Genomic DNA, 57,671 nt, shown 5'->3' with positions numbered 1-57,671 from the left:
GGTTGAGAGATCCTAAAACATTTGCGCCACTTTGGGTTATGGATTTCCCATTATTAGAATGGGATGAAGATACTGAGCGTTACCATGCCATGCACCATCCATTTACATCACCAAAACCAGGACAGCTAGAATTATTAAAAACTAATCCAGGAGAAGTAAAAGCCAATGCGTACGATTTAGTATTAAATGGTAACGAGATTGGTGGTGGTTCTATTCGTATTCACGATAAAGAAATACAGGCTTTAATGTTTGATTATTTAGGCTTTACACCAGAAGAAGCTAAAGCACAATTTGGATTTTTAATGGATGCATTTCAATATGGAGCGCCTCCTCATGGTGGACTCGCTTTTGGATTGGATAGATTGGTTGCAATTCTTGGCGGTCAAGAAACGATTCGTGATTTTATAGCCTTCCCCAAAAACAATAATGGTCGTGATGTCATGATAGATGCTCCCGCACCAATTGATGATGATCAATTAACAGAGCTGAGTTTAAAGCTCAACTTAAAATCATAATTATTAAATCCTGCTTCTTGCAGGATTTTTTAGTAGATTTAATATATGCCAATCCAACCGTTCATAAAACGCTTACTCATTTTGCGATATAAATATATCTCGCAAAAAAACTTCGTGTTTTTATTAGCGATGCTCATTGGTTTATTGTCTGGATTGGTATCTGTAACCATAAAAAATATTACCTATGGTATTGAGTGGTTCTTATCAAAAAGTATTATTATTTCTGAAAATGGTATCTATTTTATTCTGCCAGTCATTGGGTTATGGTTGGTATATCTTTTTGTAAAATACATCTCAAAACGAAAGGTAGAACATGCCATACCGAGTATTTTATTTTCATTATCTAAAAAGAATGGTTTACTTAAACGAAGTAAAATCTATTTACCTTTAATTACAGCACCTTTAACCGCAGGTTTTGGAGGATCTGTTGGATTACTTGGTCCTGCTATTGCCTCTGCCTCTGCAGTGAGTTCTTATGTTGGTCAATTGTTTCATGTTGATAGAAAAACGAGAACTTTACTCATTGGGTGTGCAGCAGCTGGAGCTATTGCATCTATTTTTCAATCGCCAATTGCAGCGATTATTTTTGCTGTTGAGGTATTTAGTTTAGACTTAACTTTTGCATCCTTATTGCCCTTATTAATAGCATCGGTATCTTCAGTTTTAACCTCTTACTTTTTTGTAGGTAATGGAGTCCTCTTTAATTATAATATTACAACACCATTTGCTTTAAAAGACACCTTGTTTTTAATTGTATTAGGCATAGGAACAGGAATTGCATCTATATATTTTTCTAAAATATATTTTGCCGTATACACCTTTTTTGAACGTTTTAAAACTAGCGGGCAAAAACTCATTGTTGGTGGTTTGGCCATTGGTGTGATGCTCTATTTAATTCCGCCATTGTATGGTGAAGGTTTTGGTTTTATCAATGATTTGCTTGATGGAAATCACCTACACGCTTTAGGCAAAACCCCTTTTGATGATTATCTCGATAATATTTGGGTGGTAATTGCTTTATTGTTTGGGATTACCATTTTTAAGGCTATTGCCATGACTACGACTTTTGCTGCAGGAGGAGCAGGTGGAATTATTATACCAACCATGGTTATGGGAAGCGCATTGGGTAATGTAGTTGCTAAAATTATTAATAATATTGGTTTAGGTTTTCAAGTATCTGAAACTAATTTCACATTACTTGGTATGGCAGGATTAATAGCAGGCGTGCTTCATGCACCATTAACTGCTATTTTTTTAATTGCCGAAATTACTGGTGGTTACCAATTGTTCGTTCCCTTAATGATTACGGTTTCTATGTCGTTTATTATCAAAAAAAGCACGATAGAACATACAATTTATACAAAAGAACTTGCCGAAAAAGGAGAGCTTTTAACACATGATAAAGACCAATCTGTATTAACATTAATGCAATTAGATAGTGTTATTGAGCAAGACTTTACAGTTTTAAATCCAGACATGTCATTGGGTGAGATGTTACATCAAGGCGTGTCTAAATCTAGTCGAAATTTGTTTCCGGTAGTTGATGATAATCAATTTTTGGTTGGTATCATTTTATTAGATGATATTAGAACGGTTATGTTTGATCAAACGCTGTATGAGACGACTTCAGTAGAAACTTTTATGCATAATCCACCAGATTATATCTATTATGAAACCGATTCTATGAAAGAGGTAATGCGCAAATTTCAGGATAGTGGTGCCTGGAATCTTCCGGTTATTAAAAAAGGAAACTATCATGGTTTTGTTTCAAAATCAAAATTACTTACTGCTTACCGTCGCGAATTGATTAATTTACAAGCCAGTGTTTAAATACGTACTGTCTAATTAATTGAATATAAATAAATTACCAGTATTTTTTTCGTAAATTCATAAGTAAGGTCTACATAAAGATTTACTTATGATAAGTGAAAGTTAAAACCAAACAAACAGAAATAGACAAACTTGTCTGTTTTTAAAAATATTTTATATATTTGCATCATGAAACATACCGAAGTAAAACATAGAATTACAGAAACAGCCTCATTTTTATTTTATAAGAATGGGTATAATTCTACAGGTATCAATCAAATTATAGCGGAAGCAGGCATTGCTAAGGCAACATTATATAATCATTTTAAATCTAAAGAAGAGATTTGTCTGGCATATCTTCAGCACAAGAATATTAATTTTCTAAAGGATTTCGAAAATTTCACAACCTCTAAACCAACTGGAAAAGACCAGATATTAGCAATATTCGATTTCCTTCAACTGTTTTATCAAGATAAAGATTTTAATGGATGTTGGTGTATTAAAACCGTTTCAGAAATTCCAAAAGATAATGAGATGATAAGGAATGAAATTCAATCTCAAAAAAACGATTTTATAGCTATTATAAAAAGATTGATTACCAGTAATTTGGAGCATGTCAAAAGTGAACAAGTAAATTCTCTTGCAAGACAAATATATTTACTGTATGAAAGTGCCGTTGGAGAAAGTCACCTGCATCAACAAGATTGGCCTATTATAGAGTCTAAAAATTTATGTAAAAAAATAATAGCTTAAAAAAATTTGAACAAACAAAGACAGACTTGTCTGTCTAATTTTAACACTTAAATAAAAAATAAAATGAAAGAATTTGAAAACAAAGTAGCCTTAGTAATTGGCGGAACAAGCGGAATAGGTAATGCAACAACAAATGCGTTGTTAGAAGGTGGTGCAACAGTACATGTTGTTGGTAGAAATACTGATAAAGTTGCAGACGCTCCAAACTTAGTGAAACACACAGCAAATATCTCTGATACAACAGAAGTAGATGCTTTAATAGCTAAAATTGATGGTTTAGATAACTTAGACTATTTAGTAAATGCTTCTGGGATTTTTGGCCCTAAACCTTTTTTAGATCATACTATGGAAGATTATAACTCGTATCAAGATTTAAACAGAGGGTTCTTTTTTATCACTCAAAGTGCAGCTAAAAAAATGAAAGCTACACAAGGCGGATCAATTGTAAACGTAGGTTCTATGTGGGCACAACAAGCTGTAAAAGCAACACCATCTTCTGCATATTCTATGCAAAAAGCAGGTTTACATTCACTAACACAACATTTGGCTATGGAATTGGCAGAAGATAATATTCGTGTGAATGCAGTTTCTCCTGCCCTAGTAAACACGCCTGTTTATCATGGTGTTTTTGGTGGTGAAGAAGCTGCTAAAGAAGCATTGGTTGGCTTTAACGGTTTTCACCCAATTGGTCGTTTTGGTGAATCGGAAGATGTAGCCAATAGTATTGTCTTTTTATTATCAGATAAAGCTGCTTGGGTAACAGGTGCTATTTGGGATACCGATGGAGGTGTGATGGCTGGTAGAAATTAAAACCCTCAAAATAATTATGAAGCCATAATCCTAACTCATTTCGGTTATGGCTTTTCTTTTTAATAAATCTCAAAATGATTTTGAGATTTGAATTTGAATTCAAACTATGAAAAATTTAGTCATACTATTAAGTACTGTTGTATTGTTTATATCCTGTAAAGAGGAAGTAACCTCAGAAACAGATCAACTTTCAAAAACAACAATACTTAAAGTTACAAGTGAAAAATCAACAGTAAAATATAAAACATTAGCGGTAAACGGAATAAACATAGCATATAGAGAAGCTGGTGATTCTAAAAACCCGACTATTGTTTTACTCCACGGTTTTCCAGCATCATCATACCAGTATAGAAAAGTGTTAGCACAACTATCTAACGAATTTCATTTAATTGCACCTGATTATCCTGGTTTTGGTAATAGTGATTTTCCAGATGCTAATACTTACGAGTACACGTTTGATAATATAGCCACAACGGTAAATTTATTTTTAGAGCAAAAAGAGATTAACTCTTATGCTATAATGATTCAAGATTATGGTGCGCCTATTGGTTTTAGATTAGCTACTGCACATCCTGAAAGAATTACAGCAATCATCAACCAAAACGGAAATGCTTATGAAGAAGGTCTAGGAGAGGCTTGGGCTGGCATAAGAAAGCTTTGGAAACATAGAACTAAAGAAACCGAAGACGCTTTGTTACCTGCCTTTTCTTTAGAGGGTTTAAAATGGCAATATACACATGGTGTTAGAGATATTGAAACTGTAGATCCAGATAGTTATAATTTAGATTTCTTAAGATTGTCTAGACCAAACGCACATGCCGTAAATTTAGATTTGTTTTATGATTATCAAAATAACGTGAAATTGTATCCAAAATGGCAGCAATATTTAAGAGAAAATCAGCCACCATTATTAATAGTTTGGGGTAAAAACGATGCTTTTTTTCCTGAAAGTGGAGCCAAAGCATTTAAAAAGGATGTCAAAAACATAGATTACAATATTTATGATACAGGCCATTTTGCTCTTGAAGAAGAAGGTGATGCTATTATTGAAAGCATTAGAAATTTTATGAGAAATCAAAATAAATAAATATTTAGTATGAAGCATATTGTAATAATTTTACTAGTCTCGCTATCCTTATTAGGCTGCCAGAGTAAATTAGAAGATACTAAAAAACAATTCTTTTTGCCTCCAGCCACAACGTATAATTATGTAGAAATTGATAGTGTAAAACTGTTTTATAGAGAAGCAGGAGATAAAAGCAAACCAACAATTGTATTGCTTCATGGGTATCCGTCGTCTTCACATTCTTACAGGAATCTTATTCCTATGTTGGCAACTCATTATCATGTGATTGCACCAGATAATTTAGGTTCGGGTTACAGTACGCATTTAGATCCAGCAACTACAACATATACTTTTGATCTATTATCAGATTATACAGAGCAACTAATAGATAAGTTACAAATTAAGAATTACGTTCTGTACATGCAAGATTTTGGAGCTCCTGTGGGTTATAGAATGATGATGAAAAACCCCAAACGAATAGAAGCTCTAATTGTTCAGAATGCCAATGCCTATTTAGACGGTTTAACCCCTAAACGACAAGATTTTTTTAGAACGGCACAAACTGATACATCACAAGTAAAGTACGATTTTTTATATAGCTTAACTAGTAAAAATGCTATAATAAATAAACAATATTTATTTGATTTAGATAGCACAAATATCAACATTCAAAGTCCAGATGCTTGGACACACGATTTAGCATTTTTAAGATCTAAAAGTGATAGAGAAATTCAAGTGCAACTATTTAAAGATTACAATAATAATTTAATTCGGTATCCAAAATGGCAAAAGATGTTGAGAGAGAATCAACCAAAAACTTTAATAGTTTGGGGAAAAAAAGATTTGAAATTCAATTATAAAGGAGCAAAAGCTTATTTAAGAGATTTACCAAATGCAGACTTATATTTATTAGATGCTGGTCATTTTGCTGCTGAGGAAAAAACTAGAGAAGTTGGAAAACTCATTTTAGATTTTTTATCTCACCATGAAATAGAATAACTGGCTACAAAAGTATCTATGCTCAAAAAATTACACGAATTTTCCTCAGGTTAGTTTTCTTTTGTTAACTTAGACTTAACCAATAAAACTAATTATATATGAACACATCATCGACAACCTTAAAATTAACAGCCTGTCCACAAAAATAAGTTTACAATATTTTAGATATGAAATACATTATTCTTACTGCTCTTTTAGCTTCATTAGGAAGTATTTTATGCGGTTATTTTCTAGACCTAGCTTACTCTCAAAAATTGATTGGCTTTGGTGTTTTAGGCCTCTTTGCAGTGGTGTTTCCGTTATTTGGGTACCATCGTTGGAAAGATAAAAATATTAAAGATTATATGCTCACTCAAGAGAATCTCGATAAAATGAGAGACAATCAAAAAAGGGAAAAGCAATAATTTGAAGTTTTAAAATTTCCGCAGTTATTTTGATCATAAGCATAAAATTCAAATCATTAAGATAAAAATCTTAATTTATTTACATTCAGAATCATTTTTAATTTTACCTTTGTATCTTAATTAATATATTTTATAATGACTGGAACAGTTAAATTTTACAATGATTCTAAAGGATTTGGATTCATTACCAACGAAGAAACAGGAAAAGACATTTTCGTACACGTATCAAACCTTAATGGTGTTGAACTTCGTGAAGGCGATAATGTAGAGTACACAGAAGAAGAAGGAAGAAAAGGAATGGTTGCGGCTAACGTACAAGTTCTCTAAGAGATATACTTTATACAGTTTCAACGTCTAACGAAAGTTAGGCGTTTTTTTATGTTTTTTTGGGCGTTACCTTATACCTTCAAGGTCCTTAAAACCTTGTAGGTATAAGGTCAGGCTCTCAGGAGTCGCTCTCTGCGAGGAGCTCCAACAATCCTTCCATCCTTAACGCAGGCTTTGGCTATATTTAAATTTTTTAGTTCTAGGGTTTTGATGCGCCTTCTTTTTCCAATAATGAGCTTGTCGTAGTCAAGGATGACGTGGTTATTTTTTGCGTGACTTTAATTTCAAGTCTCGAAATTTGGGGATTTCCACCTCAGTACAGTAGGTACTGAAACAAGAACATCAACACGTAATAATACAAATAGTGTTTTAGGCTTAATACCTACAAGGTTTTAGACACCTTGCAGGAAACAACATAAGATTTGTTAATTCAAATTACGTTTCTCTATAAAAAAACGTTTTAATAATGACGAGGCCTCATCGGCTAAAACACCTCCAATTAGTTTAGTTTTAGGGTGCAATTTTGTGTTTAACGCAATGCAACCACGTTCTTCATCTCGTGCACCATAAACTATTTTAGAAATCTGACTCCAATATAGCGCACCTGCACACATTTGGCAAGGCTCTAAAGTAACGTAGAGCGTACAATTGGTTAAATATTTTCCACCAAGAAAATTAGCTGCTGCTGTAATGGCTTGCATTTCTGCATGAGCAGTGACATCATTTAAAAGTTCTGTGAGATTATGGGCTCTTGCGATGATTCTGTCCTTAATAACTATAACTGCGCCAACTGGAATTTCTCCTTTATCAAAAGCGTCTTGTGCTTCTTGCAAAGCTTTTTTCATGTAGTAGGTGTCGTCAAACGGATTTTTCATAGGTGTAAAAATACAATTCTATTTAAAAGAATTCAATCGCATTACATGTCGACAAGAAATTTGATGCTCAATAATTACTAAAACCATTCAATCATGAAAACGCATTACTCGCTCTCCATCTCAAAGACTTGTGTAGAAAACAACGCATTTATACTCAATTTACAATTGATGATTCTGGTTTAGTGATAACTATATTAGTTAGAGCTGCACATAAATTCTTTGAAAAAGAGGCGAAACGGGTGATTGAATTATTACCTCAATTTACACCAGGAAAATATCATGGAGACACTATAGAAATCATATATAACTTACCCATCATCTTTAATATACAAGACTAATTAATTCTCGTATTTTTACACTGTGAAAAAACGACTTCTAGATCATATCAATTTTCCTCAAGATTTAAGACAATTAAATCTAACCGAACTGCCTCAACTCGCCAAAGAGTTACGTGCATTTATTATTGATATTGTAGCTACTAAAGAAGGACATCTTGGTGCAAGTCTTGGTGTTGTAGAATTGACCTTGGCTTTACATTATGTGTTTAATACACCAAAAGACCAGCTTATTTGGGATGTTGGGCATCAAGCTTATGGTCATAAAATACTTACAGGACGACGAGATAATTTTCATACCAATAGACAAAAAGGTGGTGTTAGTGGTTTTCCAAATCGTGAGGAAAGTGAGTATGATACGTTTGGTGTAGGTCATTCATCTACCTCAATTTCGGCAGCTTTAGGGATGGCAATTGCCTCTCAATTGAAAGGCGAAGACAAACACCACATTGCGGTTATTGGTGATGCTTCTATTGCTAGCGGAATGGCTTTTGAAGGTCTCAATCATGCAGGAGTTACCAATGCCAATTTATTAGTTATATTAAATGATAATGCAATAGGTATCGATCCTAGTGTTGGTGCTTTAAAACAATATTTAACCAATGTTAAAAAAGGAAAAGAGAAGCAGGATAATATTTTTGAGGCTTTAAATTTTGATTATTCTGGTCCTATTGATGGTCATGATGTATCCTTATTAATTTCAGAATTAGAGCGATTAAAATCGGTTAAAGGTCCAAAATTTCTCCATGTTATTACTACCAAAGGTAAAGGCTTAAAACAGGCTGAAGATGATCAAGTAAAATATCATGCTCCTGGTAAATTTGATTCGGTTACAGGTGATATTCTTCCGAAGAAAAAAGAAGTAGAACCACCTAAATTTCAAGATGTTTTTGGCCATACTATTGTTGAACTTGCTAAAGTAAATAAAAACATTGTAGGTATTACACCTGCAATGCCTACAGGAAGTTCACTAAAATATATGATGGAAAAAATACCCAACCGTGCCTTTGACGTTGGAATTGCAGAGCAACATGCTGTAACGTTATCTGCTGGTATGGTAACACAAGGTTTAACCGTTTATTGTAATATTTACTCTACGTTTTTACAGCGTGCTTATGATCAAGTGATTCATGATGTTGCGTTGCAAAATTTACCAGTAATTTTTTGCTTAGATCGTGCTGGTTTAGTTGGTGAAGATGGTGCTACACATCATGGTGTTTATGATTTGGCTTATTTAAGGTGTATTCCAAATATGATTATTTGTGCGCCTAGAAATGAAATTGAACTTCGTAATATAATGTATACAGCGCAATTGGGTTTAAAGCATCCCATTGCTATTCGTTATCCTAGAGGTCGTGGAACTATCATAGATTGGAATCGGCCTTTTTCCGAAGTAAACATAGGACAGGGTATTCAACTTAAAAAAGGTAAAACATTAGCCGTATTGAGCGTTGGCGCTATTGCTACTACCATTGAGGAATCGATTTTAAATAGTGATCATAATGAGGTTATATCACATTATGATATGCGTTTTGTTAAACCATTAGATGCGCATTTATTGCATAACATATTTACAACTTATTCGGAAATCGTCACTGTTGAAGATGGTTCTATTTCTGGAGGTTTTGGAAGTGCAATTTTAGAATTTGCGGCATTAAATAATTATAAGATTCCTGTGAAAACTTTGGGGATTCCTGATCAATTTATAGAACATGCTTCTGTTAAACAGCAACATCAATCGGTTGGGATTGATGTTGAAAATTTAACTGTGTTATTTAGTTCTATTGCTCTTCGTCTAAAATAGCAACATTTAGCTGTTGATTTGTATCATGAACCTCAGTACTGTTTTGTTGTGGTTCGTAATTAATATTTCTTGTGATATCATCTAACACTAATAAAAATGCTAATGTTACAAAAAATATAACGGCAGCTCCCATAATATTTTTCTTCATAATTGTAGATTTATAAGATTAAGGTGTAACAAATATACAAAAATACCGACAAAATACAAATTTATTCGATGAAATGCATTTTATAAAAAAAGGGAACCGTAAAGTTCCCTTTTTATTAAAATGAATATGTTGTTTATTTAATGATGATCTTTTTAGTCTCTGTGTAATTATCAACTGTGATATTAACAAAGTACATACCAGCATTTAAATCAAGATTTACATTAGTATTAGAAGTCGATATGTTTGAATTAGTACTATAAACTTCTTGAGCATTAATATTAAACACCTTTATAACTGCATTTCCTAAATTACGTTCAGATTTGATTGTAATTTGACCATTAGAAATAGTAGGAAATAATGTAATTAGTTTAGTGTTAAATTCATTTTCTAATACACTTAATGGTTGATTGGTAAACTGACTCGTAAATAATCCTTTTCCATGGGTAGATGCTAAAATAGTATTATCAGATGTTCGTAAATCTAAATCAACTACAGTTACATCACTCATACCATTGTAGGCTTGAACCCAAACAGGATTTGCTGCAGTGTAATCTGGAGTTGCCCATACACCTAATTCAGTACCAATGATTAACTCTTCAGGAATTAATGGGTTTTGCAAGATACATTTTACAGGAAGGTCTGGTAGGTTACCTTCAATGTTACTCCACGTATTTCCTCCATCTGCAGAAAACCAAATGCTTACGACACCATAATTGTGCATAGTTACAAAAATCTCTTGTTCACTTTGACCAAATTCAATATCAGAAATACTACCAATAAAGCCAGATCCAGATATATTAACAAAAGCTGGTGCTGTAAAATCAGCAAATCCACCTCTCAATAATTTACCATTTCGTAGTCCAACGTATAACGTTGAAGATGACGTGTTAAATGGTGATACTTTTAAAGCGCTTGGGCTTGCATTAAACTGCGGAGAAGTTAAAAGTTCAGAATCTGTAGGAGCACCTCCAGGCACAAAGTCTTTAATTCTTTCTATTCTTCTATTGTTACCTACGGTTGCGTTTGTGTATAAGATATCTAAATTTTTATCTAATGTAGCTTCGTTAATAAAGCTACCACCACTTCCACTAGAAATTAAGAAACCGTTATTAAGACTAGGGTGTTGGATGTAAATATGATTGTTTCCAGGATATGAAGTGATAGCATAACCATCCTCATCTATTTCAGTAAAACCACCATCACCACCAACAGGATCTGTAAATGGGTTTAGTCCAGCTACACCATTGATCAAAAACTGTGTACCATTATCTTGAGTACCTCCTGCAAGATCATCTCCATTTGCAACATCAATAGGATTAATAGCTCCATAGTAGAATTGAGTTGTAACGAAATCTTTGTTTCTAGCTTGTATAGCATTTGGATTTCCAACAGCTGCAGTGATATTTGCTGTATAATATACACCACCATCATTTCCAAAAACAGCTTCAGTATCATTTGTGCCTGGTCTAAAAACAATAGCGTGTTGATCTGCGTGCATAAATGGTACATTTAAACCACTTAAATTATTATTATTTGACCATTTAGAGAGTTGTTCCCATGTTGAGCCATCATTAGGAGATCTAAATAAATCAATACCACCTACATACAGGTTGTTATTTTGATCAACTTCTACGGGCAAATTATAGAATGCTTGATTTCTTGTGTAATCTGTTGCAGGTACACCATTATCAACATCGTTTGGTTCATTTATAGCTGTTATAGTAGAGAAACCATCAGTCGTAATATATATGTTAGCTGCACCACTTAATTCGGCAACTATCCAAAACTTATTTGCATCTGTTGGTGATGGTTCAATTTCTGTTCTTTGTGCTCCAAATACACTATTTATTGAGTTAAAAGTTATTCCATCTGTTGATTTAAATATTTCACCACCTACATTACCAAAAATATCACTGGTTGTTGTGAAGTATATATTATTATTAATATCTATTTCAATATCATTTGGGTTTTTATAGGTATTGTTTGAATATTGAATAGGAAAACGACTCCAATTATTACCGTCGTCAGTTGATTTATAAAGTCCGCGTTCTTCTACGCCTTGAAAGTTGTTAGGGTTTCCTGCATCTGCATAAAAACCACTTGCTACTGCAGCGTAAATTTCAGTAACACCTGCATTATCTCTTGCAACAATGTCATTTACATAAAATAGACCATTTACATTTTCACCACCATTAGTTACACTAGTTACTCCTCCTCCTAAAACTATGTTCCAGGTTTGTCCTGCATCGGTTGATTTCCACACACCTCTACCAACAACACTTCCTTGAGTGTATGATTCACCTGAGGCGATATAAAAAATGTTACTATTATTTGGGTCAGAGATAATTGCTGTAACAGAAATATTTTGTTGAATTGTTGGAACTAGTGTCCAAGAAACATTAGCATCTGTAATATCTTCATTAACCCATAAGCCACCAGAAACGCCTCCAGCAAAAACTCTAGTGTAATCGTCATCTGGATTTGCATTTCCAACATCATTTGGGTCAAACATAATTCCTCTAGTTCTACCACCTTGATTATTAGGCCCTCTGCTTACCCAAGGGTTTGTAGATTCTCCACCAACACCTCTTTCTATAGCACGTGTTGCCATTAGTTCGCGTTGCAATTCAATAGTAACCTCAGGAGTTGGTCTTCCTGTTGATGGGTTCATGGTTAATTCCCACATTTGCTCATTGTAAGCGTTAGGGGTTAATCTTAATTCTTTACGTTCTGTCCTAGTTAAATATTGAGTTTCTTTATAAGGACTGTTTTCTAAATGCGTTAAGTGTTGTTTTCTTAAATCATCAATCGCTTTGTCACCTTCTGAATTAAAATTCAATAGATATAAAGCGATTAAAGATGATGCGATTATCGCAGAGGTAAATAATAATTTTCTTTTCATATTTTCAGTTTTTTATAAATGGTTTCCTTTCAATTTTTGGTATGTTAACATGGCATTACTATCAGACATTTTTGAAACATAAAAACAGACTGATAATAAACTATCGTAAATAGTATTACTATTTAAGTCAACATAAGGTTCTAAAACTTTCAAAATTAATGTATCAAAATTTGAAAGTTCGTCGTTTAGGTTATTAATAACCGCTTGTGTAAAGGTATCTAAAAGTTCATTAATAACTTTATAACCCACAATCTCTTTGTCAATAACGTCGGTTGATTGATATATATTAGAAATACTTAATTTAATAATGTCGTTTATTTGTGCTTCATACGCACTGCAATCTAAAAGTGCTTTTGAAAATGTTCCATTAAGAATATCTTCTTCATGATTCATGAAAATTTCAACAGCTTCAGTAATTAGTGTGTTTATAGCTAACGATCTCAAATAACTTAACCTGTCTTGAGTACTTTGTAAAGCATTATAAGTTTTTGTTTGAATAGAATCACGAACTAAGTTAATGAGATATTCTAAAGCGTATTCCTCTTGAATGAGACCTAAATTAATACCGTCTTCAAAATCAATAATAGTATAGCAAATATCATCTGCTGCTTCTACTAAATATACAAGTGGGTGTCTACAATAATTTACATCATCATTATCATTTCCTCTTTTTATTAAGCCTAATTCGTTTGCAACATCTTTAAAGGTTTCTTTTTCTTTCTGAAAAAAGCCATACTTCTTATCTGCAATATGTGATGTTGGTTTCTTCGGAAGGGACTCTTTAGGGTATTTGGTAAATGCGCCAAGTGTTGCGTAGCTTAATCTTAAACCTCCAATGCGTCCTTTACGGCTTTCGGTAAGTATTTTTAAACCATTGGCATTACCTTCAAAATCACATAAATCTTGATATTGTTTTTTTGTGAGTTGGTCTTCAAAATATCTACCATTTCCAGATTTGAAAAACTCACCTATAGCTTTTTCTCCAGAATGACCAAAAGGAGGGTTTCCAATATCATGTGCTAAAGCTGCGGCAGCTACAATAGCGCCAAAATCATTCATTTGATAACCATGAACATCTTTTAAATGTGGATGTTTTTCTAATAATTTTTGACCAACTTTTCTTCCTAACGATCTCCCAACAACACTTACTTCTAGACTATGTGTTAATCGTGTGTGTACAAAATCTGTTTTTGATAAAGGGACAACCTGAGTCTTGTCTTGAAGACTCCTAAATTCCGAAGAAAAAATAATTCGATCATAATCTACTTCAAAACCTAATCGTGTCTCATCTTGTTCTTTTCGTAAGCGTTTATGTGTGTCTCCAAATCGTTTTAAGGAGAGTAATTGTTCCCAATTCATAGATTCTGTTTAGCTGCAGCAAGATAGGAATTTCAATGTTAAATTAATGTTTCGAGAAAATAAAAATCACAGATTCTAGTAACACTCAATTAACAGTTTTATGATTTAGGTTTAATACTCAATTAACCTTGACTTTACACTATGCGTGTTTCTTTGCATCGTTAATTAAAATAAAAAACTAACAAAACAATATCATGAAAAAAATAATATTATCAGCACTAATCGCGTCTTCTTTAGTATTTACTGGATGTTTTAAAGATGATGACACTCCAATCGTAATTGAAACAACTACAGTTAATAACTATGGTGACGATGGAAATGGAAATGGTGGAGAAACTTGTCCTGTAGTTGCAGTTACTGGAGCTATTACTGAAGATACAACTTGGACTAGTGATAACATTTATCAATTAAACCAAAAAGTTGTTGTAGACAATGGAGCAACATTAACAATTGAAGCTGGAACAATAGTAAAAGGTTCACCGGGAACAGGATCTTTAGCTTCTGCCTTAATTATTGCAAGAGGAGCAAAAATAAATGCGGTAGGTACTGCGACATCACCAATTATTTTTACATCTACTGGCGATAATATTACTTGTGGGCAAACTGCAGGAACTAATTTAGATGAGAATGATAGAGGACAATGGGGAGGATTAATTGTATTAGGTTATGCGCCAAGTTCATTTTCTGGAGATCTTCTAGAAAATCAAATTGAAGGAATTCCTGCTGATGATACCTTTGGATTATATGGTGGTTCAGATGCTACAGATAATTCTGGTGTGATGTCATACATTTCAATTCGACATGGTGGTGCATTAATTGGAGAGAATAACGAAATCAACGGTTTAACTCTTGGTGGTGTTGGTAATGGTACAGTTATTAATAATATAGAAGTTGTTGCTAATGTTGATGATGGAATTGAGTTTTTTGGAGGTACAGTAAACGCATCTAACTTATTAGTTTGGGCTCAAGGAGATGATGCTTTAGATATTGATCAAGCTTACTCTGGTACAATTGATAATGCTGTAGTTGTTTTAGGAGGTATCTCTGATCACGCTTTTGAAATTGATGGACCAGAAGGTACAGGAACAGGATCATTTACACTGCAAAATGTAACTATTGTTGGTAACACAGTTACTGAAAATGGTGAGTATGCAGATTATAGAAGTGGTGCAACAGGAACAACAAGTAATATTTATGCTTATGGTTTTAAAGATTCTTCAGATGTTGAGCTAGATAACGATGGTGTTGCAACAAATTATAATAATGGTGATTTAACTTTTGGAGCTTGGGAAATTGTTTTACCAACAGGAGTAACAGATGTAGCAAGTGTATTTGCTAATAAAGCAGAAACAGTTACGGTAACAGGATTTGGATCTACAGCAACAGCAATAACTCAAGGTGCAAATACTGTTGGTGCAACGACATCTGATTTAGCATGGACCTATGCAAATGCATTTGGTGGATTTGGATTCTAATATCATATTAGACTAAAGTCAACTATACAGTATTTTATAAATCAAATAACGCTTTCAATATAAACTACTACTCGTTAACTTTTTAACGAGTAGTATGTTTTAGATAATTAACTAATTATGGAAAAAAAAATATACTCACTTCTCGTTCTGTTCTTTATTTGTGTTGGTTTTATTAACGCACAAAAAGGAATCGTAGCAGGAAATCTTATTGATGGTGAGTTTGTAGAGCCTATGGCATTTGCTAATATATTAGTCAAAGGCACCACTACAGGAACTACATCTGATTTTGATGGTAAGTATGAATTAGAATTAGATCCAGGAACTTATACATTAGTGTTTTCTTTTGTAGGTTATAACACTCAAGAAATTGTAGACGTAGTAATCAAGGCTGGTGAGGTTACTGAGCTAGATGTAACGTTACAAACGAATTCTTTAGATACCATTGTTTTAACAACGAGTGTCAAGAAAAATACAGAAAGTGCCGTTTTAAATTTACAAAAAAAATCGGTGACCTTATTAGATGGTTTATCTGCTCAAGCTATAAAAAGTAGTGGTGCAGGAAACGTTGCTGCAGCCGTTAAAAATGTGCCAGGAGTGTCTATTCAAGGTGGGAAATACGTTTATGTACGTGGTTTAGGTGATAGGTATACTAAATCTATATTAAATGGTATTGATATTCCTGGATTGGATCCAGATAGAAATACAATACAAATGGATTTATTTCCAACAAGTATTTTAGACAATGTTATTGTGTTAAAATCTGCAGCTGCAGAGTATCCAGCAGATTTTACAGGAGGTATTGTTGATATAATTACTAAAGATTTTCCAACAAAAGGAGAATACTCAATATCATTAGGAGGTAGTTATAATCCCGATATGCACTTTAATGATAGTTATTTAACTTCGGAAGGAAGTGATACCGATATTTTTGGTTATGATGATGGTACTAGAGATTTGCCAATTCATAGATATCAACCTATTCCTGCAACGAGTGAAAATAATACATTATTAACCACGCTTACTAACAGCTTTCAAAAAGAACTGGCTGCCAAACAAGAGCAGAGTGGGATGGATGTAGATTTTGGATTTACTCTAGGGAATCAATACGATATCGGAGATGATAAAATAGGATACCAAGCATCGTTTTCATACAAAAATACAACCACGTTTTATGAAAATCGAATTGATGGAGCGTATATAAAAAATCCGCAAGACACTTCAGATTATGAATTACTTGCCGCTTTAGATTCACAAGGTTCTGAAGGTATCAATAATGTTATTTTAAATGGTTTAGCAGGTATTGCATACAAAACTGATAAATCTAAGTTTAAAGTTAATATACTTCATATTCAAAATGGAGAATCGTCTGCAGGATTTTTTAATCAATTAATCTCGCAAGATGGAACTGGTGGAGCTTTAGAGCCATTAACTAAAAATGCAATTGCTTATACTGAAAGATCTATTACAAACTTATTAGTAACAGGTAAACATAGATTAAATAGCATGGGAGATGAAAATGCATTTAATTTTGAATGGAAACTCTCACCAACTTTTTCTAAAGTAATGGATAAAGGTCATAGAATTACACCATTACAACAATCAGATAGTGGTAATTCATTTTTATCACCTTCTGCATCAACATTTCCAATTCAGTTATGGAGAAATTTATTAGAAGAATCATGGAATGGTAAAGTAGATTTTGATAAAACATTTCAACTGTTTGATAGACCTGCTAAAGTTAAATTTGGAGGAGCATACACTTATAAGTTTAGAGATTTTAGTATTGATGATTATACATTTAATATTAGAGGTAACCAATCATTTATTGCAGATGGTGATGTAAATAGCTTATTGGCTTCAGATAACGTTTGGAATTCAACTAGTGATAATGGTACTTACTTAATCAATATTGATACATTCAATGCAAACGATGCTTATGAAGGTGAGCAACACATAGGTGCTAATTATGTGTCATTAGAGTTTAATGTAAGCGAAAAGATGAAAACGGTTTTAGGTGTGAGAACTGAGTTTTTCAAATCGTACTATACTGGACAGGATGGTTTAGAGATTTTTGATAGAGATTTAGTATTAGATGAGTTTGATATCTTCCCATCTGCTAATGTGATTTACGCCTTAAATGATGATGATAATTTAAGAGCATCATATTCTCGTACAACGGCTAGACCTTCTTTTAAAGAACAATCAAATTCACAAATATTTGATCCTATTACAGGTCGATTATTTATTGGAGCTTTAGGTGTAAAGCCTTTAGTGCCAACATATGTGAATAACTTTGATTTAAGATATGAGCATTTTGGAGAGAAAGGACAAATGTTTGCTATAAGCGGGTTTTATAAAGGGTTTACAGATGCAATTGAACAACAATTTTTTGTTAATGCACCAACACAACTTACTGTAGGTAACTTAGGAGATGCAAATGTAATTGGAGCCGAGTTTGAAGTTCGTCAACGTTTAGGTTTTATTACTGAAGGATTAAACGACTTAAAAATAAATGCAAATGTATCTATCATAAAGTCTGAGTTAACGATGTCTGATGATGAGTATCAAGGAAGATTAGCAAGTGCTAGAGATGGAGAAACTATAGATAAGAAAAGAGATCTTCAAGGTCAAGCGCCTTATTTAATTAATGTAGGTCTAGATTATAATAATGATGATTTAGGGTTGCAAACCGGTTTGTTTTTTAACGTACAAGGTAAAACATTAGAGGTTGTTGGTATTAGAGAGGTACCAGATGTGTATACAAAACCTTTTAACAGTTTAAATTTTACATTAAATAAAACTTTTGGTGAAAATGAAAACACATCAATAGATCTTAAAGTGTCAAATATTTTAGGGAACGAAAGAATTAGTGAATTTGAGTCATATAATGCTCAAAATCAAATTTTCACTTTAAGAGATCCAGGTACGGCCTTTTCTCTTGGGTATACCTATAAATTTTAGAATAGACGTTTGAGTTCGTCAAAAAAAAATCCCAACCTAATGGTTGGGATTTTTCTTTATATTTAAGTTTTTAGTTACTCACAGCGACTTGAACTTTGTCTGTCCATTCACTCACACTTGCTACTTTAGAATCTTCATAATTAACTTCTTTTAGTTTATTATCAGACCAAAATAACCATTTACCAACTTTTTTATTGTTAACATAGTTACCAACCGTTACTTTGTTACCATGTTGATCATAACTGGTCCAAACACCATGAAGTTCTCCCTCTTTATTAAAAGTACCTTGTTGTTCTACCGCTCCATTATCATGATAATAAGTTGCTACGGTTAAGTCTCCATCTTTATTTAATTCTGCTTTTGGCTTTTCTTGTGCAAATGTAAGCGTCACACCTAACATTAATAAAATTGCGAATATCTTTTTCATATTGAATTTGGGTTTGAATGATTAATAATTACATAACAAAAATATGATAAAATTTACAAATTTCAAACATTTAGGTAACATTAAATTAACATTAGGCTTGTAATGTACTGTAAAACAGTATCTTATTAGTTTTTGTTTTGAGTTAATTCTTAATAATTAGATAATATTAGCATTACAATTAGATTACGTTACATTCTCATATTTGCTCAAGTGTTTTAAACACTATTTAGAACTTCATATATTTTATTAGTTTTTGTCGACTAGAAGCTATGTTGTTTAATAAGGCTGCTTTATTTAAAGCAGCCTTTTATAAATACTTTCTAAAACCTTAATTTTAAGGAAACGTTTAGTTAACATTAGAATCGGTTATTTGCAGTGACAAAAACTGATAATAATGAAATTTAAACTAACCTTAGCATGTATGCTATGTGTATATAGTTTTTCCAATTCTCAAGAAATTAGTGATACATCATTTGGTAAAGGATTAATTAATTTTGTAGCCAAGGATAGTTCATTTAGTGTAAAATTTGCACCTCGCTTTCAATTTCGCTCAATATCTTTATGGGATCATGATGGAGAACAATATGGCAGTCCCGAACATAACTTCATAATTAGGCGAGCACGTTTAAAATTTGATGGTTTTGCTTACAGTCCAAAACTTAAATATAAAATTGAGTTAGGTTTATCAAATCGAGATATCTCTGGCGCAAATGATTTTAATAGAAATTCACCACGTTATATTTTGGATGCCGTTTTAATGTGGAATTTTGCTGATAATTGGGAATTATGGGCAGGACAAACCAAGTTACCAGGAAATATAGAACGCGTCGTGTCTTCAGCAAATCTTCAATTAATTAATCGCTCACTTTTAAATAGTAGTTTCAATTTAGATAGAGATGTAGGTATTCAATTGCGTCATAAATCAAATTTAGGAAGTGGTTTTTTAATGCGAGAAATAGTTGCAATTTCACAAGGTGAAGGTCGTAATGTCACAGAGGGAAATGAAGGAGGTCTCCAATATACGGGACGTTTAGAATTTCTTCCCTTCGGAAATTTTAAGTATAAAGGCGATTTTGTCCAAGCAGATTTAGTTCGTGAAGCGAAACCTAAATTAATGGTAGGTTTTACATATAACTTTAACCAAGGAGCTGTTAGAGAACGAAGTGGTTTAGGAGATTACATGTTTAAAAGTGATCAATCACTATATGCAACAGACGTCACAACAATTTTTGCAGATGCTATGTTTAAATACAACGGATTTTCTTTTATGGGAGAATATGCACATCGTTCTGCTGCAGATCCTATTGCATTAGATGTAGATAGTACAACACCTACAGGAGATGTTGTATTAATTGGTAATGCTATAAATCTACAGGCAGGTTACTTTTTTAAAAGTAATTATGAAGTAGTAGGTCGTTTTACAACTGTAGATTTTAAATCTGTTACAGGATCACCGCCAAGAAGCCAATACACTTTAGGCGCATCAAAATATATCGTAGGTCATAAATTAAAAATTCAATCAGATATTAGTTATAGTTCTTTAGATGGGACTGATGATAACATTATGTTTAGATTAGGTTTTGACATTCACTTTTAACATAAAAAAGATAACAATAAGGTAACATAGTAGAGCGAAACTCTAAAGATATTTGCACACCTTTTTAAATTAAAAATTATGGATAATATTTATTTATATATGATTATAGCACTAGCCATATTAGCAATAGCTGATTTGATTGTAGGTGTTAGTAATGATGCAGTAAATTTTTTAAACTCGGCAATTGGGTCTAAAGCGATTTCATTTAGAACAATTATGATTGTAGCCAGCGTTGGTGTTGCCATTGGAGCTGTGTTTTCTAGTGGAATGATGGAAGTGGCCAGAAAAGGTATTTTTAATCCTGGAGAATTTATGTTTAATGAAATCATGATCATTTTCATGGCAGTAATGATAACAGATATACTATTGCTTGACTTTTTTAATTCTATAGGTATGCCTACCTCAACAACAGTATCTATTGTTTTTGAATTACTAGGAGCTGCAGTAGCAATGGCTTTGATAAAAATTGGTCATGATGGAGGGAGTTTTGATGATGTTGTTGGGTATATTAACACATCTAAAGCTACAGAGATTATATTGGGAATACTATTGTCGGTCGTCGTCGCTTTTTCTATAGGCGCATTAGTACAATGGTTTTCTAGGCTGCTACTATCGTATAATTTTGAAAAAAAGGCAACATGGGTAGGTGCTTTGTTTGGAGGTATGGCGATAACTGCAATTAGTTACTTTATCTTCATGAAAGGCTTAAAAGGTACAGCATATGCAAGTCAATCATTTGAGATCTTAGGAGGCGGAACAATGAAAGATTTTTTAGAGAATCAAGTGCTTTTAATTATTGTGGTGAGCTTAGTAATATGGTCCATTTTTTCATATGCCTTGATTGCACTCTTTAAGACTAATATCTATAAGCTAATTATTATACTAGGTACTTTTGCTTTAGCCTTAGCTTTTGCTGGAAATGATCTAGTTAACTTTATAGGTGTGCCAATTGCTGCATACAATGCGTTTGAGCAATGGACGCTTTCTGGGTTGCCAGCTACAGAGTTTCCAATGGATGTTTTAGCAGAAAAAGTACCAACTAATAATTTACTACTATTTGTAGCAGGTATGATTATGGTACTAACTTTATGGTTCTCTACAAAAGCTAAAAATGTAGTTAAAACTTCATTAGATCTTGCAAGTCAAGGTGCTACTAAAGAACGTTTTCAACCTAATTTTTTATCCCGAGGATTTGTAAGAGTTGCTGTAGGTTTATCTCAAATGACAGCTTATGTGTTACCGCAAACTTGGCAATCTAAAATTGAAAATCAATTTGAAGCTCCTGTGATAGCTTTGCCAAAAGACAAAAAATACGAGTTGCCAGCATTTGATATGGTAAGGGCTGCAGTTAACTTAATGGTTGCAGCTGTTTTGATTTCGATAGCAACATCATATAAATTACCATTATCAACAACCTACGTTACATTTATGGTAGCTATGGGAACCTCTTTGGCTGACAGAGCTTGGGGAGCAGAAAGCGCTGTGTATAGAGTAGCTGGTGTTATTAACGTTATTGGAGGTTGGTTCTTTACAGCATTTAGTGCATTTACCGCAGCAGCTTTAGTAGCTTACTTATTAAACTTAAATATTAAAGTAATGTTTCCAATTTTATTGGTAGCCGCTTTTGGGTTATTAATAAGAAGTTCATTAGCACACAATAAAAAATCAAAAGAATCTAAAGCCGAAGATAGTTTAACTAAAGCCGAAAGTAGTTCTGTGCAAGGAGTGATTCACGAAAGTGCAAAAAACATTGCTAGTGTTGTAAAACGTGGTAATAAAATTTATACAAATGCAATTAAAGGTTTAGCAATACAAGATTTATCTCTTTTGAAAAAGAATAAAAAACAAGTCGTTAAGCTTTCTGATGAAATTGATGACTTACGTGATAACATATTTTACTTTATTAAAAACCTTGACGAATCTAGTATTGGGGCAAGTAATTTTTATATCAATGTTCTTGGTTACCTCCAAGATATGACACAATCATTAGAATATATCTCTAAGGTTAGTCATAAGCATGTTAACAACAATCATAAAAAATTGAAGTTTTCTCAAATTAAAGAATTGAAAGAAGTAGATGATAAAATGGAACTTTTATTTAATGAAACTAAACTTGCTTTTGATTCGCAATCATTTGAAAAAATAGGAGAAATCTTAAATGATAAAGCTCAAGTTTATAATTTGGTGAAGGAGAAAATTCAAAAACAAGTAGAGCGCACACGTACAGAGGAATCTAGTCCTAAAAACACGACGCTTTACTTTAGTTTATTATTAGAAACAAAAGATTTATTAAATGCAACAATGAATCTATTAGAAGAATATCATAACTCACATGATAGTCGAATAGAGCCAGCAAAACTTCCTGGTGTAGCTTCCACATCTTTAGAGAAGGAAGAAGAATAATGAAAAAAGACCATCTAATTAAAAAGATGGTCTTTTTTTTATACTTTATGGCTACTCACCAATTCTGCCAATGTCTTCAAGGTCTTCAAAAGCAGCTTTTTTGGCTTCAAATTTTGACTCATCAACCACATAGGTTTTTGATATAGAATCATGCCATCCTTTGCCATCCTCTCCTAAAAAAGAGAAAAATTCTAAAGGAATTAAACGGCATAATGAGCGTACCAAAATTTCATTAAATGTAGGCTTTTCACCATCATAAAGTACCACTTTAGTTTTAGTAATAAATTTCCCTAAAGAGCGTCCTGTGAGAGTTTCTATGGTTGTGTAATAAAGCAATAATATGATATAACCAAAAATGAATTCCATCAATCTGCCAGAATTAAAAAAGAAATCTATAAATCCATAACTACCTGTTAATTCTGATATAATACCAATTATAAAACCCATTGCTACACCTAATATAACTTGTACAATGTAGTCAATAATAAAATTCGCCAATCTAATGCCTTTAGAGGCTAAAACATCTGGTGTTACAATGTATTTAATGCGGTTCATAGGTGAGTAATTAAGTTAGTGAGTTATCAAATATAGTATTCTTAAGTTAATCTTAAATAGTTTACTTTAGTATCATAAATATAATCTTATGAAACATTTTTTTTTAGTTACGCTTTCATTATTAAGTTTTCAATTAGTTGTAGCTCAAGAAATAACTGGTGAACAACTACTAGAAAACGCGATTACTTATCACGATCCCAATGCTAATTGGTCTACGTTTAATGGCGAACTCCATATTACTATGGAAACACCAAATAATACCACTAGAGAGAGTAGAATACGTATTAATTTACCTTCGGAAATGTTCTACATCCAAGCTAAGCGCGATACCATCACAACAGAATATACCATAGAGAAAACCGACTGTTCCATTAAATTAAATGGAGCAGTTGATATTTCCGAAGCGCATTTAAAAACTTATAATTTGAGTTGTGATAGGGCTAATATGTATAAAAATTACTACACTTATCTCTACGGGTTGCCTATGAAATTAAAGGATGAAGGTACCGTTATACATGATAAAGTTGAGTATAAAACTTTTAAAGGAAAAGCATATCTCGTATTAAAAGTTAGTTATGATGACAAGGTAGGTAGTGATGTTTGGTATTTCTATTTTGATCCAAAAACGTATGCTATGGAAATGTATCAGTTTTTTAAAACAGATGAAAATGGCAAGTTAAAACGCGATAGTGGAGAATACATAGTGCTCACCGAAACTGAGACCATTAATGGTATTAAAATGCCTAAAAATAGAGCTTGGTATTTTAATAAGGATGATGCGTATTTGGGGACGGATATTTTAAAGAATTAGTGAAGGGTTACTGGCGTTTGTTTGTGAGATGTGCCTGTTTATCTCAAGTGAAGCACTCGTGACAGTGAAGCGCTGGTGCGAATTAACTAGTTTCACCAATAAGGCCAATTTGCTCTAACTGGAGAATTTCGTTCTTTTTCTCGTTAAATTTATCTGCTTTAACAACGTAACATTTGGCTATAGAGTCGTGCCATCCTTTTCCGTTTGTGCCTAGAAAAGATAATGCATCAAAGGGAATCCACCTGCTAAAACTTCTTTTAACTAATTGTTTTGTTGTAGGTTTATTACCATCTGTAGAAACTACGATGGTGTTTGTTGCAAATTTCCCGATGGTTTTGAAGGTGTATTATTCCATGAAGAAATAATATATAAACATGAATATGTAACTTACGATGTAGTCTTCTATTTCAGACATACCATTCCAAATATCATTTAATGTATAGTTACCTGTAAATTCTCCTAAGTAGAAGAGTCCGTAGGATAAACCATACATAAAAGCATATTGTGGCACTAAATCTATAATATGATGAAGCAAACGTTGGCCTTTAGTTGCTAACAAATCTTCGGTAATTTCAAATGTATTTTGATTCATGGTTGGCATTAATTGTGTTATTTGTTTAAGCTGTTGTTTGTTATAAATTAGCGCCAAGTGCAGTAATTAAAGCTATTACCTCAGGTGAACGTTAAAATGTGTGTTTGAATTATAACATTTCCGAAGAAAAAAATACGACATAAAAAAAGCATCTTGATTTAATTTTGTCAAGATGCTTTTTTAAAATATAATTACATTGAGATGTCTTTTGTTAAGGATTTGTATTAGCCTTCACAACTCGTACATTCTTTCTTTTGCTTAAACTTTTGTGCTGCATTCATACTGTGTTGGTAGTACAATGATTTTACACCTAATTGCCAAGCGGTAACATATAATTTGTTAATGTCTTTAACTGGCATATCTGGATGTACCATTATATTTAATGACTGCGCTTGATCGATATGATTTTGTCTATTTGCTGCTTGATAGATAATGGTCATTTGATCAATTTCAGAATAGGTTTTAAATACATCTTTTTCAAGCTCTGTAAGTCCTTCTAAATGTTGTACAGATCCATCGTAATCTCTAATGCTTTTCCAAACTTCACTGTTGTTCATTCCTTTCTCTTCTAGCAATGCTGTTAAAAAAGGATTTTTAATTGTTGTTTTTATTTTAGCAATATCTTTTACGTAACTGTTAGACCATATAGGCTCAATACCTTGTGATACTTGACCTAAAATAAATGCAGATGACGTTGTTGGTGCTACAGCATTCATTGTTGTGTTACGTCTTCCGTAGCCTTTTAAAACTTCAGGCTCACCAAATAACGTTGCTAATTCTTTTGATGCTTTGACCGATTTTTCTTTAATGGTTTTAAAGATTTCACTGTTAAGGTTAAATGCTTCAGTACTATCAAATGGTAACATTTTAGATTGTAATAATGAGTGCCAACCTAAGGCTCCTAATCCTAAAGCTCTATTTTCTTTAGCGAAATTATAGGCTTTTTCCATGAACATGAATGTTTGACGGTCATCACGATCTGGAGAATCTCTATACACTTCAAGTTTTGTTATAAACTCTTCTAAAACGGCATCTAAGAAATAGATCATGGTTTCAACAGCATCTGTATCTTTCCACTTATCGTAATGTAATAAGTTTATAGAAGATAAAACACATACAAAAGACCATCTATCGTTAGTAGGTAACATGATTTCTGAACATAAATTACTTGCGTAAATTTCATGTTTATTGTCTCTATATACGTCTGGAGCTGTATTATTGGCGTTATCTTTAAAGAAGATGTATGGATATCCTATTTCACCTCTACGTTGTAATACTTTGGCCCAAATAGCGCGTTTATCTGTATCACCATCAATCATTTCTTGCATCCACTCGTTACCAACAGTAACACCATGTGTTAATTCTTGGATCGGGTTACCTTCGGTACCTATTTCTAAAAACTCATGTATATCTTGGTGCTCAATTGGTAAATAAGGAGAAAAACGACCTCGTCGAACAGAACCTTGACTTACAACATCTACCATTTTTTCAAACAGTTGCATGATATGAACAGCTCCAGAGGACTCACCATTATTTTTTACTGGTGCTCCTCTATGACGAAGTTTACCAAAGTAACCAGAAGTACCACCTCCTAGTTTAGACATCATACCAACTTCAGATTGTGTATAAAGGATGTCACCCATATCATCAGAAATATGAGAACCAAAACAACTAATTGGTAAGCCACGTTTTTTACCAAAATTAGACCACACTGGTGAGGCTAATGAGTAATAGCCTTCTGCCATATAACCATAGAATTTATCAGCAAAACCGTCAATGCCTAATATGTTTTCGGCATTATTGGCAATTTCTCTAATACGTTCTTCTGGAGTGGTGTCTTCAGTAAGGTAACCAGATGCTAAAAATTGACGACTATGCTCTGTTAACCATTTAATTTCGGGCTCTTTTTTTGTTTCTTTTATAGCTTCTTTTCTAGCTTTTATTAATTCATCTTGTGAAGATGCTATTGTAGTTTGAGGGTTTACTACTTTGTTGTCGTGGTCTAATTTAGTGTGTTCGTTCATGGTTTAAAATAAGTCGTCGCTAGTTATACTTTTGGTTCTTTTGCTATAGTTGATTGAACGTTTTACGAAGAAATCTCCGTGTTTTGTTCCAATGATTTCGTCATCAAACCATTCGGTTTGTTCTAATAAAGTATCATCAACATCAAAAACTTTTGTGATACCGATACTTTCTAATGAGTTATTGAATCTGTTTTTAATAAATTCATTGATGACATTTTTAGGTAAAAATTCTAATTCTCCTGCTTCAAAAATCCAGTCTACAAGTTTGCTTTCAGCTTTAAATGCTTCTTCACATAATTCTCTTACAACATTACTGTGTTCTTGATCAAACCAAGTTGGGTTTTCATCTTTGATAATTCTAATAATATCAATTCCAAAATCACCATGAATTTGCTCTTCTTTTGATGTTGCTTCAACGACATTAGAGACACCTTTTAGCATATTTTTATGCTTGTTAAAGGCCATAATGATTAAAAACTGCGAGAATAAAGACACATGTTCTATAAAAAGAGAAAACAATAAAATAGACTCTGCATATTCTTTATTATCCTCACTTTTGGCATTTTTTAGAGCGGTTTCTAAATAATGAACACGTCTCATTATGACAGGTTTCTTCTTGAGGTTTTTAAATTCATTATTAAGACCTAATATTTCTAATAAATGTGAGTAAGCATCATGATGACGTACTTCACTTTCAGCAAAAGTTGCACCTACCGCTCCAATTTCTGGTTTTGGCATTTTATTATAAATCTCACCCCAAAATGATTTTACAGCAACTTCAATTTGTGAAATAGCAAGCATTGTATTTTTAATAGCATTTTGCTCTACAACGGTTAAACGTGTTTTAAAATCTTGTATATCACTTGTAAAGTTGAATTCAGAATGAATCCAGTATGAATGTCTAATAGCATCAACATAATCATTAAGCGCAGGATATTCGTAAGGCTTTAAGTTGATACGTTTTTCAAAAATATTTGTTTTTCTGTTTCTTGTTTGCTCATCTCTGTATAAAATATAAGCTTTTGCAACATCTTGAAACGTACTGTTCATTAATTTAAGCTCTACAAGATCTTGAACTTCTTCAACAGTAGGTAAATAGTTGTGGTCTTTGCTTTTGCGTTCTAATAATGCAATTAAAACATTTGCCGAAATCTCTTTAGCGTCTTCTTTTGAGCCATTGCCAACAGAAATCATGGCTTTTTCTACAGCATTAGAAATTTTATTTAAAACAAAGGGTGTTGTTTCGTAATCTCTCTTTATAATTTGCGTAATTTCTAATTGTGTGATGTCCATAATTTTTTCAATTTAAAGGCCAAGATGTCTTTTGAATGTTTTGTGTGCATTCAAGATTTAAAAGTAAATCTGTAAATCGTATAATATTTCTCCTTAATTGGAATAAAAAAGGACCGTATTTTATAAATGATTTTTTCTCTCAAAAAAAACTAAAACCTATTCTGTTTTGCTGTCAACAAAGATTGACAATTGTGGTTAAAGATAAAAGACAATTTTATAAACATTGTCAACAAGTTTTTAACAAAGCCTATTATACCTAGAAAAACCTAAGATTATCAAAAATGAACATAACTAACTAGTAATCAAGTGATTGTAATTTATGGAAATTCGATTTTTTTGTAAGATAAATCCTGTTAAAACTTTCCTTAAGAAGTGGTTTTATGGGAGGTTTTTACTTTGAGATTTTGAGTTGTGAAGTTTAGAAAATAAAAATGTTTTTGCTTTGCTTATTTTTTTAAAAAATCCATAAAAAGTAACAAATTTTAACTCAAAACTATAGTTTTTTGATTTCTGCTGAAATGTAACATTGCAACAAAATGTATTTTAGGTTTACTAAATTAATGTTCTTTAAAATTTATTAGACAAAAAAAGAGAGCTATTTCTAGCTCTCTTTTCTTCCCTAATAATTAACTAACTAAAACTATTCACAATACATGAAGTTTTGTTGTTTGAAATTAATGTTTTAAAAAAGTCAAGTGTCAACCTAAATTTTTTAATGATTAATAGCATTATATTAAAATAGTAAAATCCCCACGATTACTCTATTTCAATCTATTAACTTGATTGGCTAATTTAATTTCAGTTCAAATATGATAAATTAATAGGCTTAAAAAGGTTCAATTTGTATGGATGGTTACAAAAAGTGTATAAATGGTAGTCCTCTTATAAAAGCACTGAAAAAAAACACGTAATTAACACTTTACACAGAAAAAGTTGCTAACTATACATATTACCCACAAGGTAAAAATATATGTTCTATATTTGAGTTATGATAAAAGCAGTAATCGTAGACGATGAGCCAAAAGCTATTCAAGGATTGTCATGGGAACTCACAAATTTTAGTAATGATATTGAAATTATAGAGACGTTTTCTAATCCTGAAGAGGCCATTACATATTTAAATGTCAATACTCCAGATTGCTTATTTCTTGATATTCAAATGCCAACAATGGATGGTTTTCAATTTCTTGGAAAATTATCCAATACCAACTTCGCTATTGTGATCACAACAGCTTATGATGAGTATGCCATTAAAGCTTTAAAGCATGAAGCTATTGATTATTTGTTAAAACCAGTAGATTCTGATGATTTAAAAGATACCATTTTAAAAATTAAAAAGTTCAATTCTAGACTGGCTAATTCGTCTACAATTGAAGATGTTTTGATTAGCTTTAATGAAAGGTTCGATAAAAAGAAGATTACTATTAATACCGATGGTAAACTTATATTTTTAGATATTGATGATATTTTATTTGTAGAGTCTGATGGTAATTACAGCACTATAGTAACTAGTAAACAGCAAAAAATAGTCATTACGAAAAAGTTAAAAGAGGTTGATGCTATTTTGCCCAACCATTATTTTTTTAGAATTCATAATTCGTTTATCATTAACCTAAATAAGATTAAAGAGTTTATTAAAAGCGAAGGCTATGTTGTGATGGAGTCTAATCATAAAATACCTGTTGCTAGACAACGAAAATCTGATTTTTTAGAAAAACTATAATTTGAATGTTTTCAAAACACATGGTGTCATTTTATCAGCTAAATTTTTATTAGCTACATGTATATGCTTTTTACTTAGTGTACAATCGCTTTTAGCTCAGGATGATCCTAATAGCTTTAAACAAGATATGGCCAATTTAGAAATTTTAAGGCCTAAAAACTTTTCAACTCTAGATTCTATTTTCAAAAAACATGCTACAGATAGTCTTAAAATGAAGTCGTTAATTAAGGCCTCTAAAACTTTAGATTATGTAGAAGGGGAAAGTTATGGGCTTAACGCATTAGGTGTTATTTATAGAAATATATCTCATTACGAGGCATCAATTGCCACACACAAAAAAGCCAATGCTCTTGCAGTTGAAAATGATAACTTAGAATTCAAAATTATAAGCTTAAATAATATAGGTGTTGTGTATCGAAGAATGGATCTTGTAAAACCTGCATTAGATTTTCATACTAAAGCATTAGATTTTGCACGATCTGTAGAGAATCCATCACAAACAATAGCTTACAATATTGCTGTCTCTCAAAATAGTATTGGGAATATTTATCTCATTTTAGAGCAATATGAATTGGCTTTAAAACAATTTGAAAAATCTTTAGAAATTGAAAAAGCACTAAGTAATAGATTAGGACTGGCTATTAATTATCAAAATATTGGATATGCTTATGAGTCACAAGGTGATCTTAACAATGCGCTTCGTAATTATAAATTGTCTTTAGAATTTAATGAGCAGATTAATTCAAATTTAGGACGTGTTATTTGTTATAATAGCATTGGACAAGTGTATATTAAACAAAAAAAATATATAGACGCAAAAATAATTATAGAAAAAGCATTGCAAAAAGCTCTAAAAATTAATGATCAATTTTACATAGCTGCATCATATATAAATTTAGGTTGGGTTCAAAAAGAAATGGGCAAACTTATCGCTTCCGAAGACAACTTAAAAAAGGGATTGGAAGTGGCAAAGCAGTTTAATTTAAACCTCTCTATTGTTGAGGCAGATAAGCATCTTTCAGAATTATATGATAAAACCAATAACTATGAAGCTGCATTAAATCATTATAAAGAGTCGGTTGCTGTAGAAAAAACCATTAACAACGATCGTAATTTAAGGTATGTTAATGATGTTATAATACAATTTGAAAACGAAGCTAAAAACAATGAAATTAAAGCACTTGCAACAGAGAATCAAGTTTGGAAAACGAAGTTAGAGCGCAACAAAAAAGTGTTTTGGTACTCTATGTTGGTTCTTGCTATTATAGTAGGTGTCTTGGTTGCACTGTATAGAACACGGCAATTAAGTCAAGAAAAGCAGATTTTAACCTTAGAGCAAGACATGCTACGAAGTCAAATGAATCCGCATTTTATTTTTAATTCATTAAACTCAATAAAACTGTACATTATTAATAATGAGAAAGAAAATGCGGTTTACTATTTAAACAAGTTTTCTAAACTTATTAGAAAAATTTTAGTGGCTTCTTCGGAAAAGGAAAATTCCCTGGAAGATGAGTTAGATACCATGAGATTATATATGAATATTGAAAACATTAGATTTTCAAACGAAATAGACTTTGACATTCATGTTGATGATAATATTAATACTGCCAATATAAAATTACCATCATTGGTATTGCAACCGTTTTTAGAAAACGCGCTTTGGCATGGACTATCTTCTAAAAAAGAGGATAAAAAAATTAAATTACATGTGTATAGAACAGAAGATGAATTTGTAATGATTTCTATAAAAGATAACGGTATTGGAAGGGTACAATCAGAAAAAATAAATAAAGACAAACTTATAAAACGAAAATCTGTAGGTATAGCAATTACAAAAGCGCGATTAGCAAATTTTTCTAAAGACTACACCCACGATTATCATATTGATATTGAAGATTTGTATGATGATAATAAAATAGCCATTGGTACAAATGTTATCGTTAAAATACCAACACGTTCAAATGTTTTAAGAACAGCTTAATTTCCAAAGGCAGACATCATAGAGCCGTAAGCTGACGCATCTATTGAAAAATCTGTTTTATCTAAGCCAATACAATCCATTGTCATACTGTTTTTAGATTTCTTTTTGTCAACAAAAATCATCTGCATCATGAGTCCGTTTTCTGCATATTTTTTCATCCAAGCAGGATTAAAACCTTTAGGCATCTTTTTAGCATTTGCACCAAAAACTTGATTAAAACTTACAGGAACATCATCTGTAATATAAAACGTGATTTTGTGTTCATCATTTTCACTTACAAAGCCTTCACAGTCATAACCCATTATGGTTTTTGAGTCAATTTTAGTAAACGTATAGTCTGCATTGTTAGCATCACTAGCAAAATCTGAGGGTTTGATTTTAGTTTTTTGAACCACTTTTTTGCCCATCATTTCCATGAACATGGCAGTCACACTAAGATTTGAATCCATAACCATAAACATTTTTGTATCTGATCCTTTTGTCATCTCTGCTGTGTCAAAACCAAAATATTGAGCATCTTCTTTAAGGTAGTATGTTAGTACAAAATCTCCTTTTTTATGGGTCATTTTAAGCTTGTAAGAATAATCAAAATCATAAGTTGCTGGTAAATCTATTTTAGATGCTTTTTGAGAATAACCGTTTGTAAAAAACATTAAAAATGTTAGGCAAAGGGCTGATTTTAAAAAGTGTTTTGTTTTCATAATTGTTTGATTTTTAAGTTCTAAGATAGAAATTAATATGCTTGAATTTATAAGATTGTGTGTGTTTGGTGATAGTTGTTGTGTATTTGGTAATTAACGGTTAGTTTATAATTAATTTTTTGGTAAATGTTCCAATTTCCGAAGAAACCTTAAGGATGTAGGTGCCACTATTTAATTGAGAAACATCAATTGTATTTTGTTGTGAAGTTTTAACTTTTTCACCTAAAATAGTAAAGATTTCAGTGTTTAATATAGAGTGTACGCTTTCAATATGTACTAATGTATTTGTTGGGTTTGGAAACATTTTAAACTGTGAATCTATGCTTGGATTGCTAATACTTAAACTTTCAATTGTAATAAATCGTGTTTGAATACTATTAGTAATTATAGCAGGATTTTGGTCAAAATAAATACTAGCATCATTGTTAACTATAGTGTTTTCAGCAATACCTTCTAATGCTTTAATCTTAAATTTGATGTAGCCATCATTGTTAGCGTCATCAAATGGTAAAAAGATGTTGTTAAAGCTAAATTTTAATATATTTTCATTATTTCCATTTTTTATAATATCCACATTATGATTGTGACTAGATTCAATTACTTTAACTGAGTGTGGGTCTAAATTTTCATCTAAAACATCAGAAACAACAACATCTTTTGCTGAGAAATTGCCTGAATTTTCAAAGCGAATGGTATAGGTTAACCATTTGCGTTCAATATGTCTATCGTTAATTACTCCAGGAGCGCCTTCATCTACTAATTTATCATTTGGATCATATGAGCTGTAAATTTTAGCAGCATAAGGTCCTGGTCCATATATTTGTTTAGGCTCAGTGTATGGTGGATCTATATAAACATCGTTTGGATTTAAGTAAGGAGAATCGTCAACATCAAAGCCACTTAAATTATCATCTCGATCCTCTAAGGGAAATAAAATTATAGGATCAAAAAGCGGATTACTATTTGTGTCTTCAAAATTATCAGAATCAACGCTTGAAACACCATGATTTATAATTATACCAGTTTCAGAAGGATCAAAAAGACCAGTATCTATTTCTATAATGTATGTATTGAGTGGACTCACTGTTGGTATTGTAATTTTTATATCAGTTTGTGAACCTGTTTCTATGATGTCTGGCGTAATGGTTAACTCATTTTGTGTATAAGTACCTAATGGTAGATCTATGCTCCATTTATTATTCCTTTGATCAATAGTTACTTTATCTATAAGTTGAAAGCCTCCATTAGGATCTAACTCATACACTTTTACATCGTCAATAGAAGGTAAAATGTTTGTGCTATTTTCATCTTGATTTTTAAAAGTGTAGGTAACTTCAAGATTATTAAACGTTTTTGTTGTAGATAAATTACCGATTGCAGTGGTGTAGGTATTTTCAAAATTAGCTCTTACAAATCCCCAAGCTCCTAATTTAGAGCTACTTTTTACAAGTAAAGAATTTACAAATTTAGGTTTTAACTGAAAATCGTTACCATCATAATCTTGATTGTTACTACCAACAGCGACTTCTAATTGTCTATTTGCAGCTGTAACAAATTGCCCAATGGTTGGTAAGGTGATTTCATAGGTAGAGTTTTCATCATAGATATAAAAGGCATAAACACCGTTGGCATTAGTAAATGTAGAATATATATTCCCGTTTAGTTTTAAAGCTACTAATTGGCCTGCATATTCTTCACCTGTATCAAAAACATTATTCTCATTAAGGTCGTTATAAATTAAACCAGAAACATTATAAGTTTCACCTTCAGTTCTGTATTCTGTGGCCATATCTGCATCTATAAGCTTAAATGTGTTTTGAGAAGCATGTGTCCACATAGCGCCTTGACTATCAATAGATAAATCGTCTGGTCTATAATGACCTAAAGCTGGCAAAATAGAATTGATACCTTCTAAAAATGTGGTACTAAATGACACATTAGATGTTCCTGCATTTTCAATTTTCACAATGGCTGCATTGTCGTTTAATAGTACATGAGCTACATTATTTGAATCCACGATCAATGACTGCATATTATAGAGTTCAGGGTGATCAACAGCAGGATAGGTTGTAAATGTTGTACCATCATAATAAATGAGTCCAGATGTTCTTACAAACCACATAGCACCATTTGGTGCAGCTACTGTGATTTGAGATTGGCCAAAATTTTCAGTAAATAAATAATCTATAGTTGTTGAAGTGCTAGTTTCAAATTTCTTAATAATTGTACCGTTACTCTCGTTTTTAGAAAACCAAGCATCTCCATTAGAATCTACCTGAAAATAATAAGCATTATCATAACTGTTGTCCAAATCAAATGTAGCAATCACCTGGTTGTATTTTAAAATTTTAATTTGGAGTGTACTTTCGTTATACCACCAAATCTCATCTTTATGTCGTACTAATCCGTTAATATTTTGATTCGTATCATTGGACAAACCGTAGAATAAAGGTGTGTCTATTTTAGTGACTTTTGTGCCGCTATTATTTAATGGTATAATTGGTTTGTCATCGGTATCTATGGTTGCGTAACTACCAAGATTAGGCACGTTTGTAAAAACAAACTGCTCATCATTTGCTTTACGATGTACAATGACATCATCAAACCAATTAAACCACCACATGCCACCATTATCATCGGGTAAATTATAATTAAATCGTTGGCTAGATAGGTGTGAGATATTATCTGTTTCAGTATCTGTTATAGAAGACCAGTTACCATTATCGTATATTAAAATTTGATCAACACTACTAGAGCCCGAAGAAGCTGAAAACGTTGTGAAATAAAACTTATCGTTTTTATAAAAGATATTATCTGGTACATATGGTGACTCCACACCTAATTGTGGCAAATCTGTTAATGGTATTTGTTCCCATTGCGGTACATCTTGGTCAAACTCTAATTTAATCAAACCTGAATAATCAAGTGCTGTACACCAAATTGTACCAGCATTGTCTAGAGCTATATTACTAAACTTATACGTATAAGCAGGATTGGTTACTCTTGGTAATTCATATTGCTCAAAAGTTTCATTTACGATATTAAATTTAAGAATGCTACCGTCGTTAGTTTCAGTTAAAGCTAACCATAAATCACCGTTATTATCAAACTTAAGATCATTTACATTATCGCTTGGTAAACTTGGCGTTGTAGTACTATTATAAATTGTAGTTGTATAATCTAGCACACTTACTTTAAATAAACCCGATTGAATACCAAAGTATAGGTAATCTTCTCGATATGTAAACGTTGGCGAATTAAGTGCACCCGATGATAATTGCGATACATTAATTGTTGAGGACAAAGCGCTTTCATAAACTAATCCATTATCATCGGTATATCTATACAAGTGAGCGTTAGTGCCTTGACGTGCTATAATCCAAGCTAGATCACGATCTTCATCATATGTTATAGTAACAGGACTGTGAAAATTAGGAAATTCTATGGTAGTTATCGTTTTTTGAGTGCGATTATAAGTGTATAAATAATAATCTCCACCAGAAAAAATAACATTGTTATTGGGCATAATTAGAGCACTTCTAAAAATATTATCATTTTGCCAATCTCCAGCTGTGGTGAAATCTGGGATAGCAATATTTGGTACATTCTCATAAGAACCATCTGTTAATTTAATAGATAAACCATCATTAGTTACAAATGCTTCATCTGCATTAGCTCTATTTTCTAACATAAACCTTATGTTCCTGTTATTAAGCCCATAACTTTCTTCTACAACTCCTAAATTTCCGTAACCATCGCAAAAGGTTAATTTACCGGCTGCTTCTGGTAAGGTGTTGCCACATTCATTAGCATAAAATACTAATTTAGTTCCTGGAATATACGCTTCAGATGTTGTGATTTGAGCATTTAAAATTTGGGTTAATCCTAATAAAATTAGGGTGAGTAATTTAATTTTCATGATAGCAAATGTTTATATTCATTTCCCATTAGTATCATTTTATTTAGAAGGTAAACATCTATTGTGATTATTTTTAAAATTATCTGGTCAGGGTAAAATCTTGATAACTAAAAAACTCAGAACTTATGTTGTTCTGAGTTTTTATAAGTTGTGTAATATGAATATAACAACTAGCAGACTAAGCTCAAAAAGGGCTTATACTATAAATTTTGCGCCAGCAGTTAACACAAGTTGATCACCATCAATAATGACATATTTTAATTCTGCAAAAGGTTCAATTTTACCACCAATACTAAAGTTTGCTCTAGCTCCAATAATTAAACCAATTCTACCATCACTAGTAGAGTAGTTTTCTTCAAAAAAATCATTAGAGCCATCAAAAGAGACTTTAACACAAGAGTAATTGATACCTCCAAGACCATAAATAGAGATGCTGTTTTCATTTATAAAATAATAATTGGCATTAGTATTAAATTTAAACCAATTAACTTTTACAAAACTTTCATCATAAGTTTAGAAGTAAAGAACGTCAATATTAAATTCACCATCAGTAAACTCATAAACTTGTGGCTCGTCGTCTCTTGAGTATGTAAAGAAAAAGGTTCCTTTTACATTGCGTAAAGACGTGGTGATTTGTTCACTACTTGTAATAGTTATGCTGCCTTGCATTGCTGTATATGTGCTAACAGCTGGATCTGGGTTGCTGGTTCTATATGTAGAGATCACCTGAGTATCGGTATTTCCAGTTGCAGTATATGTGCCTAATTCTACACTTGGTATAGTAATATCTACGTTTTCGCCATTATCTTTTGTTGCGGTTATACTGAAAAAATTAACTCCTACTGAACCAATTGCAATGACATCGTCAGCTGTAAATACTCCGTCATTAACTAACGCAGAAAATTGTACATCATCTCCACCATTATCATCTGGCGAATTTGAATCATCAGAAGAACATGATGTTAATAGTGATGCGCTAAAAAGTGCGATAAAAAATATTTTCGAGAGGTTTAAGAATTGTGTTTTCATAATTTTATTTTTTAATAATTTTAAAAGTTTTTATTTTATTTACATCTTTAAACTGAAGCTGAATCATATATACACCATGATTTAAAGCACTACCGTTTAGGGTATGTAATTCAGAAGTTGTAGTCTGTTCTGTATTATTTGGCATACTTATATGCACACTATCTGAAATAGGGTTGAGAAAAATATTCATAGTAGGACTATCAATTAAGGTGTCAACAGTCAAGGTTTCCTGTAGATGCTATCACTTGCTTGTCTATACTTTGAGCAGAAGCTAGTAGCGTGCAGCTTACTGAAAAAATCTTTATAACGCGTGGTTTCATGAGAATTGAGTTTTTGTTTATTTCTCTTTAGTGTTCTATTTAGAACTAGGTAAACATAGAGGTTGTGTTTTTTTATAACAACTTCACATTGTATGGTCATTTCAAAAAAAAACCTCACGAATAAACGGTTGGAAAAATAACTCTTACTCCATAGTCTTAAACAGAGTTTTCATTATTGCAATGGCGTCTTCCTTTGCAGAATTTTTTAGGCTATTCATTTGTAAATTGTATCGAAGATTGTTTTTTAGAACTAGGATTTTAGCACCATTAAACCATGGAAAGAAATAAGCTTCATCTCCTAGGCCTTCAATTTTAGTCCATCCTTTTTCATTTTCTAATTTCCATTCTAGATTAAAGTTGTTGTTTTTTTTAGATTGTCCTTTCAAAATTAGTCCTATTCGATCTTCATTAGATATAAAAGTAACTTCGCATTCTGGTGTTGAACGATCTGTTGACTCCTTTGCTTTTATATCACTGGCATCGGGAAAAACAGATGTAATCACGTCAGTATTTATGAGCTCACAAAATGACATTCCATATTGCTCATAGCTTTTTCCTGCGAGCTTAGAGTTTGTTTTAGAGGTGTCTATTTTTGACTCTTTTGCTGTATTTTTTGAAACAACGTTGTCTTTATTAGATGTGGACTGGTTGCATGATGCAAAACTTAAAATTAAACTAAGAACAATTCCGTTTTTAAAAAATTTCATAATTATATGTTTTCAATATTGAAGATTAATATGACTTTTTAGATGGGTCACCTCATAGATAATTTTTAAAGCCATTACATTTATATATCGTTTAGTGTGCTAATTACTAAAAGGTAAACAAGGTTTGATACTTTTTTATGTTTTTAAATTATGTTGTTTACTTTTGAAAACTTAATGACACTAATATGGTAGATGAGGTTCTTGTTGAAGCTTTAAAAAAACGAAATTCAGACGCACTGAAGTCGGTTTATTTAGGTCACAAGGCGGCTTTTATTGGATTCGCAAAAAAATATCCAATAGATGAAGCAACGATTATTGATATTTATCAAGACGCTATTATTGCGTTGCATGATAACGCTGTTAATGGAAAATTGGATAATTTAAAAAGTGAATTAAAAACCTATTTGTTTAGCATTGGTAAATACATGATTTATAAAAAGTTAAAGCAACAAAAAATAATGTATTCTGTTGAAGGGAATACTGCTTTAGAGAACTTAAAAAGTGACACTGATTTTTCAGTGAATTTAATAGAAGAATTATCTGAAGATCAACAAAAATTACAAACAGCCTTTAAGAGTTTAGGTGATAAATGCAAAGCCATATTAACGCTATTCTATTACAGGGGTTTTACAATAGAAGAAATCACCAATGATTTAAATTACTCAAATAAAGATGTAGCAAAAAGTCAAAAATCACGCTGTATAAAATCTCTTAAAAATTTGATTTTCAATACCTAATTATGACTAAAGACAAACTCATAGAGCACTATTTTTCTAAAACGCTTTCCGCTGAAGCGCAAAGGGAATTTGACCATTTACTGGCCACAGATCTCAAATTTAAGCAATCATTTAAGTTTCAAGAAGATCTTAAAACGGTTATTAAAAAAGAAGAGCAAACACAAATAAAACAAGAATTAAGGTCTTTTGAAACTTCAAACAAGACGTTTTCAAAAAAATATTTAAAATGGTTTGTTGCAGCTTGTGTTATTGTATTGCTGTCACTCCCGTTCTGGCAATTTGGCCAACCTAAATTAGATAATGAAGCTCTTTTTGCTGCCAATTTTGAGCCTTATGAAAATGTTGTACATCCAATTGTAAGAGGCGAAACTTCTAGTAGTTTAAGAACAAAGGCCTTTATATCTTATGAAGCTAAAGACTATGGCCAAGCCCTTAATTATTTTGATGCTCTTTTAATTGAAAGTGATAATGCTACAATTTCGTTTTATAAAGCAAATGTATTATTACAACTTAATAGGTATAAGGAGGCGATAGAAATATTTGAAGACAATACTGAATTATCGCAAAAACTAAAGAGCCAACAACAATGGTATTTAGCCCTTGCCTATATTAGAAGTAATAATACGACGAAAGCCACAGTGCTTTTAAACACTGTTATAGAAAGTGGTAATTACAAAAAAAGGGCTGCAGAGCAACTTTTAAAGCAATTGGATTAAATTACTTGCTTTCTTTTGATAAAAACAAAAATTAATAATACTAAAATTAAACCTCCTATAATATACCAGATTGTGTAAGTATCTTTTGTTGTAATAGGTGATATATCACCAGAGATAATAAAGCCTGCCCAATAATATGGATGCTTTAATAGTTCGTTTTCCGTAGCATCTAAATAATCTAGTTTTGCTAATTGTAGTGCTTTAGATTTGTCATTACCTTCTTTTAAATGCTTGTAAAAAGAAACCATTATTTCTTGCGTAGCATCATCTGGAGCACTCCATAAACTTGATAAAACTGAAGGTACTCCTGCTGCCGTAAAAGCAGTATTCATTGACACAATTCCTTTTCCTGTTTTTAATTCACCAACACCTGTATTACAGGCGCTTAAAACAGCCATGTCTGCATTAAGATTTAAACCGTATAATTCTGAAATGTAAAGTTTATGATCTTCATCGTCATCTGAAAATACCAAACTACTTAACTCAGAGTCGTTGTCGTTCAAAAATGAATGCATAGATAAATGAAGAATAGAGTAATTGGGCGATAACGATTTAAATGAAGCTTTAGAAGCTTTATCATTTGTGTAAACGTCACTATTTTCAAACAGTTTTGAAATAGAAGAAACCTCCTTTAAAGCGCCTTCTAAATAATAAGGTTCGCCTCTTACTGCTAATTGTTTGTTAGAAGGTGTAAACAATGAATACGAAGGTGCGAATAAAGCAATCTTTCCATTTTTTTTAGTGTTATGAATAGGTGAATTTATAAAACTCAAAGCCGATGCGTAACTCACTTTCGTTTGGTTGAGAACATAAGTATCATTAAAAACTAAAAGTTCAAAAGGTAAATAATGTAAAATGTCATCTGGTATAATATGAACGTTATCTATAGCCAAAACATCTATACCTCCAAGCAAAGCATTGTAAAGACTCTTAGAATGTCGTTTTATAGTTGTAACTGGAATATTAATGTCTTTTAATTCAGAAACAAGATCTTTAACCTGAGTGCTTAAACTCTTGTAATCTTCTAATTTTGTTACGGCTACTTTATGATCGTAATAGCATATTCTAAACAGCTGGTTTTTAATAACTTTAAATTTGATAATATATCGGTCTTTAAAGGTTTCAAGATTTTGAAGCGGGTTGGTAATATTGATGAGCTTTGAAACATTAAAACCACCTTCCTGTAACTGTTCTTTGATAGTTTTAAGTTTTTCATTTTCCTCAAAAATAAGTTGACTTAAGCTATCTGATTTTGACCCAATGTTTTTCCTCTTTAAATACGTAATGTTAGAACGTATTTGTTGTTCTTTTTTAACTATTACATCGGCCTCTGTTTTGCCTGATATATTTCTATTTGCAAGAAATGTGTTTAATAAAAATTTAGCCTCAATAGCTTCAGTGAAATTTAAAAAGCGAATTTTGTCTTCTTCACTAATTAGGCCTTCAGCAGCTTTGTTATAGAAATACAATCCTATTTGATCATAGCTCTTTTTGAGTTTATCGTTTAAAAATTCTTGATTAAAATTAGATTCAAATTGTTTTAATGCTAATAAAAAAAGATGATGCTTAACCGTGTCATCTTTTACCGAGGAGTCATTGAGAGCATCTATAATTTCTAATATAAGTTCGGTATCGGTTAAATCTAAACTCGGTGTAAACTCATTATAAGTTATTGTCTTAATATCTAAAGCGCTATTGGCATCAGAAAAATCATGAATTAATTTATTAATATAGCTGTAAGCTACATCTTTACTCTCATTTCTAAAATTTAATGAAACATTTAAGATGAGCATGTCCTTTTTAATAAATTGAGGTACATCTTTTACAGTTTCTAATTTTTTTAGTAATTCTTGTGCTTTAAGAAATCGCTGTTGATCTATATAAATATTTATTTTTGCTACAGTAAACTCTTCTTCAAATTTTTCGAAACTTAAGTTTTTATGAATTTTTAAACCTTCATTCAGGAAAAGTAATGCCTTATCATTATCTATTGAGTAGTAAAATTTTGAAAGTATAATGTGCGCTGTTGCATAGAAGTCTGTTTCAATATCATCTAAATCATTTAGAGAATTGATTTTCTTCATCTCTTCAAAATGATATAAAATGAGAGCTTCCTCACCAGTTTTTCTGTAAATTTCCATTAGTGCTGAGTGAAATTGCAATTCTTTTTTTACACCAATTTTACCCATTCTATAACGTTGGGTTTCCTCTGCATTATTTTGATAAATTTTTAAACCTTTATTTAAATAACCTGCTGCGGTTTTGTAATTTCCTTGTCGCTTTTCATATTCTGAAAGATCATTATAAACACCTAATAAATAATCTAAATTAGGTCGTTCAACACTATTAAATAGGGCTTCTGCTTTTTTTATATATTTTAAACGCTCAGAAGGTATATTTAAAAAATTATGATGATAAACCATGGCTAAATCTTTATAAACACTAGCCATTACATTGGTGTCTTTTATCGTCATAAAACCATAAAATCGCTCAGCTTCTTTAAATACTTTTACCGATTTATTAAGCTTGCCAACTTCACGAGATACCACACCAGAACCGTGTAAACTTTTAAGCAAAACTAATGAGTCTATTGTTTTACATCTATAATGATACGCTATAGATTTACCAACATAGACATCTGTATCTTCCATGTTGCGAATAAAATTATGCGCAATAATATACATGCGTCTATAAGCTTGGTAAAGTCTTTCTGGTTTTGCGTTGCGAGCTTCGAGTTCTAAAATTTGAGATTGAAGTTCCTTATAAATTGGTTTATTAATTTCAGGATTGTCAACATTGAGTTCATTTTTACTCATTGCTAACAACAAATTTAAAAACGGAATAGTATCTTTTTGATTTACCGCAGCTAATTCAATTGCTTTCTCTCGTGGTTCTATAGCATTTTTAAATTGAAATTGTACTTGCAGTGAATCTGCGATTTTTGTGTACTCTTGCCAGGTTGTTTGGGCAGGCAAAGTACTAAAACATAAAAGTAAACTTAAAGTAAGATAAATGTATTTCATAAATAGAGTCAGTTTTCAAATACTTAATTCAAAAACCTATCAAAAATAGACTTATAGGTTTAGATTATAGCTTTTAAAAAAGTCTAATATACTATTTATAAGAAACTTACTTAAGTTTCTCTATCACTTTTATAATTTGATTTAATAATTTCAACGATTTCTAGAAGCATTACTTCTGTTTTACGTTTGTAAAAAAAGCTTAGGTGCGGCTAGAATTTTAGTGAGATTCTAATCACAGAACTTAAGTGTTGTTCTGCTAGAACTTTATAATACTTATAAATTGGTTTAAGCAACTTAATTGTTAGCTTTTCATTTTTTCAGCGACCTTCTCCAACTCAGTATACCAATCTTCCCCAAACTTTCTAATTAATGCTTCTTTTACAAATTTGTAAATAGGTACTTGTAATTCTTTGCCAAGAGAACAAGCATCATCGCAAATATCCCATTTGTCATAATTAACGGCAGAAAATTCAGAATAATCTTTTACACGAATAGGATATAAATGGCAAGACACTGGTTTTTTCCAAGAGATTATGCCTTGGTTATAAGCTTCTTCTATGCCACAGAGCGCTGTTTTTTTATCATCAAAAATAACATAAGCACAGTCTGCATCATTAATTAAAGGTGTTTCAAAGTCACCAAAAGTTGTCGTGATATGTGTGCCTTGTTGTTCAATAGCTTCAATGCCTTCTTGACGTAAAAACGGTTTTACTTTTGGATAAATGTCTTTGAGTATTTCAATTTCCGAAGCATCTAAAGGAGCTCCTGCGTCACCATCTATACAACATGCGCCTTTACAAGCCGATAAGTTGCAGACAAAATCTTTATCAATAATATCTTCTGAAACGATTGTTTTACCTAGTTGAAACATGCAGTTAAATGCTATAATTTATAAAAACAAAAGTAGGTAAACTTTACGATTTTTTAATGTTGAATATTTGTTATAAAGACCTACTTTTGCCGAAAATTTGAAAATCATGGACATACAATTAAATTTCAAGGAGATTTTTACGGCATTTATGATCTTATTTGCGGTGATTGATATTATTGGTAATATTCCAATTATTATCGATTTGCGTAAAAAGGTAGGACATATAGAAAGTGGAAAAGCATCTACCATTGCAGGTATTATTATGATCGTCTTTTTGTTTTTAGGTCAAACTATTTTATCCTTTTTAGGCGTTGGAGTAAATTCATTTGCTGTAGCTGGTGCATTTATTCTATTTTTTATCGCTTTAGAAATGATTCTTGGTATTACCTTATATAAGCAAGATGAAAGTTCAACAATGACGGCTTCTGTTTTTCCTTTGGCTTTTCCGTTAATTGCAGGACCAGGAAGTTTAACAACATTATTGTCGTTACGTGCAGAATATAGAATTGAAAATATCATTATTGCAGTTATACTAAATGTAATCATTATCTTTATAGTGTTAAAAACCTCATCAAGGATTGAGCGAATGATTGGTCAAAACGGGATTAATATTATTCGTAAAGTATTTGGTGTGATACTTTTAGCTATTGCAGTTAAATTATTTGCACAAAATATTAAAGCACTCTTTGAGATGGCTTAAATGAAAAAATCAGTATATGGCACGTGTGAGTTTGAGTTATGTGCCTTAGCATAGAGTAAACTCATGCGACCATTTAATACAATTTGTATATGAAATATTTTACCATAATAGTAACCATTATTGCTGTAGGACTAATTATCTATAACACAACAATGCTAAATTTTAATAATCTTTTTGAAGGTCAAAGTATTATTGCTTTAATTACAATACTTACGTCTTTATGTGCTATTATTTTACTACAAGTGTTAAGATTATCAAAGCGTGTAGATGACAAACTTAAAGGACGACAATAATGTATGATGTTTTAATTATAGGAGGTGGAGCAGCAGGAATGTCTTGTGCTTTAGTTTTAGGGTCGGCAAAACCAAAACCATTTGCGGCAGATAAGCAGATTGCAATTGTGACGCATCAAAAAACATCGCATTTGCAAAACGCATTATTTAATAATGTATTGGGATTAACTCCTGGTACTTTAGGTGCAGATATTTTAGAAAGCGGTACAAAACAGTTAAAACAATTGTATCCTCATGTTGAACAAATAGATAGTGAAAAAGTAACTTCTGTTTTACGTACTGCGGAAGGTTTTACAATTACGACAAATAAAGGTTCATACCAGTCAAAACTCGTTGTTATTGCTGTGGGTTATACAAATTTGTTAACCATACAAGGGTTTGAAAGTTATGTAGAACCACATCCAAGAGCTGCCATAGAAAAAGATCGTATATGGTTAAAAAATGAAGATCATTTAGTTGATAACGGTTTGTATGTTGCAGGAACCTTAGCTGGTTGGAGGAGCCAATTTGCTATCGCATCTGGAAGCGGAGCGCAAGTAGCTACAGATATTCTAACACTCTGGAATGATGGTAAGCAAACTAAAATACATGATAAGGTTTAGTGATCTTCATTAAGATCTACCTCAAAATAATAATTGCCTCGACTTAATAAAATGACCTCTTCAACCATATCATCACCTTCATTAATAATTTTTTCAGCAATAGTGCTTCCGTAGAGTTGTTGAGCTAATTCAGATTTTATTAAACGTTTCATTTGCTTATAATAAGCAACAAATGTGAGGTTGGTATTCTCTTTTTGATTTACAAAGTCTTGAAACTTAATTACGATATCATCGCTAATTTCAAAATTTGCTATAAAATCGTTAGCGGTAACATTATGATAAACACTTCGGTCTTTATCTAATTCTTCAAAAACAAAATTGCTAATGTATTCTCGACGTCTCAAATATTCTAAAGTTTCATTGTGTATGGATGCATTCATTGGCACAAACACATCAGGTATTATGCCACCACCACCATAAACGACTTTGCCTTTTGGTGTTGTGAATTTTAAAGAGTCTGCTATTTTTATTTGCTCTGCATCTTCAAATTCACCACTTTTTGCACGTTTATAATAATCTTTATAATAATCATTGTTTTTACCATTGTCATAAGGTCTTTGAATAGAGCGACCAGTAGGTGTGTAGTATCTAGAAACTGTTAACCTCACTGCGCTACCATCGCCTAACGACATTTCGCGTTGTACTAACCCTTTGCCGTAACTACGTCGACCAACAATGGTGCCTTTGTCATTGTCTTGTAAGGCGCCCGCAACTATTTCGCTTGCAGAAGCCGAACTTTCATTAATTAAAATATATACGTCACCTTCTTCAAAATCTCCTTTTCCTGTGGCATAGCTTTTTTCAACTTTACCTGTTTTGTTTTTTGTAAACAAAATAAGTTTGTCGTCTTCTAAAAATTCATCAACAATTTGTTCTGCAATACCCAAAAATCCACCTGGATTATCTCGTAAATCTAAGGCTAACTGTGTTGCACCTTGATCTTGAAGCATGTCTAAAGCATGCTTAAACTCTTTATAGGTAGACTCTGCAAAGCGATTGATTTTTATATAACCCAAATTATCGGTAAGCATGTAGGCTGCGTCTACACTTTCAATCGGAATAATATCGCGTTTCACTTTCAGCTCTATGAGTTCTTTTTCTCCTCGTCTATAAATTGTAAGTTTTACTTTAGAGCCTTCTTCTCCTTTTAATTTGGAAATAATATCTGCGTTACTCCATTGTTTTCCGAAGATAGAATCACCATCTGCCATAATAATACGATCACCAGCTTTAATGCCTGCCTTTTCACTTGGACCATCTTTAACCGTTTTAATCACAGCTATAGTGTCATTATACGTATAAAAGTTAACGCCTAATCCAACAAAATCACCTTTCATGTTATTGGTAACACGCTCTAATTCACTCTTTGGAATATAGGTAGAATGCGGATCTAGATTATCAAGAATGCCATTAACAGTGACATCTACGATGCTATCTGTGTTTACATTGTCAACATATTCGTAATCTATATAGTCTATGAGTCTGTTGAGTTTGTCTTTTTTACTGTTTGAAGTAAATAAGCGATCTGAAGTATCAGTAAAGTTTAATTTTCCTCCAATAAAAATACCTGCCGCGATTGCAACACCAATAATAAGTGGTATGTATTTTTTTTGGAATGCCATTTATGCGTTTATATCTTCAATTAATTCTAGCTCAATACCTGCTTTTTCTAAAAATTCTAATCCAGAATTGTCTTTATAACCTTGTTGGTAAACAACCCTTATAATTCCGGCTTGGTGTATGAGTTTGCTGCAATCTTTACAAGGTGATAGCGTAATGTATAACGTAGCGCCTTTGCAAGATTGTGTTGAAGCAGCAACCTTTAAAATGGCGTTAGCTTCAGCGTGTAACACGTACCATTTTGTATAGCCTTCGTCATCTTCACAATAGTTTTCAAAACCAGTTGGAGTGCCATTAAAACCGTCTGATATAATCATTCTGTCCTTTACTATTATGGCACCAACTTGCTTGCGTTTGCAATGAGAGAGTTTTCCCCATTCTTTCGCAATTCTTAAGTAAGCTTTATCGTAACGTAATTGTTTTTTTTGAGACATTTTCTAGGTTTAGTGGTTTTGAGTTTTCTTCGGAAATATCAACTCAACCATTAAAGTTATATTTCAAATGTAATAATTATTAAAAATCTAGGTCATGTTTTAAGACTTTCATAACGTTTAAGTTTTATCAAACGTATATTATCAACCTGATTTTTTAAGAAAATAAGTCGCTGTTAATTAGGGTTGGTAAAACAAAACCTACAACAATCGATGAGGTTACCATCACCCAATCTCGTTTTGAAAACCTAAAAATAGTTTGACATAGAAAACTTAAAAAGATAATAATAAAAGCTATGAAAAGTTGTCCAACTTCCATGCCTAATCCAACTTCAAAAAGTGCGAGTAGCTTATTTTCCGAAGAAGAAGTAATACGCTCTAACGTATCAATAAACCCTAAACCATGAATTAATCCAAAAAATAAAGTCGCAAAAAACACCAACCCAAAGGTGGTGCCATGAGATTTTTTGCCAGTAGTAAACACATTAAATAATGCGACTGTTATTATGGATATAGGAATTAAAAACTCAATCAATTTAAGGTTGACATTAATAATATCATATGTTGATAATGTTAATGAGATGCAATGACTAGCGGTAAATGTTGTTATGAGAATAAATACACGTTTCCAGTCCTTAAATAAATAAGGAACAGTAAGCACGATTAAAAATAAAATGTGATCGTAAGCTTTTATGTTTACAATGTGGTATACACCATTTTGAAAATTTGACAGAAATTGGTCTATCATAGTTATGGGATTTGGGTGTTACTAAATAAAATGTTTGGTTAAGTTGGTGTTGTATCAAAGTTACATTTAATTAGCGAGTTTGTGAAAATGTAACTAAAAATTACATGATTTGATGTTGTAGTATACATCGTAAAGCTAATTATATAAAATAAAAAAGGCTCTAATATTAAATTAGAACCTTTTCTGGTACTCAAGGTGGGAATCGAAACTTTGCATTTCGTTCAATCCCATTAAACCACAAACAATAATAAAACTACTCATTTTCAGTACTTTACACAATATTAATAAAAATCAATAATCTAAATAAATGCAATAAAATCTAATTTAATGCAAGTTTACAATACAACTACCGTACAGATTTTGTATTTTTGTATTGCAAAACCAACTTATCATGGCAACAGTTAATTTTTATTATCGTTCAACAAAAAAGAAAGCACCATTAACAATACGTTTTCTTTATAGAGACTACAGCACACCATCAACTGTAAAAGTCAGAAAATCCAAAGAATCAAAAGAAGTACCATATACCGACGTCACTCTAAACGCTAAAATTGAATTAGAAGTGACCAAAGAATATTGGGAAACTCAAAACAAACGAGGTGTAAGTGGCACAAATAAAAACCTAAAACCCGAAATTGATAAGAAATTATTAAGCATCGAAAATCACTTATTAGAATCGTTTAAAAATGACAAAGAAATTATATCAATAAATTCAGATTGGTTAAATAAAGAACTTGAGAAATACTACAACCCTAAAAAAATAGATCCTAAAGCAAAATACTTGTCTTACTGGATTGACTACATTATTGATAATGCCGACAATATAGAAACATCAAAAAACACAGTAGGACTATCTAAAAACACAATTAAAGGATATAACGACATTAGGAACGTTATAAAAAGATATCAGGACTTTGAGACTACCAAAATAAAAAGCCTTAATAAAGATTGGTTTAATGACTTCTTTGAATGGTTAAAGATTAATGAAAAATACTCACACAACACCGCAGTAAAAAAAGTTTCAATACTAAAAACGGTAATAAATAAAGCATCAAAGAAAGTTGAAACCGCTAACGACTTAGATAAGTTAGAAATAAAAACCGTTAACACATACGACGAGGACACCGACGTAATCACTTTAACGCTTGAAGACATACAAAAGATACAAAACTATAACTTTGAATCGAAAGCCTTTTTAAACGCTCGCAAATGGTTACTACTCGCTATCTATACAGGACAAAGAGGTAACGATTTACTAAACGGAATGATTAAAGAGAATTTTAAAAAAGATGGAGATAATTATAAAATAGAACTCAAGCAAATTAAGACAGGAAAAAAAGTTGTTATTCCTGTTTTACCAGCCGTTAAAGAAATATACAAAAACGGACTACCATACAAAGTAAGTCAACAGAAACTAAATAAGCACTTCAAAGATATTTGTAAACTCGCTGAAATTGACAATCTAATATTAGGCAAATTGAGAAACAAGAAGACCAACCGTTTAGAAAAAAAATTAAGACCTAAATACGAATACATAAGTACCCATACAGGGCGCAGAACCTTTGCAACTCTACATTTTAATGAATTGCCACATCAAAGTATTATGAAAGTAACAGGACATAAAAAATATGCTACATTTTTACAATACGTTCAAAAAGAAAGCGAAGAACACTTAGACACCTTTAATGATTATTATAAAAAGTTAGAAGACAAAAAAGAAACACAATTCACAGTAATTAAAAACGCATCAAATCAATAAGTAATGGGTAACGTACAAATTTTAGAAACGGCAAAGGCTAAAAAAGCCAAAGGAATTGATTTAAACGACAAAGAAACAGAATTGTATAACAACTATCTAAACGTTATGCAAGCGCACCCAAACACCTATAAAAATGATGCTTATGGTGTACTTTCTGAATTATATGATAATCTTAAAAGTTTTGATCCTGAACAAACAGACAAAGACAATCAAACATCAATTTATTTTGAAATAGATAGTACTATTAATGATGCTATTTTATTTGCCAAAACAACGGAACTAAAACCCGAAAAAGTAAATAAGATTATTAAAAAAAGTAAGTTTCTGAATGAAGTCAAAGCCAAACTTAATAAAGTTAATAAAGCAGACATAAACGAAATAGAAAACGCCTTTGATTTTGATTTAGATGGTAACGATACACCGAAAAAATTTATTGAACACGCTGAACTAATTGAAGCCAAAATATTAAAAGGAATTGAAGCGGATGAAGCTGGAAAAGTGGCAAATGAAAACGGATTAAAACCAATACCCGAAAACGCAATTCATATTTTTAAAAAGATAGAAACCTATAACCAATTTATTGAATTTACAGAAAAACATATCATAGAACCTTATCTCGATTACAGCTATTTATTTCAACGTTTAAAATATGAAGAATTAATTCATCATACAAGTCATTCAGATTTTATGAAATGGTTATTAAGTACCGAATTTATAACAGAAAAAAATTATGATAATTTTGACAGTAAAGGATGTTTTTACGCCTTAAGTAAATGCACCAATAGCAATAGAGAAAATAATTTTAATAACATCTTTAAACTAAATTAAACTAAAATACTGCACCTCCGATAAATCGGAAAAAACTGCCATAAATCGGAATTGAAACGGTTGTTATTTAGCACTATTAATAACAATAAATTCAATTACAATGGCACAAATTCAATTCGTACAAATTACACCTCAAGAACTTCAAAATTCTATTTTAGAGGGCGTAAAAAATCAATTAGAAAACTTCAAACAAAACTTTGAACCGAAGCAACCAACCGAGTATTTAACAAGGCACGAAGTAGCAGCACTTTTAAAGGTGGATGTATCGAGTGTACATAACTACACAAAGCGTGGAACGTTGCAAGCGTATCAGGTAGCTGGAAGAGTATTATACAAGCGTTCAGAGGTGGAGGCTTCAATTGTGGCACTAAAAAAATAAAGGCAAATGGTATACACTACACACACCAAATGCCTTAATAATCTTTTAGAGGATTTACAAGGTAAAGATAGCGAAAAAAACTTATTTATAAACAGTTACGCACTTGATAAGGCAAAGATTATTGTAAATACAATAGAGGTTGCAACTGCATTAACTCTAATAGGTTTTTATCAAGAAACTATATACGGGCAACCTCAATTTTGTTTATATCACAATGGTATTAAATACAGTGGCTTCACAAAAGATGAAATTGCAAAATTCATACTCGATATTCATCAAAAATATAGCTCTCAAAGTAACGACGTTTTAAACAAACTTAATATTGCTATAAATAGACATATTAAAAAAGAAACTCATGTAGTCGGTATATTACCACCATTTGAACTAAAAGAATATAGAGATCCTAAAGCAATAACAAGGTTGTTTTTTAGAAACACTATCGTAAAAGTTACTAGTAAAGAAATTACAACAGAAAGTTACAGCCAATTTGCAAAAAGTAAAACTTATATCGATGCTTCAAAAATTATAGATTTTGATTACGATATAACAACAGCAGATGCAAACGAAAGCGACATTAAAAAATTTGACGAACACACTACAAACGGCAATAAGCACCTATTAAGTATAAAGTCCCTTAAAGGCTTTCAAATGCACCGACGTAAAGACAAAAGACAAAAAACAATATTTATTGTATCAGATGAAAACAGTTTAACCATTAACAGTAAAAGCGGGCAAAGTGGAAAAGACGGTATATTTAGAGAATCTCTCAAGCAGGTTTTAAATGTTGGCTTTGAATCTGGCGAAAACATAAATATAAATTTTCCTTTTCAGTCAATAACCCAGCAACAAGATATTTTCATTTTTGGAGATGCTCCTAAAAATTTTCCTATTCCTAAACTGCACGAACTGAAAAGCGGAATTGATGTTGAAATAAAAGGACGTTCAAAAGTTGGATGTACAATTCCTTATGAGTATGCACCACATATAATGATTATTACGAATTATCGATTAGGTAGTAATAATTCGAGCGACAAGAACCGCATTTTTAGATTGACAATAAATAATCATTACGACAGCCAATACACTCCTTATGATGATTTTAATAAAACGTTATTTGATGACTGGAACAAAAGCCAATGGAATAATTTTTATGCTTATATGATCCATTGCGCTCAAGTATTTTTAAAGCATGGCTTAATAGAATACGAAAATCCTGAAATTGTAAAAGTGATGTTTAGCAATTCGACAAGCAAGGAGTTTGTAAACTTTACTAACAACGTCATGGAGCTTGACAAATGGTATATTCTTAGTAATCTAACAAAAGAGATACTCCCCGACAGATACGCAAAATACAGCTCAAATGCTTCTAAAACAGTACTGAAATGGCTAAACGAATTTTCTAATAGTCAAGGGTTAATTTTAGAAACAAAGACTGGAGGCGGCAATAAAACACACGTAATAATTAAACAGCCCGATTTGCTCTCAAACAGTTAGGGTATTACTTAAAAAGTTAGGTGAAATTAACGTTTTTAACCTCACCTAACAAACGTAAACCTCTAACAAACAAGCACTTAAACACTAATAGTTAGGATAGTTAATTAAATTATAAGTCTATGTATGTATAAATACACTTTTATATACAGTAAGTTTTTACTATTCCATTAACTCTCCTAACATTTTACAAAATTCAACAAAATGCACCATCATATACGCCCGCCCTAGTTATTGCCACAATTACCCGCAACACATATTAACATATTATAAACAATAGCCACGAATAAATAAAAAGTGGCACGAACAAAGACCTGAATAAGGCAATTACAAAAATGACAAAGCAATTACTACACCATGATGAAGACTATCAGCAAAGGTTTATCAAGAAAATAGAAGCTATTCCCGAACTACTGGAAGCCGTAAAGAGTGAACTAACAGCTCAAAAAGTAGATCATAAATTAAAGCTATCAGATTTAAAGGACGGTAATTTTGTGACAATATTTGAAGACTATCAAAAAAAGAAGATGCAACAGAGAATACCTGAAGCAGATTTTGAACAATGGTTAATCTTATGCAATATTGACACAGATGAATTAACAGAACTTGAAAATAGATACAAAAAGCTACTTGATATTAAACACTACTTTTATACTCAAAATCACGACTACTGGTTTTCAAAAGAGACCTATGAAAAAAATTTTGAAAGAGTAAGCCACCCCGAAGCACCTACAAAAAAAGAATATTGTATTGATGACTTTCTAAGTATTTTAAAAGATAGCTATAAAATTACAGTCGATAGTGAGTTTTTTAAATTATACGCTACTAATCAAAACCAAATAGATAAAATTTCATCAATTGAGGACTTTGTAAAAGCAAGTAGAAAAATGAAAAACACATACGCAGATGTATTGACAGGATGCGGCAAATGTGTAAAGTCTTTAGATAGAGATTTAAAAAGCTATGAACTTAATTATAACGCAATTTTAGATATTAAATAACATGGAAGATATAACACTCACAGCAGAAACACAAACAGCTCTTGAGCATGAAATAATAAAACACAATGCAAAAGGTTTTAGCCCAGTTGGGAACGTTCTAAAAATTGGTAAGGAATATCAAATAAAAATGGTAAAAGATGGCGCCAGAGTATAAGATAATCGTTAAGCACTTAGCCGAAGATTTACAGATTGAAATTGATGAGGCGGCAGCAGATAATTATAAAATTAAAACGAATCCAATCGTAACAGATGAAGGAGTCTTAATAATTATGTTTAGAACTTAGATTTGTCAGACTGTTTGAAAAAAGGCTTGTTATCATTACGATAGCAGGCTTTTTTTTGCTTGTTATATTTATTTGTTACATCACACCTAAAGCCAGCTAAAACCCTTATTATAGTTATATTCAATGATAAAATATATTTATGATAGTTTTTATCTATAACGACCAATATAACAAGGTTGAAATATACGCTAAGTGTATGCTTAACGCAGGCTAGAACATATTGCCTATTAGGTAGTTACCTCTGAAAGTACCTTTTTAACTATCACATTATCAAGTAGTTACATCTTAACCCTAAGACTTATATACTACAGATAACTATTATTATTTACTACCTACATAAGCACGCACCAGAACACACGCAACACGCACACAGCCAGCCACTCACGCACCAGCAAGAAAGACCATACAAACTACTATCTAAACTAACAACGTCGTTAGAATGGCTTATTTAATTAGTGGCAAAATGACATTAACAACTATACTATAAATGTTATTCAGGAATTACAATTTATCTACTATTCATATTGAGTTATTAACAAATATTATTGATAGCTATAAACAAATAGCTTCGAAAACTTCAAATAATTATGCTGGTAAAATGATAGAAATGTAATTCAGGACACACCCCCCCCCTTAACCAATCCCACAATACAATAACCGTACAAAAATAAGCTATAAAAAAACCTTAACAACTGTTTTTCAAGCTATTAAGGTTCAATAAACATTAAATAAGTACTCAAGGTGGGAATCGAACCCACACGTCTCGCGACATTGGATTTTGAATCCAACGTGTCTACCAATTCCACCACTTGAGCGTTTTCAGACTGCAAAATTATAAAATAATTTATTACAATCTGTCAAAAATAGTAGGTTTTATGCTTTTTCAGTTCAAATAAATTCCTAAATTTGCACCTCGTTAAAATAAAGCGTGTCTTATTAACACAAATAATTCATTACCAATGCCAAACGGAGTGACAGAAGCAAAAATATTTGCATGCGGACAAAGTAAAGAACTTGCCGAGAAAATCGCTACAACCTTTGGTGCGCCTTTAGGTAATGTTATTACATCAACATATAGTGATGGTGAATTTCAGCCATCATACGAAGAATCTATTAGAGGTGCACGTACTTTCATTATTGGTTCTACGCATCCTGGACCAGAAAATTTAATGGAAATGTTGTTGATGATTGATGCTGCAAAACGAGCATCGGCAAGACACATTACCGCTGTTTTACCTTATTTTGGTTGGGCAAGACAAGATCGTAAAGATAAACCTAGAGTTCCTATCGCTGCAAAATTAGTAGCAAAAATGTTAGAAGCTGCAGGTGCAACGCGTATCATTACTATGGATTTGCATGCAGATCAAATACAGGGTTTCTTTGAGAAACCAGTAGATCATTTGTTTGCATCAACGATATTTTTACCATATTTAAAATCACTTAATTTAGAAAATCTAACTATTGCTTCTCCAGATATGGGTGGATCAAAACGTGCTTATGCGTATTCTAAAGCCTTAGAAAGTGATGTGGTTATTTGCTATAAGCAACGTGCAAAAGCTAATGTGATTTCTCATATGGAATTAATTGGAGATGTTACTGGAAAAAATGTCGTATTGGTAGATGATATGGTAGATACAGCAGGAACATTAACCAAGGCAGCAGATTTAATGATGGAAAAAGGAGCACTTAGTGTAAGAGCTATTTGTACACATCCTATTTTATCAGGTGAAGCATATAATAAACTAGAAAACTCTAAACTAGAAGAGTTGATCGTAACAGATTCAATTCCGCTCAAACAAAAAAGTGAAAAAATTAGAGTTTTAAGCTGTGCTGATTTATTCGCAGAAGTAATGCATAATGTGCATTTTAATAGATCTATCAGCTCGAAGTTTTTAATGTAGCTTTTTAGCTCAGCTACTAGAAATGAGCTTTACAACCAAAGTGTATTTTTTACTACGGTTATAAAAATGAGTATTAATAATAATTATAAATTTTTTTAAATGAAATCAATTACAATCAATGGATCTCAAAGAGAAAGCGTAGGCAAGAAGGCAACGAAGGCTTTACGTAATGCTGGTCAGGTTCCTTGCGTATTATACGGAGGAGACCAAAACGTGCATTTCTCTGCACCAGAATTGGCTTTTTCTAAACTTGTATACACGCCTAATGCGCATACAGTTGTGATTGCCATAGAAAATGGTGAAACTTATGATGCTGTTTTACAAGACATCCAATTTCACCCAGTAACAGATAGAATTCTACATGTAGATTTCTACCGTTTATTTGAAGACAAAGAAATTGCAATGGATATTCCTGTACATATTATAGGAACATCTAGAGGAGTTTTAAATGGAGGTATTCTTCGTAAAAACAGACGTAAATTAAGAGTAAAAGCTTTACCTAAAAATTTACCAGATTTCTTAGAAGCAGATATCACACCTCTTAAAATTGGTGGTAAACTATATGTTACCGCTTTAGAAGGAGAAGGATACGAATTACTTCATGCAGATAACACAGTAGTAGTGCAAATTAAAACTGCTAGAACTGCTGTTATTGATGATGATGACGATGAAGATGAAACTGAAGGTGAAGATGGAGGAGTGCCTTCAACTGAAACTGATGATGCAGCTGCAGTAAAAGAATAAACATATTTTGTTCTACAATATTAAAAAGCATTCTATTTATTTAGAATGCTTTTTTATTTTTGAAAAGTAGTAGTACAACTAAATGTAAATATTATCTGGAAATTTATACGTAACCTATTTAATAATAAATCTGCATCATTTGATGTAGAAGAAAAAGATCCTATGAAAAAATTTCTTATTGTTGGGTTAGGCAACATTGGCGAAAAATATACAAATACAAGGCATAATATAGGCTTTAAAATCTTAGATGCTTTAGCTCATAAAGAAGCCCTTACTTTCGAAACTCAAAAACTTGGAGATATAACAACCTACAAAATTAAGGGAAGAACGTTTATTCTTTTAAAGCCTAGTACGTACATGAATTTAAGCGGAAAAGCAGTGCAATATTGGTTAACAAAAGAAAAAATACCACAAGAGAACTTGCTCGTAATTACAGACGATTTAAACCTTCCCTTCGGAAACATTAGAGTTAAAACTAAAGGTAGCGATGGAGGACACAATGGTCTAAAAGACATTCAGCATACCTTGCAAACCACGAAATATAATAGGTTTAGATTTGGTATCAGCGATGAATTTAGTAAAGGACGGCAAGTAGATTATGTTTTAGGTGAATGGACTGAGGACGAATATAGTAAGTTGCCAGAGCGTTTTGAAAAATCTATAGAGCTAATTAAATCTTTTGGTTTGGCAGGAATACAAAATACCATGAACACGTTTAATGGTAAATAAAAAAAGGAAGCTGTTAAAGCTTCCTTTTTTTTATAATACAACATTTGTAATTTAATTGACTATAATTTTTTTAGTTTGTTTGTTTAAGCCATTGCTTACTTGCACAAGATAAACTCCAGATTGAACATTTTCTAAACTAATAACCTTATTAAAACGAGGAGAACTTTTATAAAGGTTGTTGTAAATT

The 57,671-nt window shown here is 31.9% G+C and carries 53 protein-coding genes and 1 tRNA gene (2 of these 54 running past the window's edge); 32 read left to right on the top strand and 22 right to left on the bottom strand.

Annotation, left to right across the window (positions count from 1 at the left end; translation table 11 throughout):
* The 8 genes from aspS to TD29_RS05235 form a co-directional block, all read left to right on the top strand.
* Positions 1–515, top strand: the final stretch of a protein-coding gene (gene aspS, locus TD29_RS05270; RefSeq protein ID WP_040279399.1) for an aspartate--tRNA ligase. The gene continues 1,240 nt to the left of window position 1, outside the view; the window shows 515 of its 1,755 coding nt (coding positions 1,241–1,755); its start codon lies off the left edge, out of view; it ends in the stop codon at positions 513–515.
* Between the two features lie 45 nt (positions 516–560).
* Positions 561–2,345, top strand: coding sequence for a chloride channel protein (locus tag TD29_RS05265; protein WP_040279398.1), 1,785 nt, complete (start codon positions 561–563; stop codon positions 2,343–2,345).
* A 168-nt stretch (positions 2,346–2,513) separates the two neighbouring features.
* On the top strand, positions 2,514–3,077 hold the full coding sequence (locus tag TD29_RS05260) for a TetR/AcrR family transcriptional regulator (protein ID WP_040279397.1): 564 nt from the start codon (positions 2,514–2,516) through the stop codon (positions 3,075–3,077).
* A gap of 63 nt (positions 3,078–3,140) precedes the next feature.
* A complete protein-coding gene (locus tag TD29_RS05255; RefSeq protein ID WP_040279396.1) occupies positions 3,141–3,887 on the top strand; it encodes an SDR family NAD(P)-dependent oxidoreductase in 747 nt (248 codons plus the stop codon).
* 106 nt (positions 3,888–3,993) lie between these two features.
* Positions 3,994–4,974, top strand: coding sequence for an alpha/beta fold hydrolase (locus TD29_RS05250; RefSeq protein ID WP_040279395.1), 981 nt, complete (start codon positions 3,994–3,996; stop codon positions 4,972–4,974).
* 9 nt (positions 4,975–4,983) lie between these two features.
* On the top strand, positions 4,984–5,952 hold the full coding sequence (locus tag TD29_RS05245; RefSeq protein WP_040279393.1) for an alpha/beta fold hydrolase: 969 nt from the start codon (positions 4,984–4,986) through the stop codon (positions 5,950–5,952).
* Positions 5,953–6,119: 167 nt separating this feature from the next.
* Positions 6,120–6,356 carry a hypothetical protein gene (locus tag TD29_RS05240; RefSeq protein ID WP_040279392.1) on the top strand — a complete coding sequence of 79 codons (237 nt, stop codon included), beginning with the start codon at positions 6,120–6,122 and terminating at the stop codon, positions 6,354–6,356.
* Positions 6,357–6,491: 135 nt separating this feature from the next.
* A complete protein-coding gene (locus tag TD29_RS05235; protein ID WP_040279391.1) occupies positions 6,492–6,683 on the top strand; it encodes a cold-shock protein in 192 nt (63 codons plus the stop codon).
* A 425-nt stretch (positions 6,684–7,108) separates the two neighbouring features.
* Here the strand turns inward: TD29_RS05235 and TD29_RS05230 are convergent, their stop codons facing one another.
* Positions 7,109–7,558 carry a nucleoside deaminase gene (locus tag TD29_RS05230; protein WP_040279390.1) on the bottom strand — a complete coding sequence of 150 codons (450 nt, stop codon included), beginning with the start codon at positions 7,556–7,558 and terminating at the stop codon, positions 7,109–7,111.
* Positions 7,559–7,686: 128 nt separating this feature from the next.
* Here TD29_RS05230 and TD29_RS18185 point away from each other — a divergent pair, with 128 nt between their 5' ends.
* Together TD29_RS18185 and TD29_RS05225 are read left to right on the top strand one after the other, a co-directional pair.
* A complete protein-coding gene (locus tag TD29_RS18185) occupies positions 7,687–7,896 on the top strand; it encodes an energy transducer TonB (protein ID WP_084203393.1) in 210 nt (69 codons plus the stop codon).
* A 22-nt stretch (positions 7,897–7,918) separates the two neighbouring features.
* Positions 7,919–9,697, top strand: a complete 1,779-nt coding sequence (locus TD29_RS05225; RefSeq protein WP_040279389.1) for a 1-deoxy-D-xylulose-5-phosphate synthase — start codon at positions 7,919–7,921, stop codon at positions 9,695–9,697.
* On the opposite strand, the gene TD29_RS18480 is transcribed toward TD29_RS05225, so the two are convergent.
* From TD29_RS18480 to TD29_RS05215, 3 genes are all read right to left on the bottom strand, one after another.
* Positions 9,675–9,845, bottom strand: coding sequence for a hypothetical protein (locus TD29_RS18480; protein ID WP_161792602.1), 171 nt, complete (start codon positions 9,843–9,845; stop codon positions 9,675–9,677). The two genes, TD29_RS05225 and TD29_RS18480, sit on opposite strands and share 23 nt — an antisense overlap.
* A gap of 133 nt (positions 9,846–9,978) precedes the next feature.
* Positions 9,979–12,747, bottom strand: a complete 2,769-nt coding sequence (locus TD29_RS05220) for a T9SS type A sorting domain-containing protein (protein WP_040279388.1) — start codon at positions 12,745–12,747, stop codon at positions 9,979–9,981.
* Between the two features lie 12 nt (positions 12,748–12,759).
* Entirely contained in the window at positions 12,760–14,106 is a 1,347-nt protein-coding gene (locus TD29_RS05215) for a deoxyguanosinetriphosphate triphosphohydrolase (RefSeq protein ID WP_040279386.1), read from the bottom strand.
* A 194-nt stretch (positions 14,107–14,300) separates the two neighbouring features.
* Between TD29_RS05215 and TD29_RS05210 the strand changes: the two genes are divergently transcribed.
* Complete coding sequence (locus tag TD29_RS05210) at positions 14,301–15,581, top strand: autotransporter outer membrane beta-barrel domain-containing protein (protein WP_040279384.1); 1,281 nt, start codon at positions 14,301–14,303, stop codon at positions 15,579–15,581.
* Between the two features lie 117 nt (positions 15,582–15,698).
* Positions 15,699–18,542: a TonB-dependent receptor gene (locus TD29_RS05205; protein ID WP_040279383.1), complete on the top strand. Its 2,844-nt coding sequence runs from the start codon at positions 15,699–15,701 to the stop codon at positions 18,540–18,542.
* A gap of 70 nt (positions 18,543–18,612) precedes the next feature.
* On the opposite strand, the gene TD29_RS05200 is transcribed toward TD29_RS05205, so the two are convergent.
* Positions 18,613–18,969 carry a toxin-antitoxin system YwqK family antitoxin gene (locus tag TD29_RS05200; RefSeq protein WP_040279382.1) on the bottom strand — a complete coding sequence of 119 codons (357 nt, stop codon included), beginning with the start codon at positions 18,967–18,969 and terminating at the stop codon, positions 18,613–18,615.
* Positions 18,970–19,363: 394 nt separating this feature from the next.
* Between TD29_RS05200 and TD29_RS05195 the strand changes: the two genes are divergently transcribed.
* Together TD29_RS05195 and TD29_RS05190 are read left to right on the top strand one after the other, a co-directional pair.
* Positions 19,364–20,566: a porin gene (locus TD29_RS05195; protein ID WP_040279380.1), complete on the top strand. Its 1,203-nt coding sequence runs from the start codon at positions 19,364–19,366 to the stop codon at positions 20,564–20,566.
* Positions 20,567–20,644: 78 nt separating this feature from the next.
* On the top strand, positions 20,645–22,969 hold the full coding sequence (locus TD29_RS05190) for an inorganic phosphate transporter (RefSeq protein WP_052466984.1): 2,325 nt from the start codon (positions 20,645–20,647) through the stop codon (positions 22,967–22,969).
* 51 nt (positions 22,970–23,020) lie between these two features.
* Here TD29_RS05190 and TD29_RS05185 read toward each other — a convergent pair whose 3' ends face one another.
* Positions 23,021–23,524 carry an RDD family protein gene (locus TD29_RS05185; RefSeq protein ID WP_040279379.1) on the bottom strand — a complete coding sequence of 168 codons (504 nt, stop codon included), beginning with the start codon at positions 23,522–23,524 and terminating at the stop codon, positions 23,021–23,023.
* 88 nt (positions 23,525–23,612) lie between these two features.
* On the opposite strand from TD29_RS05185, the gene TD29_RS05180 reads away from it, so the two are divergent.
* Complete coding sequence (locus tag TD29_RS05180) at positions 23,613–24,335, top strand: DUF6503 family protein (RefSeq protein ID WP_040279378.1); 723 nt, start codon at positions 23,613–23,615, stop codon at positions 24,333–24,335.
* Positions 24,336–24,417: 82 nt separating this feature from the next.
* Here TD29_RS05180 and TD29_RS18845 read toward each other — a convergent pair whose 3' ends face one another.
* From TD29_RS18845 to TD29_RS05165, 4 genes are all read right to left on the bottom strand, one after another.
* A complete protein-coding gene (locus TD29_RS18845; protein ID WP_394331532.1) occupies positions 24,418–24,666 on the bottom strand; it encodes an RDD family protein in 249 nt (82 codons plus the stop codon).
* A 15-nt stretch (positions 24,667–24,681) separates the two neighbouring features.
* On the bottom strand, positions 24,682–24,984 hold the full coding sequence (locus tag TD29_RS05175) for a hypothetical protein (RefSeq protein WP_161792601.1): 303 nt from the start codon (positions 24,982–24,984) through the stop codon (positions 24,682–24,684).
* A gap of 167 nt (positions 24,985–25,151) precedes the next feature.
* Positions 25,152–26,951: a ribonucleoside-diphosphate reductase subunit alpha gene (locus tag TD29_RS05170; protein ID WP_052466983.1), complete on the bottom strand. Its 1,800-nt coding sequence runs from the start codon at positions 26,949–26,951 to the stop codon at positions 25,152–25,154.
* 3 nt (positions 26,952–26,954) lie between these two features.
* On the bottom strand, positions 26,955–28,244 hold the full coding sequence (locus TD29_RS05165) for a ribonucleotide-diphosphate reductase subunit beta (protein ID WP_040279375.1): 1,290 nt from the start codon (positions 28,242–28,244) through the stop codon (positions 26,955–26,957).
* Between the two features lie 988 nt (positions 28,245–29,232).
* On the opposite strand from TD29_RS05165, the gene TD29_RS05155 reads away from it, so the two are divergent.
* On the top strand, positions 29,233–29,967 hold the full coding sequence (locus TD29_RS05155; protein WP_040279371.1) for a LytR/AlgR family response regulator transcription factor: 735 nt from the start codon (positions 29,233–29,235) through the stop codon (positions 29,965–29,967).
* Between the two features lies 1 nt (position 29,968).
* Positions 29,969–31,951 (top strand): tetratricopeptide repeat-containing sensor histidine kinase, encoded by a 1,983-nt coding sequence (locus tag TD29_RS05150; RefSeq protein WP_052466982.1) that lies wholly within the window; start codon positions 29,969–29,971, stop codon positions 31,949–31,951.
* Here the strand turns inward: TD29_RS05150 and TD29_RS05145 are convergent.
* The 5 genes from TD29_RS05145 to TD29_RS05125 all read right to left on the bottom strand — a co-directional run bounded on the left by TD29_RS05145 (position 31,948) and on the right by TD29_RS05125 (position 38,627).
* A complete protein-coding gene (locus TD29_RS05145; RefSeq protein ID WP_084203392.1) occupies positions 31,948–32,652 on the bottom strand; it encodes a DUF4412 domain-containing protein in 705 nt (234 codons plus the stop codon). The two genes, TD29_RS05150 and TD29_RS05145, sit on opposite strands and share 4 nt — an antisense overlap.
* 100 nt (positions 32,653–32,752) lie before the next feature.
* Entirely contained in the window at positions 32,753–36,571 is a 3,819-nt protein-coding gene (locus tag TD29_RS05140) for a T9SS type A sorting domain-containing protein (RefSeq protein WP_040279369.1), read from the bottom strand.
* Positions 36,572–37,084: 513 nt separating this feature from the next.
* Positions 37,085–37,600, bottom strand: a complete 516-nt coding sequence (locus TD29_RS05135; RefSeq protein ID WP_040279368.1) for a DUF6252 family protein — start codon at positions 37,598–37,600, stop codon at positions 37,085–37,087.
* Positions 37,601–37,604: 4 nt separating this feature from the next.
* Positions 37,605–37,790, bottom strand: coding sequence for a hypothetical protein (locus TD29_RS05130; protein ID WP_040279367.1), 186 nt, complete (start codon positions 37,788–37,790; stop codon positions 37,605–37,607).
* Positions 37,791–38,063: 273 nt separating this feature from the next.
* Positions 38,064–38,627 (bottom strand): hypothetical protein, encoded by a 564-nt coding sequence (locus tag TD29_RS05125; RefSeq protein WP_040279366.1) that lies wholly within the window; start codon positions 38,625–38,627, stop codon positions 38,064–38,066.
* A 185-nt stretch (positions 38,628–38,812) separates the two neighbouring features.
* Here TD29_RS05125 and TD29_RS05120 point away from each other — a divergent pair, with 185 nt between their 5' ends.
* On the top strand, positions 38,813–39,364 hold the full coding sequence (locus TD29_RS05120; protein ID WP_040279365.1) for an RNA polymerase sigma factor: 552 nt from the start codon (positions 38,813–38,815) through the stop codon (positions 39,362–39,364).
* A 2-nt stretch (positions 39,365–39,366) separates the two neighbouring features.
* Positions 39,367–40,080, top strand: a complete 714-nt coding sequence (locus tag TD29_RS05115; protein WP_040279364.1) for a tetratricopeptide repeat protein — start codon at positions 39,367–39,369, stop codon at positions 40,078–40,080.
* Here TD29_RS05115 and TD29_RS05110 read toward each other — a convergent pair.
* Both TD29_RS05110 and TD29_RS05105 read right to left on the bottom strand, forming a co-directional pair.
* Positions 40,077–43,103, bottom strand: a complete 3,027-nt coding sequence (locus tag TD29_RS05110; protein ID WP_040279363.1) for a CHAT domain-containing protein — start codon at positions 43,101–43,103, stop codon at positions 40,077–40,079. The genes TD29_RS05115 and TD29_RS05110 overlap by 4 nt on opposite strands.
* A gap of 301 nt (positions 43,104–43,404) precedes the next feature.
* Positions 43,405–43,974 (bottom strand): DUF3109 family protein, encoded by a 570-nt coding sequence (locus tag TD29_RS05105; RefSeq protein WP_040279361.1) that lies wholly within the window; start codon positions 43,972–43,974, stop codon positions 43,405–43,407.
* 112 nt (positions 43,975–44,086) lie between these two features.
* On the opposite strand from TD29_RS05105, the gene TD29_RS05100 reads away from it, so the two are divergent.
* From TD29_RS05100 to TD29_RS05090, 3 genes are all read left to right on the top strand, one after another.
* Positions 44,087–44,674: a MarC family protein gene (locus TD29_RS05100; protein ID WP_040279416.1), complete on the top strand. Its 588-nt coding sequence runs from the start codon at positions 44,087–44,089 to the stop codon at positions 44,672–44,674.
* Between the two features lie 89 nt (positions 44,675–44,763).
* Complete coding sequence (locus tag TD29_RS05095) at positions 44,764–44,967, top strand: hypothetical protein (RefSeq protein WP_040279360.1); 204 nt, start codon at positions 44,764–44,766, stop codon at positions 44,965–44,967.
* On the top strand, positions 44,967–45,569 hold the full coding sequence (locus TD29_RS05090; RefSeq protein ID WP_174435337.1) for an FAD-dependent oxidoreductase: 603 nt from the start codon (positions 44,967–44,969) through the stop codon (positions 45,567–45,569). Before TD29_RS05095 ends, TD29_RS05090 begins: the two co-directional genes overlap by 1 nt.
* Here the strand turns inward: TD29_RS05090 and TD29_RS05085 are convergent.
* The 3 genes from TD29_RS05085 to TD29_RS05075 form a co-directional block, all read right to left on the bottom strand.
* Complete coding sequence (locus tag TD29_RS05085) at positions 45,566–47,191, bottom strand: S41 family peptidase (protein WP_040279357.1); 1,626 nt, start codon at positions 47,189–47,191, stop codon at positions 45,566–45,568. The two genes, TD29_RS05090 and TD29_RS05085, sit on opposite strands and share 4 nt — an antisense overlap.
* The gene (locus tag TD29_RS05080) at positions 47,192–47,623 is read right to left on the bottom strand and encodes a deoxycytidylate deaminase (protein ID WP_040279356.1); all 432 of its coding nucleotides are present in this window, start codon (positions 47,621–47,623) and stop codon (positions 47,192–47,194) included.
* A 154-nt stretch (positions 47,624–47,777) separates the two neighbouring features.
* Positions 47,778–48,368: a HupE/UreJ family protein gene (locus tag TD29_RS05075; RefSeq protein ID WP_152611467.1), complete on the bottom strand. Its 591-nt coding sequence runs from the start codon at positions 48,366–48,368 to the stop codon at positions 47,778–47,780.
* Between the two features lie 391 nt (positions 48,369–48,759).
* On the opposite strand from TD29_RS05075, the gene TD29_RS05070 reads away from it, so the two are divergent.
* The 7 genes from TD29_RS05070 (at position 48,760) to TD29_RS18470 (ending at position 54,110) form a co-directional block, all read left to right on the top strand.
* Entirely contained in the window at positions 48,760–50,127 is a 1,368-nt protein-coding gene (locus TD29_RS05070) for a tyrosine-type recombinase/integrase (protein ID WP_040279355.1), read from the top strand.
* 3 nt (positions 50,128–50,130) lie between these two features.
* Positions 50,131–50,955 carry a hypothetical protein gene (locus tag TD29_RS05065; RefSeq protein ID WP_040279354.1) on the top strand — a complete coding sequence of 275 codons (825 nt, stop codon included), beginning with the start codon at positions 50,131–50,133 and terminating at the stop codon, positions 50,953–50,955.
* Positions 50,956–51,055: 100 nt separating this feature from the next.
* Entirely contained in the window at positions 51,056–51,334 is a 279-nt protein-coding gene (locus tag TD29_RS05060) for a helix-turn-helix domain-containing protein (RefSeq protein ID WP_040279353.1), read from the top strand.
* Between the two features lie 6 nt (positions 51,335–51,340).
* Entirely contained in the window at positions 51,341–52,828 is a 1,488-nt protein-coding gene (locus TD29_RS05055) for a hypothetical protein (protein WP_040279352.1), read from the top strand.
* A gap of 332 nt (positions 52,829–53,160) precedes the next feature.
* Complete coding sequence (locus TD29_RS05050; protein WP_040279350.1) at positions 53,161–53,826, top strand: hypothetical protein; 666 nt, start codon at positions 53,161–53,163, stop codon at positions 53,824–53,826.
* A gap of 1 nt (position 53,827) precedes the next feature.
* The gene (locus TD29_RS18475; RefSeq protein WP_161792600.1) at positions 53,828–53,980 is read left to right on the top strand and encodes a hypothetical protein; all 153 of its coding nucleotides are present in this window, start codon (positions 53,828–53,830) and stop codon (positions 53,978–53,980) included.
* Positions 53,964–54,110 (top strand): hypothetical protein, encoded by a 147-nt coding sequence (locus TD29_RS18470; RefSeq protein WP_161792599.1) that lies wholly within the window; start codon positions 53,964–53,966, stop codon positions 54,108–54,110. The genes TD29_RS18475 and TD29_RS18470 overlap by 17 nt, the downstream gene beginning before the upstream one ends.
* Positions 54,111–54,843: 733 nt before the next feature.
* Here TD29_RS18470 and TD29_RS05045 read toward each other — a convergent pair.
* Positions 54,844–54,925, bottom strand: a tRNA-Leu gene (locus TD29_RS05045).
* A gap of 144 nt (positions 54,926–55,069) precedes the next feature.
* Between TD29_RS05045 and TD29_RS05040 the strand changes: the two genes are divergently transcribed.
* The 3 genes from TD29_RS05040 to pth all read left to right on the top strand — a co-directional run bounded on the left by TD29_RS05040 (position 55,070) and on the right by pth (position 57,484).
* Complete coding sequence (locus tag TD29_RS05040; RefSeq protein WP_040279348.1) at positions 55,070–56,011, top strand: ribose-phosphate pyrophosphokinase; 942 nt, start codon at positions 55,070–55,072, stop codon at positions 56,009–56,011.
* Positions 56,012–56,110: 99 nt separating this feature from the next.
* Entirely contained in the window at positions 56,111–56,755 is a 645-nt protein-coding gene (locus TD29_RS05035) for a 50S ribosomal protein L25/general stress protein Ctc (RefSeq protein ID WP_040279347.1), read from the top strand.
* A 162-nt stretch (positions 56,756–56,917) separates the two neighbouring features.
* Complete coding sequence (gene pth / locus TD29_RS05030) at positions 56,918–57,484, top strand: aminoacyl-tRNA hydrolase (protein ID WP_084203391.1); 567 nt, start codon at positions 56,918–56,920, stop codon at positions 57,482–57,484.
* 51 nt (positions 57,485–57,535) lie between these two features.
* On the opposite strand, the gene TD29_RS05025 is transcribed toward pth, so the two are convergent.
* Positions 57,536–57,671, bottom strand: partial view of a zinc-dependent metalloprotease gene (locus TD29_RS05025; RefSeq protein ID WP_052466981.1) — the end only. The gene runs 3,200 nt beyond the window's last position; only the last 136 of its 3,336 coding nucleotides appear in the window; its start codon lies off the right edge, out of view; its stop codon occupies positions 57,536–57,538.

The organism is Psychroserpens damuponensis (assembly GCF_000826655.1).
Classification (GTDB): domain Bacteria; phylum Bacteroidota; class Bacteroidia; order Flavobacteriales; family Flavobacteriaceae; genus Psychroserpens; species Psychroserpens damuponensis.
This window is presented reverse-complemented; position numbering and strand designations above follow the sequence as displayed.

Bases quoted from the DNA above. Each gene is read 5' to 3' on its own strand.
- TD29_RS05190 (WP_052466984.1), top strand. From the start codon at position 20,645: ATGGATAATATTTATTTATATATGATTATAGCACTAGCCATATTAGCA.
- TD29_RS18480 (WP_161792602.1), bottom strand. From the start codon at position 9,845: ATGAAGAAAAATATTATGGGAGCTGCCGTTATATTTTTTGTAACATTA.
- TD29_RS05230 (WP_040279390.1), bottom strand. From the start codon at position 7,558: ATGAAAAATCCGTTTGACGACACCTACTACATGAAAAAAGCTTTGCAA.
- TD29_RS18475 (WP_161792600.1), top strand. From the start codon at position 53,828: ATGGAAGATATAACACTCACAGCAGAAACACAAACAGCTCTTGAGCAT.
- TD29_RS05080 (WP_040279356.1), bottom strand. From the start codon at position 47,623: ATGTCTCAAAAAAAACAATTACGTTACGATAAAGCTTACTTAAGAATT.
- TD29_RS05180 (WP_040279378.1), top strand. From the start codon at position 23,613: ATGAAACATTTTTTTTTAGTTACGCTTTCATTATTAAGTTTTCAATTA.
- TD29_RS05210 (WP_040279384.1), top strand. From the start codon at position 14,301: ATGAAAAAAATAATATTATCAGCACTAATCGCGTCTTCTTTAGTATTT.
- TD29_RS05245 (WP_040279393.1), top strand. From the start codon at position 4,984: ATGAAGCATATTGTAATAATTTTACTAGTCTCGCTATCCTTATTAGGC.
- TD29_RS05115 (WP_040279364.1), top strand. From the start codon at position 39,367: ATGACTAAAGACAAACTCATAGAGCACTATTTTTCTAAAACGCTTTCC.
- TD29_RS18470 (WP_161792599.1), top strand. From the start codon at position 53,964: ATGGCGCCAGAGTATAAGATAATCGTTAAGCACTTAGCCGAAGATTTA.
- TD29_RS05240 (WP_040279392.1), top strand. From the start codon at position 6,120: ATGAAATACATTATTCTTACTGCTCTTTTAGCTTCATTAGGAAGTATT.
- TD29_RS05250 (WP_040279395.1), top strand. From the start codon at position 3,994: ATGAAAAATTTAGTCATACTATTAAGTACTGTTGTATTGTTTATATCC.
- TD29_RS05235 (WP_040279391.1), top strand. From the start codon at position 6,492: ATGACTGGAACAGTTAAATTTTACAATGATTCTAAAGGATTTGGATTC.
- TD29_RS05060 (WP_040279353.1), top strand. From the start codon at position 51,056: ATGGCACAAATTCAATTCGTACAAATTACACCTCAAGAACTTCAAAAT.
- TD29_RS05195 (WP_040279380.1), top strand. From the start codon at position 19,364: ATGAAATTTAAACTAACCTTAGCATGTATGCTATGTGTATATAGTTTT.
- TD29_RS05035 (WP_040279347.1), top strand. From the start codon at position 56,111: ATGAAATCAATTACAATCAATGGATCTCAAAGAGAAAGCGTAGGCAAG.
- TD29_RS05065 (WP_040279354.1), top strand. From the start codon at position 50,131: ATGGGTAACGTACAAATTTTAGAAACGGCAAAGGCTAAAAAAGCCAAA.
- TD29_RS05090 (WP_174435337.1), top strand. From the start codon at position 44,967: ATGTATGATGTTTTAATTATAGGAGGTGGAGCAGCAGGAATGTCTTGT.
- TD29_RS05220 (WP_040279388.1), bottom strand. From the start codon at position 12,747: ATGAAAAGAAAATTATTATTTACCTCTGCGATAATCGCATCATCTTTA.
- TD29_RS05215 (WP_040279386.1), bottom strand. From the start codon at position 14,106: ATGAATTGGGAACAATTACTCTCCTTAAAACGATTTGGAGACACACAT.
- TD29_RS05200 (WP_040279382.1), bottom strand. From the start codon at position 18,969: ATGAAAAAGATATTCGCAATTTTATTAATGTTAGGTGTGACGCTTACA.
- TD29_RS05140 (WP_040279369.1), bottom strand. From the start codon at position 36,571: ATGAAAATTAAATTACTCACCCTAATTTTATTAGGATTAACCCAAATT.
- TD29_RS05095 (WP_040279360.1), top strand. From the start codon at position 44,764: ATGAAATATTTTACCATAATAGTAACCATTATTGCTGTAGGACTAATT.
- pth (WP_084203391.1), top strand. From the start codon at position 56,918: ATGAAAAAATTTCTTATTGTTGGGTTAGGCAACATTGGCGAAAAATAT.
- TD29_RS05135 (WP_040279368.1), bottom strand. From the start codon at position 37,600: ATGAAAACACAATTCTTAAACCTCTCGAAAATATTTTTTATCGCACTT.
- TD29_RS05130 (WP_040279367.1), bottom strand. From the start codon at position 37,790: ATGAATATTTTTCTCAACCCTATTTCAGATAGTGTGCATATAAGTATG.
- TD29_RS05105 (WP_040279361.1), bottom strand. From the start codon at position 43,974: ATGTTTCAACTAGGTAAAACAATCGTTTCAGAAGATATTATTGATAAA.
- TD29_RS05185 (WP_040279379.1), bottom strand. From the start codon at position 23,524: ATGAACCGCATTAAATACATTGTAACACCAGATGTTTTAGCCTCTAAA.
- TD29_RS05155 (WP_040279371.1), top strand. From the start codon at position 29,233: ATGATAAAAGCAGTAATCGTAGACGATGAGCCAAAAGCTATTCAAGGA.
- TD29_RS05085 (WP_040279357.1), bottom strand. From the start codon at position 47,191: ATGGCATTCCAAAAAAAATACATACCACTTATTATTGGTGTTGCAATC.
- TD29_RS05040 (WP_040279348.1), top strand. From the start codon at position 55,070: ATGCCAAACGGAGTGACAGAAGCAAAAATATTTGCATGCGGACAAAGT.
- TD29_RS05055 (WP_040279352.1), top strand. From the start codon at position 51,341: ATGGTATACACTACACACACCAAATGCCTTAATAATCTTTTAGAGGAT.
- TD29_RS05165 (WP_040279375.1), bottom strand. From the start codon at position 28,244: ATGGACATCACACAATTAGAAATTACGCAAATTATAAAGAGAGATTAC.
- TD29_RS05120 (WP_040279365.1), top strand. From the start codon at position 38,813: ATGGTAGATGAGGTTCTTGTTGAAGCTTTAAAAAAACGAAATTCAGAC.
- TD29_RS05145 (WP_084203392.1), bottom strand. From the start codon at position 32,652: ATGAAAACAAAACACTTTTTAAAATCAGCCCTTTGCCTAACATTTTTA.
- TD29_RS05070 (WP_040279355.1), top strand. From the start codon at position 48,760: ATGGCAACAGTTAATTTTTATTATCGTTCAACAAAAAAGAAAGCACCA.
- TD29_RS05125 (WP_040279366.1), bottom strand. From the start codon at position 38,627: ATGAAATTTTTTAAAAACGGAATTGTTCTTAGTTTAATTTTAAGTTTT.
- TD29_RS05075 (WP_152611467.1), bottom strand. From the start codon at position 48,368: ATGATAGACCAATTTCTGTCAAATTTTCAAAATGGTGTATACCACATT.
- TD29_RS05265 (WP_040279398.1), top strand. From the start codon at position 561: ATGCCAATCCAACCGTTCATAAAACGCTTACTCATTTTGCGATATAAA.
- TD29_RS05110 (WP_040279363.1), bottom strand. From the start codon at position 43,103: ATGAAATACATTTATCTTACTTTAAGTTTACTTTTATGTTTTAGTACT.
- TD29_RS05205 (WP_040279383.1), top strand. From the start codon at position 15,699: ATGGAAAAAAAAATATACTCACTTCTCGTTCTGTTCTTTATTTGTGTT.
- TD29_RS05050 (WP_040279350.1), top strand. From the start codon at position 53,161: ATGACAAAGCAATTACTACACCATGATGAAGACTATCAGCAAAGGTTT.
- TD29_RS05260 (WP_040279397.1), top strand. From the start codon at position 2,514: ATGAAACATACCGAAGTAAAACATAGAATTACAGAAACAGCCTCATTT.
- TD29_RS05170 (WP_052466983.1), bottom strand. From the start codon at position 26,951: ATGAACGAACACACTAAATTAGACCACGACAACAAAGTAGTAAACCCT.
- TD29_RS05255 (WP_040279396.1), top strand. From the start codon at position 3,141: ATGAAAGAATTTGAAAACAAAGTAGCCTTAGTAATTGGCGGAACAAGC.